The sequence below is a fragment of the Erwinia aeris genome, from assembly GCF_041224955.1.
Taxonomy (GTDB): Bacteria; Pseudomonadota; Gammaproteobacteria; order Enterobacterales; family Enterobacteriaceae; genus Erwinia; species Erwinia aeris.
This window is the reverse complement of sequence record NZ_JBGFFX010000001.1, coordinates 1-57,671: the sequence shown is the minus strand read 5'-3', so window position 1 is coordinate 57,671 and position 57,671 is coordinate 1. Positions and strand designations below refer to the sequence as shown.

At 55.8% G+C, this 57,671-nt stretch carries 44 protein-coding genes, 2 tRNA genes and 1 pseudogene (1 of these 47 running past the window's edge); 12 read left to right on the top strand and 35 right to left on the bottom strand.

Features of this window, described 5'->3' with window-relative positions:
- Positions 1 to 56 carry the 3' end of a translesion error-prone DNA polymerase V subunit UmuC gene (gene umuC, locus AB6T85_RS00235; RefSeq protein WP_369894555.1) on the top strand. It extends 1,207 nt beyond the left edge of the window, so the window shows 56 of its 1,263 coding nt (coding positions 1,208–1,263); its start codon lies off the left edge, out of view; it ends in the stop codon at positions 54 to 56.
- Here umuC and AB6T85_RS00230 read toward each other — a convergent pair.
- Complete coding sequence (locus AB6T85_RS00230; protein WP_301252245.1) at positions 29 to 1,225, bottom strand: MFS transporter; 1,197 nt, start codon at positions 1,223 to 1,225, stop codon at positions 29 to 31. The two genes, umuC and AB6T85_RS00230, sit on opposite strands and share 28 nt — an antisense overlap.
- A gap of 276 nt (positions 1,226 to 1,501) precedes the next feature.
- Here AB6T85_RS00230 and AB6T85_RS00225 point away from each other — a divergent pair, with 276 nt between their 5' ends.
- Positions 1,502 to 2,386: a LysR family transcriptional regulator gene (locus tag AB6T85_RS00225; protein WP_253461292.1), complete on the top strand. Its 885-nt coding sequence runs from the start codon at positions 1,502 to 1,504 to the stop codon at positions 2,384 to 2,386.
- Between the two features lie 79 nt (positions 2,387 to 2,465).
- Here the strand turns inward: AB6T85_RS00225 and hemB are convergent, their stop codons facing one another.
- The gene (gene hemB, locus AB6T85_RS00220) at positions 2,466 to 3,443 is read right to left on the bottom strand and encodes a porphobilinogen synthase (protein WP_369894554.1); all 978 of its coding nucleotides are present in this window, start codon (positions 3,441 to 3,443) and stop codon (positions 2,466 to 2,468) included.
- Positions 3,444 to 4,122: 679 nt separating this feature from the next.
- Between hemB and AB6T85_RS00215 the strand changes: the two genes are divergently transcribed.
- Entirely contained in the window at positions 4,123 to 5,472 is a 1,350-nt protein-coding gene (locus tag AB6T85_RS00215; protein WP_253460603.1) for a cation:proton antiporter, read from the top strand.
- 3 nt (positions 5,473 to 5,475) lie between these two features.
- Here AB6T85_RS00215 and AB6T85_RS00210 read toward each other — a convergent pair whose 3' ends face one another.
- Positions 5,476 to 6,474, bottom strand: coding sequence for a glycosyltransferase (locus AB6T85_RS00210; protein ID WP_369894553.1), 999 nt, complete (start codon positions 6,472 to 6,474; stop codon positions 5,476 to 5,478).
- Positions 6,471 to 8,000, bottom strand: a complete 1,530-nt coding sequence (locus tag AB6T85_RS00205) for a lipopolysaccharide biosynthesis protein (RefSeq protein ID WP_253460597.1) — start codon at positions 7,998 to 8,000, stop codon at positions 6,471 to 6,473. Before AB6T85_RS00205 ends, AB6T85_RS00210 begins: the two co-directional genes overlap by 4 nt.
- A 1,209-nt stretch (positions 8,001 to 9,209) precedes the next feature.
- Between AB6T85_RS00205 and AB6T85_RS00200 the strand changes: the two genes are divergently transcribed.
- Complete coding sequence (locus AB6T85_RS00200; RefSeq protein WP_369894552.1) at positions 9,210 to 11,384, top strand: putative bifunctional diguanylate cyclase/phosphodiesterase; 2,175 nt, start codon at positions 9,210 to 9,212, stop codon at positions 11,382 to 11,384.
- A gap of 68 nt (positions 11,385 to 11,452) precedes the next feature.
- Here AB6T85_RS00200 and exaC read toward each other — a convergent pair whose 3' ends face one another.
- Entirely contained in the window at positions 11,453 to 12,973 is a 1,521-nt protein-coding gene (gene exaC, locus AB6T85_RS00195; RefSeq protein WP_369894551.1) for an acetaldehyde dehydrogenase ExaC, read from the bottom strand.
- A gap of 153 nt (positions 12,974 to 13,126) precedes the next feature.
- The gene (locus tag AB6T85_RS00190; protein WP_253460587.1) at positions 13,127 to 13,837 is read right to left on the bottom strand and encodes a glutamine amidotransferase; all 711 of its coding nucleotides are present in this window, start codon (positions 13,835 to 13,837) and stop codon (positions 13,127 to 13,129) included.
- 123 nt (positions 13,838 to 13,960) lie between these two features.
- On the opposite strand from AB6T85_RS00190, the gene AB6T85_RS00185 reads away from it, so the two are divergent.
- Together AB6T85_RS00185 and AB6T85_RS00180 are read left to right on the top strand one after the other, a co-directional pair.
- Complete coding sequence (locus tag AB6T85_RS00185) at positions 13,961 to 14,848, top strand: DMT family transporter (protein ID WP_253460585.1); 888 nt, start codon at positions 13,961 to 13,963, stop codon at positions 14,846 to 14,848.
- Positions 14,849 to 14,893: 45 nt separating this feature from the next.
- Positions 14,894 to 16,261, top strand: coding sequence for a CoA transferase (locus tag AB6T85_RS00180; RefSeq protein WP_301252250.1), 1,368 nt, complete (start codon positions 14,894 to 14,896; stop codon positions 16,259 to 16,261).
- Positions 16,262 to 16,516: 255 nt separating this feature from the next.
- On the opposite strand, the gene AB6T85_RS00175 is transcribed toward AB6T85_RS00180, so the two are convergent.
- From AB6T85_RS00175 to AB6T85_RS00160, 4 genes are all read right to left on the bottom strand, one after another.
- On the bottom strand, positions 16,517 to 17,071 hold the full coding sequence (locus AB6T85_RS00175) for a TorD/DmsD family molecular chaperone (RefSeq protein WP_253460579.1): 555 nt from the start codon (positions 17,069 to 17,071) through the stop codon (positions 16,517 to 16,519).
- Positions 17,072 to 17,104: 33 nt separating this feature from the next.
- Positions 17,105 to 17,842 (bottom strand): phosphatase, encoded by a 738-nt coding sequence (locus AB6T85_RS00170; RefSeq protein ID WP_253460576.1) that lies wholly within the window; start codon positions 17,840 to 17,842, stop codon positions 17,105 to 17,107.
- A 37-nt stretch (positions 17,843 to 17,879) separates the two neighbouring features.
- A complete protein-coding gene (ghrA, locus tag AB6T85_RS00165; protein WP_253460573.1) occupies positions 17,880 to 18,821 on the bottom strand; it encodes a glyoxylate/hydroxypyruvate reductase GhrA in 942 nt (313 codons plus the stop codon).
- A gap of 86 nt (positions 18,822 to 18,907) precedes the next feature.
- Entirely contained in the window at positions 18,908 to 20,368 is a 1,461-nt protein-coding gene (locus AB6T85_RS00160) for a peptide MFS transporter (protein ID WP_301252253.1), read from the bottom strand.
- A gap of 227 nt (positions 20,369 to 20,595) precedes the next feature.
- Between AB6T85_RS00160 and AB6T85_RS00155 the strand changes: the two genes are divergently transcribed.
- A tRNA-Ser gene (locus AB6T85_RS00155) sits at positions 20,596 to 20,683 on the top strand.
- Between the two features lie 50 nt (positions 20,684 to 20,733).
- On the opposite strand, the gene AB6T85_RS00150 is transcribed toward AB6T85_RS00155, so the two are convergent.
- Both AB6T85_RS00150 and phoA read right to left on the bottom strand, forming a co-directional pair.
- A complete protein-coding gene (locus tag AB6T85_RS00150) occupies positions 20,734 to 21,630 on the bottom strand; it encodes an ATP-grasp fold amidoligase family protein (RefSeq protein ID WP_301729420.1) in 897 nt (298 codons plus the stop codon).
- Between the two features lie 166 nt (positions 21,631 to 21,796).
- Positions 21,797 to 23,200 (bottom strand): alkaline phosphatase, encoded by a 1,404-nt coding sequence (phoA, locus tag AB6T85_RS00145; protein ID WP_301253566.1) that lies wholly within the window; start codon positions 23,198 to 23,200, stop codon positions 21,797 to 21,799.
- Positions 23,201 to 23,447: 247 nt separating this feature from the next.
- On the opposite strand from phoA, the gene AB6T85_RS00140 reads away from it, so the two are divergent.
- Positions 23,448 to 23,535: transfer RNA gene (locus tag AB6T85_RS00140), tRNA-Ser, on the top strand.
- A 259-nt stretch (positions 23,536 to 23,794) separates the two neighbouring features.
- Here AB6T85_RS00140 and AB6T85_RS00135 read toward each other — a convergent pair.
- The gene (locus AB6T85_RS00135) at positions 23,795 to 25,345 is read right to left on the bottom strand and encodes a methyl-accepting chemotaxis protein (protein WP_301253391.1); all 1,551 of its coding nucleotides are present in this window, start codon (positions 25,343 to 25,345) and stop codon (positions 23,795 to 23,797) included.
- 1,087 nt (positions 25,346 to 26,432) lie between these two features.
- Here AB6T85_RS00135 and AB6T85_RS00130 point away from each other — a divergent pair.
- Positions 26,433 to 30,056 (top strand): M12 family metallo-peptidase, encoded by a 3,624-nt coding sequence (locus AB6T85_RS00130; RefSeq protein ID WP_369894550.1) that lies wholly within the window; start codon positions 26,433 to 26,435, stop codon positions 30,054 to 30,056.
- Between the two features lie 141 nt (positions 30,057 to 30,197).
- Here AB6T85_RS00130 and phoH read toward each other — a convergent pair whose 3' ends face one another.
- The 9 genes from phoH to putP form a co-directional block, all read right to left on the bottom strand.
- Complete coding sequence (gene phoH / locus AB6T85_RS00125; protein WP_125290939.1) at positions 30,198 to 30,986, bottom strand: phosphate starvation-inducible protein PhoH; 789 nt, start codon at positions 30,984 to 30,986, stop codon at positions 30,198 to 30,200.
- A 549-nt stretch (positions 30,987 to 31,535) separates the two neighbouring features.
- Positions 31,536 to 32,813 carry an iron uptake transporter deferrochelatase/peroxidase subunit gene (efeB, locus tag AB6T85_RS00120; RefSeq protein WP_301729416.1) on the bottom strand — a complete coding sequence of 426 codons (1,278 nt, stop codon included), beginning with the start codon at positions 32,811 to 32,813 and terminating at the stop codon, positions 31,536 to 31,538.
- Positions 32,814 to 32,816: 3 nt separating this feature from the next.
- Positions 32,817 to 33,932: an iron uptake system protein EfeO gene (gene efeO / locus AB6T85_RS00115; protein ID WP_369894549.1), complete on the bottom strand. Its 1,116-nt coding sequence runs from the start codon at positions 33,930 to 33,932 to the stop codon at positions 32,817 to 32,819.
- Between the two features lie 33 nt (positions 33,933 to 33,965).
- Positions 33,966 to 34,793 carry an iron uptake transporter permease EfeU gene (gene efeU, locus AB6T85_RS00110; RefSeq protein WP_253460556.1) on the bottom strand — a complete coding sequence of 276 codons (828 nt, stop codon included), beginning with the start codon at positions 34,791 to 34,793 and terminating at the stop codon, positions 33,966 to 33,968.
- 255 nt (positions 34,794 to 35,048) lie between these two features.
- Positions 35,049 to 35,405: a type II toxin-antitoxin system HicB family antitoxin gene (locus AB6T85_RS00105; protein WP_253460553.1), complete on the bottom strand. Its 357-nt coding sequence runs from the start codon at positions 35,403 to 35,405 to the stop codon at positions 35,049 to 35,051.
- Positions 35,402 to 35,665 carry a type II toxin-antitoxin system HicA family toxin gene (locus AB6T85_RS00100; RefSeq protein WP_125290934.1) on the bottom strand — a complete coding sequence of 88 codons (264 nt, stop codon included), beginning with the start codon at positions 35,663 to 35,665 and terminating at the stop codon, positions 35,402 to 35,404. Before AB6T85_RS00100 ends, AB6T85_RS00105 begins: the two co-directional genes overlap by 4 nt.
- A 445-nt stretch (positions 35,666 to 36,110) precedes the next feature.
- Complete coding sequence (locus AB6T85_RS00095) at positions 36,111 to 36,491, bottom strand: HVO_A0114 family putative DNA-binding protein (RefSeq protein WP_125290933.1); 381 nt, start codon at positions 36,489 to 36,491, stop codon at positions 36,111 to 36,113.
- 12 nt (positions 36,492 to 36,503) lie between these two features.
- Entirely contained in the window at positions 36,504 to 36,635 is a 132-nt protein-coding gene (locus AB6T85_RS00090) for a hypothetical protein (RefSeq protein WP_255416553.1), read from the bottom strand.
- A gap of 148 nt (positions 36,636 to 36,783) precedes the next feature.
- The gene (gene putP, locus AB6T85_RS00085; protein WP_253460546.1) at positions 36,784 to 38,268 is read right to left on the bottom strand and encodes a sodium/proline symporter PutP; all 1,485 of its coding nucleotides are present in this window, start codon (positions 38,266 to 38,268) and stop codon (positions 36,784 to 36,786) included.
- Positions 38,269 to 38,688: 420 nt separating this feature from the next.
- On the opposite strand from putP, the gene putA reads away from it, so the two are divergent.
- A complete protein-coding gene (gene putA, locus AB6T85_RS00080; RefSeq protein WP_301253395.1) occupies positions 38,689 to 42,639 on the top strand; it encodes a trifunctional transcriptional regulator/proline dehydrogenase/L-glutamate gamma-semialdehyde dehydrogenase in 3,951 nt (1,316 codons plus the stop codon).
- 178 nt (positions 42,640 to 42,817) lie between these two features.
- Here putA and AB6T85_RS00075 read toward each other — a convergent pair whose 3' ends face one another.
- From AB6T85_RS00075 to AB6T85_RS00050, 6 genes are all read right to left on the bottom strand, one after another.
- Positions 42,818 to 43,891 (bottom strand): acyltransferase family protein, encoded by a 1,074-nt coding sequence (locus AB6T85_RS00075; RefSeq protein ID WP_301729415.1) that lies wholly within the window; start codon positions 43,889 to 43,891, stop codon positions 42,818 to 42,820.
- A gap of 425 nt (positions 43,892 to 44,316) precedes the next feature.
- A complete protein-coding gene (gene tcyN / locus AB6T85_RS00070; protein ID WP_253460538.1) occupies positions 44,317 to 45,069 on the bottom strand; it encodes an L-cystine ABC transporter ATP-binding protein TcyN in 753 nt (250 codons plus the stop codon).
- Positions 45,066 to 45,734: a cystine ABC transporter permease gene (gene tcyL / locus AB6T85_RS00065; protein ID WP_253460535.1), complete on the bottom strand. Its 669-nt coding sequence runs from the start codon at positions 45,732 to 45,734 to the stop codon at positions 45,066 to 45,068. Before tcyL ends, tcyN begins: the two co-directional genes overlap by 4 nt.
- Complete coding sequence (gene tcyJ, locus AB6T85_RS00060) at positions 45,734 to 46,537, bottom strand: cystine ABC transporter substrate-binding protein (protein ID WP_125290927.1); 804 nt, start codon at positions 46,535 to 46,537, stop codon at positions 45,734 to 45,736. The genes tcyL and tcyJ overlap by 1 nt, the downstream gene beginning before the upstream one ends.
- A 65-nt stretch (positions 46,538 to 46,602) precedes the next feature.
- A complete protein-coding gene (locus AB6T85_RS00055; RefSeq protein WP_369894548.1) occupies positions 46,603 to 47,589 on the bottom strand; it encodes a D-cysteine desulfhydrase in 987 nt (328 codons plus the stop codon).
- A gap of 205 nt (positions 47,590 to 47,794) precedes the next feature.
- Positions 47,795 to 48,016, bottom strand: a complete 222-nt coding sequence (locus tag AB6T85_RS00050) for a hypothetical protein (protein WP_253460529.1) — start codon at positions 48,014 to 48,016, stop codon at positions 47,795 to 47,797.
- 533 nt (positions 48,017 to 48,549) lie between these two features.
- On the opposite strand from AB6T85_RS00050, the pseudogene AB6T85_RS00045 reads away from it, so the two are divergent.
- Positions 48,550 to 48,809: pseudogene (locus AB6T85_RS00045) on the top strand (Ogr/Delta-like zinc finger protein).
- Between the two features lie 34 nt (positions 48,810 to 48,843).
- On the opposite strand, the gene AB6T85_RS00040 reads toward AB6T85_RS00045, so the two are convergent.
- Both AB6T85_RS00040 and AB6T85_RS00035 read right to left on the bottom strand, forming a co-directional pair.
- Positions 48,844 to 49,131, bottom strand: coding sequence for a HigA family addiction module antitoxin (locus AB6T85_RS00040; protein ID WP_253460526.1), 288 nt, complete (start codon positions 49,129 to 49,131; stop codon positions 48,844 to 48,846).
- Positions 49,131 to 49,409, bottom strand: coding sequence for a type II toxin-antitoxin system RelE/ParE family toxin (locus AB6T85_RS00035; RefSeq protein WP_253460523.1), 279 nt, complete (start codon positions 49,407 to 49,409; stop codon positions 49,131 to 49,133). The genes AB6T85_RS00040 and AB6T85_RS00035 overlap by 1 nt, the downstream gene beginning before the upstream one ends.
- A 272-nt stretch (positions 49,410 to 49,681) precedes the next feature.
- Here AB6T85_RS00035 and AB6T85_RS00030 point away from each other — a divergent pair, with 272 nt between their 5' ends.
- A complete protein-coding gene (locus AB6T85_RS00030) occupies positions 49,682 to 50,086 on the top strand; it encodes a site-specific integrase (RefSeq protein ID WP_301253398.1) in 405 nt (134 codons plus the stop codon).
- 325 nt (positions 50,087 to 50,411) lie between these two features.
- Here the strand turns inward: AB6T85_RS00030 and fliZ are convergent, their stop codons facing one another.
- The 5 genes from fliZ to AB6T85_RS00005 form a co-directional block, all read right to left on the bottom strand.
- The gene (gene fliZ / locus AB6T85_RS00025) at positions 50,412 to 50,915 is read right to left on the bottom strand and encodes a flagella biosynthesis regulatory protein FliZ (RefSeq protein ID WP_253460520.1); all 504 of its coding nucleotides are present in this window, start codon (positions 50,913 to 50,915) and stop codon (positions 50,412 to 50,414) included.
- 42 nt (positions 50,916 to 50,957) lie between these two features.
- Positions 50,958 to 51,680, bottom strand: coding sequence for an RNA polymerase sigma factor FliA (locus AB6T85_RS00020; protein WP_253460517.1), 723 nt, complete (start codon positions 51,678 to 51,680; stop codon positions 50,958 to 50,960).
- A gap of 143 nt (positions 51,681 to 51,823) precedes the next feature.
- Positions 51,824 to 52,792, bottom strand: coding sequence for an HNH endonuclease signature motif containing protein (locus AB6T85_RS00015; protein ID WP_301253399.1), 969 nt, complete (start codon positions 52,790 to 52,792; stop codon positions 51,824 to 51,826).
- Between the two features lie 235 nt (positions 52,793 to 53,027).
- On the bottom strand, positions 53,028 to 53,843 hold the full coding sequence (locus tag AB6T85_RS00010) for a glycosyltransferase family 2 protein (RefSeq protein ID WP_369894547.1): 816 nt from the start codon (positions 53,841 to 53,843) through the stop codon (positions 53,028 to 53,030).
- An 80-nt stretch (positions 53,844 to 53,923) separates the two neighbouring features.
- Positions 53,924 to 57,562 carry a glycosyltransferase gene (locus tag AB6T85_RS00005; protein ID WP_369894546.1) on the bottom strand — a complete coding sequence of 1,213 codons (3,639 nt, stop codon included), beginning with the start codon at positions 57,560 to 57,562 and terminating at the stop codon, positions 53,924 to 53,926.
- Positions 57,563 to 57,671 lie beyond the last annotated feature (109 nt).

Genomic DNA, 57,671 nt, shown 5'->3' with positions numbered 1-57,671 from the left:
AGATGCTCTCTCCCGCCTGGACCACGCGCTACAGCGATTTGCCGACGGCGAAGTAAAACCAGCGACGGGCCAGCCCGGCAAACAGCGCCGACAGCACCAGCAGCGCCAGGCCGAAGGCGAACGGACTCCACCAGCCGGCCGCGTCAAACAGCAGGCCGCCCAGCCCCGCGCCAAGCGTGATCGCCATCTGGATCACCGCCACCATCAGGCCGCCGCCCGCTTCGGCATCGTCGGGCAGCGCGCGGCTTAGCCACAGCCCCCACGCCACCGGCGCAGGCGTCGCTACCAGCCCCCAAAGCGCCAGCAGCACGCCGGTCAGCAGCAGAGAATGCCCCAGCGCGATCAGCAAGGCGGCCAGCAGCGCCATGCCGAGCGGAATGGCGATCAGATAAGCGTAGAGGCGGCGCTCAAGCAGCGTACCGATAAGCCAGGTGCCGATGAGTCCCGCCCCGCCCAGCAACAGCAGCAGCAAAGAGAGCTGGTTGACGTTGGCGCCGGTAACGGTTTCCATAAACGGGCGCAGATAGGTAAAAATGCCAAACTGCCCCATAAACAGAAACATAATGCCCGCCATGCCCAGCGCCACGGGCGGCCGAACAAGCAGGCGCAGCGGGTTGGCGGCTTTGTTGCGGCCGTTGCCGGGCAATGATGGAATGCTGCGCCATTGCCAGATAAAGGCGATAACGGCCAGCGGCACCACCATAAAGAACGCCCCGCGCCAGCCAATATACTGCCCAAGAAAACTGCCCAACGGCGCGGCGACGGTAGCGGCCAGCGCGTTACCGCCGTTGATCAGCGCCAGGCCCTTCGCTACCGCGTGAGCAGGCACAAGGCGCATCACCGTCGCCGTCGACATCGACCAGAAGCCGCCAATGGCGATCCCCAACAGCGCCCTGCCGACCATAAACATCAGGCCATTGGTCGAAAAGGTTACCGTCAGCCCGGAAAGCGTCAGCAGCAGCGTAAAGGCGATCAGCACTTTTTTACGATCGAAACGCCCGGTCAGCGGCGTGTTAAGCAGGCTGGTGAGCACGGCAAAAAAACCGCTGACGGAAATTGCCTGTCCGGCGTGGCCCTGACTGATCCCTAACCCCTGCGCGATGGGCGTCAGCAGGCTGACCGGCATAAATTCTGAGGCGATCAGCACCACTACGCCAAGCGCCATCGAAAAGACGGCGCCCCAGGCAGGGTGATGACGAGATTGTTCCGCTACAGCACTATTCATGAACGATTCCGATATTATTAACACTTGCGCTATTTTGCACGCTGGCCGGGTTAATGATTAGACGGGCGTAATCGCATGTAATTGTGAATTTTTTGCATCAATCAACGAACGCAAAGCCTCAAAGACCCGTGAGCACGCATAAAGAGCGGCACTGCAGGGCTTTGGAGTTTTGTGCGCCGCAGGCAGGCGAAGCGGTAAAAGAGATAGAGTAATGCGATCGGATGGGGTAATTTTTACGCGCTTGTGAAATTTAATCAGCAATTCTGCGTGGATACTATGAACGATATCGTGGCCTTTCTGGCCGTTGCCCGGGCGCAAAGCTTTACCAAAGCCGCCGCCGGTCTTGGCGTCAGCCCTTCGGCGCTGAGCCATACCATTCGCAATCTGGAAGAACGGCTGGGCGTGCGCCTGCTGGCGCGCACCACGCGCAACGTTGCGCCTACCGAAGCCGGCGAGCGTCTGTTGCAGTCGGTTGGGCCGCTTTTCGATCAGATTAACAGCGAAATTGACAGCATTGGCGAGCTGCGCCATACGCCTGCCGGTAATATTCGCATCACCTGCTCAGACGACGCGGCGGAAAATTTGCTGCGGCCGATACTGCCCGCGTTTTTCAACACCTATCCTGATATCAGCGTAGAGATCTGCATTGATTACGGCTTTACCAATATTGTCAGCGAGCGTTTTGATGCCGGTATTCGTTTAGGCGAATCGATCAGCCGGGATATGATCGCCGTGCGCCTCGGGCCGGACTGGCGTCTGTCCGTGGTCGGCGCGCCGGACTATTTCCGCCGCAATCCACACCCTGTCGTTCCGCAGGATCTGACCGCCCATCGCTGTATTAATATCCGGCATTCGGTCGGCGGCAGTATTTACGCCTGGGAATTTGAAAAAGACGGGAAAAAACTGAATATCAAGGCCAACGGCCCGCTGTTGTGCAACAGCAATATTCATATCCTGAACGGCGCGCTGGACGGTATCGGCCTGGCCTGCATCCCGGATTTTATGGCGAAACCCCATATTGAGGCGGGTCGGCTGGTAGAGGTACTGGCGGACTGGTGCCCGACGTTTGAAGGATTTCATCTTTATTATCCCAACCGTCGCAACACTTCTTCGGCGTTTTCCGCCTTTGTGGAAGCGGTCAGGTATCGCGGGCCGCGCTGAGATGCGTTTATCCGGGCAGAACAGGTAAAACCCGCCCTGCCCGGTGATTAGCCATACTGGCTAAAATGAAGCGCTACGGTTACAGCAGGTTTTTCTCGGCCAGATCCAGCGCAAAGTAGCTGAAGATCAGATCGGCGCCCGCACGCTTGATGGCGCCCAGGCTTTCCAGCACCACTTCGCGCTCGTTGATCGCCCCCGCCTGCGCGGCGAACTTCAGCATTGCGTACTCGCCGCTGACCTGGTAGGCCGCCAGCGGCAGCTCGGTACGTTCGCGCACGTCACGGATGATATCCAGATAGGCACCCGCTGGTTTTACCATCAGCGCGTCCGCGCCTTCAGCCTGGTCGATTAACGACTCGCGGATCGCTTCGCGGCGGTTCATCGGGTTCATCTGATAGGTTTTGCGATCGCCCTTCAGCGAGGTGCCTGCCGCTTCACGGAACGGGCCATAGAAGGAAGAGGCGAACTTGGTGGAGTAGGACATGATAGCCGTATCGGTAAAGCCCGCTTCATCCAGCGCGTGGCGGATAGCCGCGACCTGACCATCCATCGCGGCGGAAGGCGCGATAAAGTCGGCACCCGCGCGCGCGGCGGCAACCGCCTGCTTGCCCAGGTTAATCAGCGTGGCGTCGTTGTCCACGCCATGATCGTGCAGCACGCCGCAGTGCCCGTGCGAGGTGTATTCGCAAAAACAGGTATCGGACATAACGATCATTTCCGGGACGGTCTCTTTACAGATACGGGACATGCGCGAAACCAGCCCGTTTTCCTGCCAGGTATCGCTGCCGTCGGCGTCGGTATGATGAGAGATGCCGAAGGTCATTACCGAACGGATGCCCGCTTTCGCGATGCGCTCGATCTCATAGGCCAGACGTTTTTCCGGAATACGCATCACGCCAGGCATGGCCTGAATCGCTTTATAGTCGTCCAGACCCTCTTCAACAAAGATCGGCAGCGCCAGATCGTTAATGCTGAGCGATGTTTCCTGAAACAGCGAGCGGAAGGAAGACGTTTGACGCAGGCGTCGTGGACGAAGAATTGGGGATAGAGTCGACAAAACAACCTCGGTTTAGCAGATAGTCAGCGGCAGAGAGGCGCCGCAGGGATAAAAAGAAAGTCCGTTAACAGTATACCCACAGGCGCTTTCTGACAATGTCTGTCGCTTTTCTTCACTGGCGAACGGCACAGAATGCCTGGGTTGTTATCCGCGACGCCGCCTCTGTTGGCCGCGCTGAAATAAGTAACAGACAGGCGGTAATCCTGGTGAGAATTTTCATGATCGGACGCCATGACATCCTGAAATTTTGCCCGGCCTTGTAAAGCCTCTGGCCGCTAACGCTAATCGTTTTTCGGGTGTGGTTCAGCACTCAGTCATTTTGTGGGCTTATCAGTTCAGGCACGGCAAATGAAGGCGGACAAAAAGCAGCCCCAGCCCTGAGCCATAACGCTCATCCCGGAAATTGCAGTTCCAGACGGACGTTGCGCAGAACTGGCGCTAAAGACGTTTCGCCACGGACGGGTTTCCGCCTGACGGCCCATTTGCGCAAGCGCCCCTTTTTTTAGGTCTATACTCAGTGAGCCAGGTATATGATTTAAGTAGACAATTTGCTGTCACCGGGAAAAGGGAAACCTTAAATTTATAATATATATGCTTGTTTTTGTTGTATTTTTTTCTGTGGCGCTTTGCATGTTAAGTCAGCGTCCATATCACCCCTGACGACTATGGAGGCGTATCGATGGATTTTCTTGGCTGGACAGCCGCAACGGGCGGGCTTTTATTACTGATGTCGCTGGCATCAGGCTGGATCAATCGCGGCCCGATCACCACGTTTTCTCTCTACCTGATTGCCGGCGTAATTTGTGGCCCCTGGGTGCTGGATCTGCTGCATATCGATATTGCCGCTCATGCCGAACTGACCGCTCACCTTACCGAGATCGCAATGGCGGCCTCGCTGTTTATCACCGGGCTGAAACTCAGGCTGCCGTTCCGGCATCAGGGCTGGCGGCTGGGGATGCGGCTGGCTTTCCCCGGCATGCTGCTGACCGTGCTGGGTATGTCGCTGGCGGCACACTATCTGGTCGGCCTTTCCTGGCCGTTTGCCATCGCCTTTAGCGCCATCGTCGCGCCGACCGATCCCGTACTGGCCAGCCTGATTTCCGTCAACGATGCCCGCGATGACGACAACCTGCGCGTGTCGCTCTCCAGCGAGGCCGGGATGAACGACGGCACCGCCCTGCCGCTGCTGATGCTGGCGGTGACGCTGCTGACCACGCAGCAGGAAATGACGCTGGATCTTTTCCGCCACTGGGCGTTAAAGGACGTGCTCTGGGGGATCACCGGCGGGCTGGGCATCGGCTTTGTGTTTGGCCGCTTTGTCGGCCAGTACGTCACGCACCTGCGCTACGCGCATAAAGATGTCGCCCCGAATGATTTCCTGGCGCTGGCGCTGATTGCGCTGAGCTATGCGGCGGCTCAGGCGCTGGACGCCTCCGGCTTCCTGGCCGCTTTTGCCGCTGGCGTGGGTCTGCGTCGGGCGGAAGTCAACGTTATCCGCCGCCAGCCTGCCGATGCGTTTGACGACAGCGACCATCGCCCACCGGCGGAGGTGCTGGTCAATCCGCATATCCGTCATGAATCTCTTGATCCGGATCCGGCGCGCTCGGTAGGCCTGGTCGTCGGCGATGCGCTGTCGTTCGGTGATACCGTGGAACGCCTGTTTGCGGCCGGCATTATTATCGTGCTGGGCGTGACGCTGGCGCATCACTGGGATCCGGACGGGCTGCTGATGGCGCTGGTGCTGTTTGTATTTATCCGCCCTGCGGCAGTATGGCTCGGCACGACAGGCATTAAAGTGCCGTGGCAGCAGAAGATGATTATCGGCTGGCTGGGGATCAGGGGGATTGGCAGTATCAACTATATTGCCTGGGCCTATACGCACGGCGTGGCGGGCGAAGAGATGACGCGCATGGCGAATATCGCCTTTACGTTAATCGTTGCCAGCGTCATCGTGCATGGGATTTCGGTCACGCCGCTGCTCAACTGGCGGCAGGCCAAAATAGCCGCCGCCAAAGAGCAGGACGAATAAGCGTTATAACGCGCTGGAGAGTTTTTTCTTACAGTAGACCAGGCTGCTGTAAAGCGGGTTCAGATACCAGATAACCATCAGTTTGATATTGTTTCGCGTCAGTTGGCGTACCAGCGCGTTTACCCTGGGCTGGTACTCCTTCGGCACGGTCATATCATGCTCGCGCAACATTTTCAGGCAGCCGCTCATCACCGGAAAATAGTAATCATCCACCAGCGAACGTTCCACCGGCACGTTGGCGGCGCGGATAGCCTCTTCGGTACCTTCACGAGCGATAAAGTAGTTCTTCACCCAGGAAAAATCGCGCGTACGGACGGAAAGCGACGTCGTGGTATAGCGCTTAAAGTAGTAGGCTTCTGGCGTCACGAAAACCTGTTTTGCCTGCAAATAGAGGGTAAACATAAAAGGCGCGTCTTCGTGATTCTGGATCGGCAGAAAGCGGCTTTTGGTCCGGACAATCAGCTCGCGAGAGATAATGCTGGACCAGAGCACGCGATGCGCGGAGCCGCTGCTGTTCAACTGCTGAATAAAGGCCGTGCCGCCGCTGTACACCCCTTTCAGGTTACGGGCGTGCGTGATCTCAGGCTTGCGCTCTGCCACCGGCACGTCCATAAACATTTTGGCGGCGAAGCAGAACATCTCCAGCTCCGGACAGGCGCGCTTTTCACGCAGGAAGTCGGCAAACAGCGTCGGGCCGGTGAGATCGTCGGCATCCATAAAGTAGATGAAGTCGCCGGTGGCCAGCTCCAGCCCTTTATTCCTGGCGGCGCTGACGCCGCCGTGCGCGTTACGCACCAGCTGAATACGCGGATCGCGCTGGCAATACGCTTCAATCAGCCGATCGGTACCGTCGGTCGAGCCATCGTCGATAATAATAATCTGCTGCGGTACTACCGTTTGTTGCAGCAGCGAATCAACAGCCTCGCTCAGATCGGCCCGGCCATTATAGACGGGCATAATCACGGACAGCGTAGGCTGCGCCAGATCGTCCTGGTTACTCATCTTTCACCTCGCAGGTTCAGCCGACGGAAAGTTACATTTTTAAGGTAGTCGCCTACTTTACTGTGCAGCAGGCAGCAGATAACCAGGTTCACAAAACCAATCAGCCCCAGGTAGAGCAGGTTCAGCCAGCGGTTATCGTTCCACTCGAAAGGGATCGACAGCGTAAGGAAGGTCACGCAGGCGGAAACGGCCCAGATCAGCAGCACGTCGCGGGTCAGCCACTGCATATGGATCGTCGGCGCAAACTTCCTGTGCACAATCCATGACCAGACCAGCAGGTAGAAAATGTTTTGCGCAACCCACACGATACCGGTACCCAGCGCGCCATAGTGGATGGCCGCAAAAATATTCAGCGGGATCAGGATAATGGCAAACAGCGTAAAGCCTTTCATATGCAGCGACAGGTTGCCGTTCACATACTGCAAATTATAAAGCAGGCCGACAATCGCCTGCACGCCGCTGCCCAGCGCATACAGCGTCATTACCAGCGACATCTGCTCGCCAATCTGCGCGTTCTGCGTCCAGGCCCAAATCAGCTGGGTTGGATAGAAAGCGATGGTCAGGCTGAGCGGCGCCATAAAGATGCTTACCGCCTGGGTTGTCCAGCGATACAGCTTCAGCGTTTCCTGCTCGCCGTTCTCGCTCTTGGTACGCATCCCCGTCATGCGCGGCACAATCGCCTGCATAATCGGGCTGCTGAGCATCACGATGCCGGTTGCCGCCGTCGCCACCACGGTAAAGGAACCGTAGGTCGCCAGCGGCAGCGTTTTGGACAGCACCAGACGGTCAATCTGCGAAATAAACGTCCAGATGGCGCTGGAAAAAGCCGCGCCGACGGCAAAGCGCAGGAAAGGCTTCAGCACGCCTTTCAGGTTATCCACCCTGGTGTTGCGATCGCTTTTAGGCACCAGCTGGTAGGATTTGCGAATGCAGAAGAAGGCCTCGCCCAGTGAAATCAACAGCTGCCAGCAGAAGAAGAAGATGACCGGGTTCGACGCGAAACGAATAACGAACACCGCGCCAAAGGTGCGCAGCGTAATCACCACCAGGTTCAGCGCGTTCAGCCAGACCTGATGTTCATAGCCGACAATTACGCTGCGATAAGGCCCGATACGCCAGCGGATAGCGGCGGTCAGCACCATGATGCCGACGGCAATCACCAAATCCTGATGCGGGATAGTTTTCGCATGCAGCCAGTGCGAGGCGACATAAGGCGAGGCGAACCAGCCCATCACCACCAGCACGGCGGAAGAGATCAGAAAGAACTTACCCAGCGTAGCGAACAGCGAGGGAAACCACGGGTTTTGCTCCCGATCGGCGCGATAGCGGGCCGCCTCACGCAGCAGCGTGGTGGAAATCCCCACGTCCAGCAGCTGTAGCCAGGTCAACAGGATCGAGAAAAAGCCGATAAGGCCGTAAATCTCCATGCCCAGTTGATGAATATATAAGGGTACGACCAGTATCCCGGCAAGCGTGATATAAATCTGACCGACATAATTCGCAACCGCATTACGCTTAATCGACATAATCTCTTCTATCGTGCTCGGTTTATCATTTATCAATAACGCAGACTAACAAATCGCTGCCCGAACTACATCCGGGAAATAGTCTTAAAAGCGCGATGCGCGGTGCCCGAAGCCACGCCTGAATAGTACCGCCCGGCAACAGGTTGTTATAAAAGAATGCGGCAAGCTTGTATCTTTAACGTCCAATACAGGCTATTAAAAAAATAGTAAATCTGAGATAAAAAAGGCTGAACAATCATTATCCGCTTTTTACATTCTGCCGGGCCATTTTTATCTGGAGCGATGTCGTGAGCATGGCGAAAGTCATGGCCGACAAGGTTTAGCGGGTGGCCCTGATGCTGAGACAGGCTTTTAGTTTCTTCTGGCCCTTGCCGGCTGCCCGACGCGGCAGCCTCGTCCGCCAACAGAAAAAGGCGGCTTATGGATAGCGAAAAGCTGCGCGGAGTGAAGCCTGAAGCCAACCGGCAGCGCGCGCAAATTCAGCCTCTGGCGAAAAATCCCCCCAATCGGCCCTAATGGGGATCCTGCCCTGTCATAAGCGCGGACAGTTAACCCGTTTTCAGCTCACGCTTCCACCGGCTTATTTTCTATTCGGACCAATGAATGCTGAGCGCTTTAAGGCACAGAAAAACCGATGCTAACTCAATCGTTATTTTTTATGCCTCGTTTTATTAATTAGTTTAAAAAAACCTGGACGACCGTGATAAAAAAACACACCAATACGATTAAAGATAAAAATAAATATCATCTTCTTTACTATTTTACCCGCATAAAATAAAAATGACCTGAATAAGAAAATAAAAATGTGAATCAGCTTGTTGTAGGATAGCGATAATAAAAATCACTACTCTTTTAGTTTAAGCGCCGTATCCGTGCTTTTCCCTGCCGTTTTCGAGGGTGTTTGCCCGCCATGCGAAAATTTTCAACCTGCTGTTTTTACTGTGATTTTATCAAAATAACGGTTTTATCCCTGCCAGGAGCTGGCCTGGCGCAACCGTGATGGGGCGCATAAAAAGCGCGGTCGGCCGTCTCTTTTTCCGCTGTTTCTGCCACAGAGAGGCAGGCTGCCACGACTAACGTGACAGAGATCACATTCAATTTTCTGACGCATAATTCCGCCTCTGCCACCTCAGCCAACCGCGGCCGGGATTTATGCTAGCCTCAAAGTAGAGGGAGTGTTGCCGTCCTGAGAGTGGGTTGATAAAAAACATGAAAATATCAGAGAGTTTTCGCAGCCATTTTATCCGCGAAGTGCTTATACCTTTGGTGCTGGTGTTATTAATTATTTTTACTGCGGCAACGTTTACGGTCTGGTGGGCCACCGCGAAAACCAATCGCGACGCCGCTCACCAGCAGCAGCAGATTATCGAGACTTCGCTGACGCAAAGCCTGACGGAAATGATCAAACAGAATCGCAGCCTGGCGCTGTGGCAGCCGCTTGGCCGTCGTCTGGATCGCGCGCTACAGGATACGCCCTGGCTGAACCAGAACGTCGGCACCTGGCTGTCGACCATGTTCGGCCACCAGCTTATCTATATTCTTGATGAGGAAGATCGGCCGGTGTATCGCTGGGAGTGGGATAAAAACGTCCCTGTGGCGCAGTTCGAACATCTGCGTCAGCCGATCAATGAGCTATCGGCACGGCTTAAAACCCCTTTTGCCAGCGGCGGACACGCCGAAGCGATCGACTTTACCCTGATCGATAAACGGCCCGCTGCGCTCGCCATCAGCATTATTGACGACGGCTACGGCGGCAGCGGGCGTTTTCGGCTGGTGAGCGTAAAATATCTGGACGCCAGCTATCTCAATTCCCTCTCTCAACGCAGCCTGCTGCACGATCTGTACTACGCCGACGGCAAGCCGATGAAAACGGGCGCTAACTATTTATTAAAAAATCACCTCGGCGACGCGCTGGGCTATATCAGCTGGCGCCCGGCCGCGCCCGGCACGCAAATGTTTCAGGTTATCGGCCCGGTCGGGCTGGCAATGGTGCTGATTATCACGCTGATCTGCGGAGTGATGATCCGCCGCCTGTGGCTGTCCTCGCTCAAGCTCTCACAGTCGCTGCTTCAGCTGAGCGCCAGCGAGGCGCAGGCGCAGCATCTGGCTTTCCACGACGTGCTGACCGGCCTGCCTAATCGCGCGCTGGTTGAGGAACGGCTGACGCAGGCGCTGGGCAAGCTGAACCGCAGTCCTGAACATGTCGCGCTGCTGCTGCTGGATCTCGACCGTTTTAAACAGGTTAATGACACCTATGGGCACCATGCGGGAGACGAGCTGATTATCGACGTGGGGCATCGCCTTAGTCAGGAGGTCAGAGAAGCCGATACCGTAGGCCGGCTTGGCGGCGACGAATTTGTGGTTATCGTGGAAGGGATCACCGCGTTCAGCGATATTCAGAAGCTGTGCGAGCGGATCATTGCCTCGCTGGCGCGGCCTTTTACGCTGCTGGGCAGTGAAACCTGGATAGGCGTCAGTATTGGCGTGGCGATGGCGCCTCAGGATGCGAGCGATCGGCTGGAAATGATGCGTAAAGCGGATATCGCGCTGTACGAGGCCAAAAGCCAGGGGCGCGGTCAGTATCGCGTGTTTGATAACTCGATGGATGAACAGGTCAAAACGCGCCAGCTGATTGCGGCTGATTTACGCGCCGCGCTGCAAAACAAGCGCGATCTGGCCGTTTACTATCAGCCGCTGATGGATATTTCCGGGCAGCAAGTCGTGGGTCTGGAAGCGCTGATGCGCTGGCATCATCCGCAGCGCGGCGTGATTTCGCCCGGCGAATTTATTCCGCTGGCGGAGGAAATGGGCCTGATTATCCAGATTGGCGAATGGGTGCTGCGTGAAGCCTGCCGCGTGTCGCTGGCGTGGCCCGATATCTCCATGGCTATTAATGTCTCCCCTTTACAGTTTCGTTCAGCGGGCTTTGTGGAGCGGTTTAAAGCCATCGTCCAGCAGGAAAAAACGCTGCCTTCCCGTATTGAGCTGGAAATTACCGAAGGCGTGCTGATTGAAGATGAGAAAGGCGCGCAGGAGATTATGCGCGCGCTGCGTGAAGCGGGTTTCCGTATCGCGCTGGATGATTTCGGCACGGGCTACTCCAGCCTGAATTACCTGAGTCATTTCTCGGTGGATAAAATCAAAATCGACCGCTCCTTTACCCAGTCGCTGGGCGTGACGGAGAACTCAACCGCCATCATCGAATCGGTGGTAAGACTGGGCCAGGCAATGGGGCTGACCGTAACCGCAGAAGGCGTGGAAACCAACAGCCAGATGGCGGCGCTGGCGGAGGCGGGTTGTAATGAGCTACAGGGCTACCTTTTTTCGCAGGCCGTATCGGAACAGGAAATTGCTGCGCTGCTGGCTCCCGATAAAGCCAGCTAACGCAGCGTGACAACGTCACCTTCTTATTGACGCCGCGCCCGTTCATTAACGACGCGCGGCGCAGGATGTTAAAAGAAACCCAGCGGTTCGGTGCTGTAGCTGACCAGCAGGTTTTTGGTTTGCTGATAGTGATCGAGCATCATTTTATGCGTTTCCCGCCCGATGCCGGACTTTTTGTAGCCGCCAAACGCCGCGTGTGCCGGATACAGATGATAGCAGTTGGTCCAGACGCGCCCTGCCTTAATCGCCCTGCCGACCCGATAAGCGCGGTTGATATCGCGCGTCCAGACGCCCGCGCCCAGCCCATAGATCGAGTCGTTGGCAATGGCGATGGCTTCCGCCTCATCTTTAAAGGTCGTGACGCCTACAACAGGCCCGAAAATCTCCTCCTGGAACACGCGCATACTGTTGTTGCCCTTGAGCAGCGTGGGCTGAATGTAATAGCCGCCGGCCAGATCGTCGTCCAGCTTCTCCACGCCGCCGCCGGTCAGCACCTCTGCGCCTTCCTGCCGCGCAATGTCCAGATAAGAGAGAATTTTATCAAACTGCTGCTGCGAAGCCTGCGCGCCGATCATGGTGTCGGTATCCATAGGATCGCCGCGCCTGATGGTTTTAATTCTTTTTAATACCGCTTCCATAAAGGGCGCATAAATGGATTCCTGCACCAGCGCGCGCGAAGGACAGGTGCATACCTCGCCCTGATTCAGAAAGCCCAGCACCACGCCTTCCGCCGCTTTCTCTATAAAAGAAGGCTCGGCCTGCATGATGTCCTCAAAGAAGATGTTCGGTGACTTGCCGCCCAGCTCAACCGTTGAAGGAATAAGGTTTTTCGCCGCCAGCTCCAGGATATGGCCGCCGGTAGCGGTAGAGCCGGTAAAGGCGATTTTGGCGATGCGCGGATTGCCCGCCAGCGCCTCGCCCGCTTCACGACCAAAGCCATGCACTACGTTCAGCACGCCTTTCGGCAGCAGGTCGGCGATCAGCTCGACAAACAGCGTGATTGACAGCGGCGTCTGCTCCGCCGGTTTCAGCACCACACAGTTGCCCGCGCCGAGCGCCGGTGCCAGCTTCCAGGCCGCCATCAGCAGTGGAAAGTTCCACGGGATAATCTGGCCGACCACGCCCAGCGGTTCGTGAAAATGGTAGGCGGCGGTAAACTCGTCGATTTCCGCCGCCGTGCCTTCCTGCGCGCGCAGGCAGCCCGCGAAATAGCGAAAATGATCGACCGCCAACGGCAGATCCGCCGCCAGCGTCTCGCGTACCGGTTTGCCATTGTCCCAGCTTTCGTTGACGGCCAGATATTCCAGCTTCTCTTCCAGCCGATCGGCGATTTTCAGCAGCGTCAGCGAACGCGACTGGACGGAAGTTTTGCCCCAGGCTTCTGCCGCCGCGTGCGCCGCATCGATGGCGTTTTCAACATCCACCTTATCTGAACGAGGGAACTCGCCGATCGTCGAGCCGTTAACCGGTGACGTATTGGTAAAGTAATTACCGTTTACCGGTGCAACAAACTCGCCGTTGATAAAATTGCCGTAGTGCGATTTCAGCACGATTAAGGAATCCTGACTGCCCGGATATGCGTAGCGCATGATCGTCTCTCCGCGATAATTAACAATTAAACAACTTGAAATTAACATTAACAGAACAGGAGAAATTGACAGCCGGGCCGGGCGGAAAGTGTGACCGCGCCGAAAGGAAAGCGCTAAAGCGAGGAAAGAGGACGGCAAAGCCGCCCCGTTGCGTCAGGCGAGGCGCGCTATCGCGCGCGGCTGCTGACAAAAATTCTGCAAAAGCCGCAGCGGCCAGCTGGGTTCGGGGAGCGCTTCGCCAGCGGCTTCGGGCCTTGAGCTGTTTTGCTGACAGGCCGCCATAATCGCCGACGTAAACTCGGGATGGAACTGCACCGAGAGCGCCTGTGGGCTGTAGCGAACGATCTGACACGGATCCATCACGGAAGAGGCCAGCACCCGCGCACCGGTCGGCGGTCGCAGCACCGACTGACGATGGGAAAGCCACGCGGAAAACTGCCCCGGCAGCGCGCCCAGCAATACATCTTCAGCGCCCTCTTCGTGACGGGTGATCTGCTGCACTCCCCCTTCCCAGCCACGCGGATTATCGCCCACCTTGCCGCCCAGCGCATAAGCCATGAGCTGATGACCATAGCAGACGCCCAGCAGCGGCAGCTGATGATCCATAGCGCTGCGTATCCAGGCGGCCGTACGCTCGCTCCACTCCGCATGATCGGTGACCATCGCCCAGGAGCCGGAGAGAATGGCCCCCGACAGCAAAGCGGGATCGGGCAGCGCTTCGCCCAGATCGGGACGCACGATCAGCCAGGCATCCGGCTGTAAACCCGCAGCGGCGATAAACCAGTGCTGCTGCTCGCCCACCTGCGCCATGACGCCCGCAGGTGGCGTTTCAAACTGGATAATAGCGAAAGGAAGCGCGTTCATTGTCTGGCAATCTCCTTATGCGGCTGATTCGGAATCTTACAAGAAAAAAGGGCCTTCACGCTTAACATCATGGCGATTCGTGCCATCATAGGCTAATGATTAAACACACTAAAGGATTGCGTTGTGGCTGTACGTCATTTTTTCCTGATTTTGCTGGTGGTCACCACCTGGGCTTTCAATAACGTTGCGGTAAAATGGGGGCTTGGCGAGGTGCCGCCGCTGTTTCTGACGCTGATGCGCTTTGTGGTGGTGGCGCTGATCCTGGTTCCTTTTACCCGCGTTACGCGTGAACAGCTGCGCTATCTGGTGCCGCTGGCCTTTACCTTTGGCTTTATGCACTTCTCGCTGCTGTTTCTCGGCCTGAAATATACCGACGCGGGCACAGGCGCCATCGTGGTGCAGCTGGGTACGCCTTTCGCGATGATCCTGGCGATGATTTTTTTGCAGGAAAAACTGTCGCTGGTACAGATGTTGGGCATCGCCATTTCGCTGAGCGGCGTGGTGGTACTGGCGGGCAGCCCGACCATTCCAACATGGTGGGTGCTGTGCCTGCTGCTTTGCAGCGCGGTGGGCTGGGCCGTCAGCAACCTTATCGTGAAGAAATCCCCGTCGATCAAGCCGCTTACCATGACCGGCTGGCTCTCTTTTCTGGCGATCCCCATCGTGGGCCTCTCGTCCTTCTTTATGGAAAGCGGCCAGCTGACCAGCCTGGTTAACGCTTCATGGCGAGGCTGGTTCGCGATTTTGTACAGCGCAATCTGCTCTTCCATCGTCGCCTATTCGCTGTGGTATGGCCTGCTGCGCACCTATAACGTCAATCTGATTATGCCCTATTCGCTGCTGACGCCGGTGCTGTCGGTGATTATGGGCGTGCTGGTGCTGGGCGACAGCATGAATATCTTTAAGGTTTTCGGCTCGCTGCTGGTGGTGGCCGGCACGGCGATTGCGGTGATCAACCTGCGCAACCTGAGGATGCACGCCCGCCTGCCAAAGCTGAAGCGGCTGCGCTAGCGACCGCCGATCTTCATTGCTATGGTTAAATTAAAGGAGGAAGCAATGACGACCCGGTTAACCGCACAATGCTGGCAACAGCTCTGGCAGGCATTACGCAATGACGACGCGCCCGATGTCCATTTTATCGGCGAGCAGCGTCTCCCTTCCGCCTTTCCGGTCACCGAGCTGGCGGCCACCAGCATGGCGCTGGCGATGCAGGCGGCCGCAGCCCTGACCGGCAATCCCGCCCGTCAGCGCGTCGATATGCGCCTGGCGTCCCGCTGGTTTCAACACAGCTTTCAGCCCGTAAACCGCTCTGCGCCCTCGCTGTGGGATGCCTTTGCCGGAGACTACGCCGCCGCAAACGGCTGGATCCGCCTGCACACCAACGCGCCGCATCACCGGGCGGCGATGGAAAACGTGCTGGGCACGCACGCCAGCCGCGCCGATTTGGCGCAGGCCGTCAGCCGCTGGGACAAAACCGCGCTTGAACAGGCGGTGATTGACGCGGGCGGCTGTGCGGCAGAGATGCGCAGCGTGGAAGCCTGGCGGCAGCACTCACAGGGGCAAAGCGTACGGCACGAGCCGCTGATAGCGCAAAGCGTACAGCCGCAGGCCGCCGCGCCGGGCTGGGCGCTGCCAGGGCTGCGGCCGCTGCAAGGCGTCAGGGTGCTGGATCTGACCCGAATTATCGCCGGGCCGGTCGCCACGCGCTTTCTGGCCGGGCTGGGCGCGGACGTGCTGCGGCTCGATCCGCCGGGCTGGCAGGAGCCGACGCTGGAGGAGGAAGTCACGCTGGGCAAACGCTGCGCGCGCCTCGATTTAAAGTCGGCGGCAGGCAGGCAGATTTTTGCACAGCTGCTGGGCCAGGCGGATATTCTGATCCACGGCTATCGTGCCGATGCGCTGAGCGCGCTGGGGTATGATACGGAGGCACGACAAAAGCTTTCTCCTGGCCTGATCGACGTCAGCCTGAACGCCTGGGGCTGGACGGGGCCGTGGCGCAACCGGCGCGGTTTTGACAGCCTGGTGCAGATGGGCTGCGGCATAGCGGAAACCGGCAGTCAGTGGCAGCACAGCGAGAAACCGGTGCCGCTGCCGGTACAGGCGCTCGACCATGCTACCGGCTATCTGATGGCCGCCGCCGCGCTGGAAGGCATGCGGCTCAGGCTGCAAAACGGCACGGGCTTCAGCGCCAGGCTGTCGCTGGCCCGCACTGCCTGCCTGCTGACCGATAATCCTTATCCCGAGGCGATGCGCCCCAAAGGGTTGGTTAGCGCACAACCGCATGATAACAATGTCGAAACGGAGATAAACGCCTGGGGGATCGGCCTGCGCCTTAAACCGCCGGTGGAGCTGCCCGGCACGCCGCTGGTTTGGTCTGCTTCCGCCTCGCCGTTGGGTTCTGCGCGCGCAGCGTGGCGGGATTAACCCGCTGGCTACGCGCCTGTTAACTGATAAAGTAAAGCCAGATGACCGGGCCGTTTCGCGCACCTGTTAACTGATAAAGTAAAGCCAGATGACCGGGCCGTTTCGCGCACCTGTTAACTGACAAAGTACAGCAAGACGATCGGCCCGCTTTGCGCACCTGTTAACTGATAAAGTAAAGCCAGTATCGCCGGGCGCGGTACTGGCTTTACTCAGTGACTACCGGCAGAAACCAGGCCAGCCGGATTGTCCGCAGCTTTACGCTTCGTCTTCTTCCGCCAGCTCGTCGCGCATCGCCTGAATCGCTTCGCGACTTAGCGCGGCCAGCGTACGGTAAAACGGCGTATCGGCCCAGGCTTCCACCTTGCCCAGGAACTGACCGCACCACGGCAGCAGATAGTCGTCGAACAGCGTAATTTGCGCCTGTACCTCATCCTCCTGCGACTGATCCTCCAGCCAGGAAGCGGCCAGCAGCAGCGAGCCAAACCGATCGGCCGGGCCTTCGCCAAGCGGCATGCCACGGCTCTGCAAAAACGCCCGCACTTCGCTCTCCTGCGGGCCGTTTTCCCACTTTGAACCCTCCGGCGACACCTTGCAGTCGCTGCCAACAAACAGCGCGTTATAGTCAGCGGCCAGCGCCTGCGGATCGCTGTTCTGCTGCAAACGCGTCAGCAACTCGTCCTGCTCCAGCGGCCACTGCTGCTGCAGCTTACCCTCGCGCAACAGCGTAAACAGCGGCACCAGCAGCGGATCCTGCGGCTGGCGGTTATAGAGCGAGCCAAGGATGCGGCAGATAATCGAAAATTCATTCATCGGGATGGGTCCATAGCGTTAAGCGTGACAACGTCACAGGTCAGCAAATTCTGTAATGGTCGTGCCGGTTCTGCGCTGTAAAAAATCCAGCAGGCGGCGCGGCGTGACATTTAATACGCGTTCTTCGGGAAAATCCACTTCCTTCATGATCCGCAGACAATGCTCAAAATTGCCCAGCGTAAAGGCAGTATGGGAATCCGAGCCGCAGGCGATCCAGCCGCCGGCATCGCGTACTGCGGCTGCAATAGCACGACAGTTAGGCTCGCTACCCTTGCGCGAGTGGGTAAAAGAGGAGTTGTTCAGCTCCAGCGCCACCTCATATTTTGCGGCGGCCTCGGCAATAGCAGGAATATCAACAGGGTACTTCGGGTTGCCCGGATGGCTGATGATATGCACGTTGCCGCTGGCCATGGCGGCGATCATCGCTTCGGTATTGGTCGCCTTGTCGCGCGGTGCGAAAACCGGCTCGTGAAAGCCTGCCACCACGATATCCATGGCCTCCATCATCGGCCCGGTGCAGTCGATATCGCCCGCCAGGTTTTTAATATTGGCTTCAATACCGCGCAGGATGCCAATGCCGTCCACCACGCGCGGCCAGACTCGCATATTGATAAAATGCCAGTGGTGCGGCGCATCGGCCATATCGGGGCCGTGATCGGTGATCGCCAGCAGTTTGACGCCGCAGGTTTGCGCCTGCTGGACGTAGTCACGCAGCGTGCTATAGGCATGGGTGCTGGCAACGGTGTGCATATGAAGATCGACAGGGTACATAATTTCTCCTTGTTGACGGGCACTCGGCCCGGACGAGTTAGTAGCCTCGCGCCAGATCGACCTGACCGGCGGGCATATCACCCGCTTCACGCTGGCGGATGGCGTCAGCAATGTAGTCCATAGCTTCCTCCGGCAAGGTGACAGCTGCATTATGCGGCGTGATGGCGATAGCCGGATGCGTCCAGAAAGGATGATCCTGCGCCAGCGGCTCCTGCGCAAAAACGTCCAGCGCCGCCGCCTTGATTTCGCCCGCCGCCAGCGCCGCCAGCAGATCTTCTTCCACCAGATGCGCGCCGCGCGCCAGATTAATCAGATAAGCCTCCGGCTGAAGCTGACTCAGTAAACCACGGTTCAGAATGCCGACGGTTTGCGGCGTGTTCGGCAACAGGTTAATCAGCACGCGGGTGCCGGAAAGAAACTCGCTCAGCTGCGCTTCGCCGTGGAAACTGGTGACGCCCGGCAGCGTTTTCGGCGTACGGCTCCAGCAGCGCACCGGAAAACCCCAGTAGCGCAGGCTTTCCGCCACGCTGCGCCCCAACACGCCCGCGCCCAGAATGCCGATGGTAAAGGCGTCCCGGCCAGGGTTGCGCAGCGGCTGCCACAGCGCCTGGCTTTTCTGCTGCTGATAGTCGTTAAAGCGGCGGAACCAGCCCAGCACGTGCCAGACCGCATATTCCTGCATCTGGCGACCCATGCCGGTATCCTCCAGACGAAACAGCGGCACGCCAGCCGCCAGCATCTGCGGATGTTCGCGCAGCTGGTTGAGAATATCATCCACGCCCGCGCCCAGCGCAAAAACGCCTTTTAAATCCGTACGGCCCTGCAGCATCGCTACCGGCGGCTGGCGCACCAGCGCGTAATCTGCAGGAGCCCGATCGCCCGGTGTCCATTCACGCACGCGGGCCTGCGGCAAACGCTGCTCTAATCCGGCCTGCCATTTTTTTGCATTAAAGGAAGGATGATAAAAAATGATATCCACGCGGCTTCTCCTGTTTTTCCTTCAGGCTCGGGGAAAATGCAGCCCGTGGCAAGCAAAAAATAAGGGGGCCGTTATGGCCCCCCTGGCTAGCGTGTCGTCTGGATAAGCCTGCGCAGCAGCGGCATCAACAGCAGCAGGATCAGACCTGTGGCGACGCTGCCGCAGCCCAGCAGCATAAAGATATGGCTGTAGCCAGGGTTGGTCAGCGCAGGCGAACTGCCGCTGTTCTCCGGCATCATGCCGGAAACGTGACCGGCCAGCACCGACGCGACGCCTGTTACCATCATCCAGCAGCCCATCATCACGCCCTGATAACGTAGCGGCGCCAACCTGCCGATCATCGCGTAGCCAACCGGCGAAATCAGCAGCTCGGCCAGGCTTTGCAGAATGTAGCTGATCGCGATCCATTTGAACGCCACCATGCCGTCGCCGCCGGCCAGCATAATACCCACGGGTAAGACCAGCATCCCCAGCCCGATACAGAACAGCGAAGAAGCGAACTGCAAAGGAATATCGATGCGCCAGCCACGCTCGCGCATGTTACGAAAGCCCATTGCCAACAGCGGCCCGCCGAAAACAATCACCAGCGTATTGATGTTTTGCACCCACTGCGGCGCAACCCGGATGCCCCAAACGTTCAGCATAATATTGTGTTCGGTAAACAGCATCAGCCCCATCGGCGCCAGCTGGTAAAGCGTCCAGAACACCAGCGCGCCCAATGCCAGGATCAAGTAGGCGGCCATTCGGCGCTGTTCTTCCCGTGGGCGATGTCGCAGCGTAGTGGCGGCAAGCAACAGGAAAACAACCGCGCCAAGGATCAGGACAAAAGTGCCGGTAAAATCAGCATGGGTCAGCATCAGGCGGATAATCGGCACCAGCACCACCAGGATCAGCAGGCCCGCCAGCATCCGCAGCCGCAGCTGCGATTTGTTGACGTGCAGCAGCGGCGTATCGATATCCGCCAGCGTTTTCCAGCGCAGCAGAGAAATAACGATGGCGACGGCGTTGCCCAGCGTGGCGAACAGGAACAGCGCCTGGTAATGCTCCTGTAACTGGAAATAGCCCGCGCCGGTGAAGCCGATAAAGAAGCCCAGGTTCATCCCGGCGTAGTTCCACAGGAAGGCGCTTTCGCGACGGCTGTCTTCCGGCGTAAAACGCTGGGTCAGCATCATATTGATACAGGTTACGTTCAGGCCGCTGCCGGTGAGGAACATCGCCAGCCCCCAGTACAGCCCGTCCGCGCTTTGCCCGGAGAGGATCCAACAACCAATGACCTGCAACACCATACCCAGCACAAACAGGTTACGGTTGCTGAGGTAGCGTCCGCCGAGGTAGCCGCCAAACAGATGCAGCCCGTAGTTGAAAGCGCCGAACACGCCCATCATGGCGTTGGCCTGCGCCTCGCTGAAGCCGAGTCGTTTGGTGGCATAAAGCACCAGGGTGGAATAGAGCACGGCAAAGCCAAGGGTGGCGAAAATCTGGATAAAGAAAAGCGCGCGCGTACCTTCCTGCCCTGTCGCTCCACCGTTTTTAGTCTGGATAGTCACTGTGGCCTCGTGATTTTTTAGCCTGATAAAGCGAATCATTATGCACATTGTTCGGCCAATTGCGCTGATACCGTTGCGTTTTACTTTAGTAAACGGTCCTTTTGCCGAATTTAGCAGCAGCCTGCTGCAAAAATGAGTAAACGAGCGGAAAAGTGCAGAAAGGGTGTTGACCCGCGCACGACTTTTCCCTACATTACCGGCCACGCAGCAAGCTTGCGTAACAATATGGTGAGGTGTCCGAGTGGCTGAAGGAGCACGCCTGGAAAGTGTGTATACGGCAACGTATCAAGGGTTCGAATCCCTTCCTCACCGCCATATTTAAAGAAAGAGCCTGAACTCACGTTCAGGCTTTTTTTATGCCCAACTTATTTATTGATGTCTGACGGCAGTTGCCACAGCTCGCCAAGCCGGTAATCCCATATTCTTGGCGAAAACTTTATCTTGCCTCTCTCTGGCGTAAAGGTCATTTCACTAAACCAGATATTTTCTTTATGCATAAAGAAATCCACCCGGCAGTAATCAATACCCTCTGCGAGCGTTTCCGCCAGTTCAAGCAGCCTGGCATAGCCAGCGGGCCGGGGAATGTCGCGCGGATTATTGCTCTGCCCCATAGTAAACGGCTGCAGGCGCCAGCCTTCATCATAAATATTGGTCAGCTTATTTCCGGCGGCATCCGTAAAATCCGCCTCTGTAAATTTCGCTTTTTGATGAAAGCAGTGAACGCGGTAAAGTTCCGGTGTAATATCCGGATTGGCGTTCGCAAAAATATCTATATACTGCTCGGCCAGGATAAAGGGTGGAATGTTTTTGTATTGCCATTCCAGCGAGACATAGTAAAAGTTACGATTAAGAAAAAAATCGAGCTTTTTATTATAGCGCGCTATTGCTGCCGCATCTTTGGCAAACACCATCTGGCAGCTGCCGCTATCATGGTTGCATTTGAGTACAAATTTATCGGGTAATGCAGCATAGTCAATATCCGCCGTGCGCCGCCACACGCCCAGCAATGGGATCAAATAGTTTTCGCCGATTTTCTTTGCAACGTAGTCACGGGCCAGGTATTTATCAGCCAGTTGGGTATAAAGATCGTTGCTTGTGTAGAGCATACGGTGGATAATTTTTTCATTCAACGACTCAGGATTGCGGAAAACATCTGCTCCACAGTGTCTTTTGCGGTAGGTCGTTAGCAAATATTTTTCTTCTTTCTGTAAAAGGTGACGAAAAATTTTACCCTGATGCTCAATCTTCTTAAATAAATACACTTCCCCGGCCCCTTATTAACAACCTGTCCTGATACAGGAATAATGGAGCCAGCCTGGTCATTATTACGCCAGGAAGAAATAAACCCTAAGTAAACAAGGCAAATAAAAAAGCACCGTTACCTTTCAGCAACAGTGCTTTTATATAATCAATCAGTTTTTATAAAGACTACTTAATTTCCATCGCGGCCTTCATGGTATAAAACAGATCGGTCTGATCGGTCAGCCCGACCACGTTAGCGGCGTGTGGCCCATAAGCGGCGATGCGCAGCTGCGTGCCGGTATGCTCCTGCGAGTCCTCTTCCGAGTTACCGTAGCTGATAGTCATCAGGCCGCCCTCTTTAGTTGCCAGCTTTTGCGTCAGGCCGGGAGCCTTACTGTCGTTAGGGATAATCTGGCTGGAATGCGCATGGTCCGCCGTGACAATAACCAGCGTGTTGCCGTCTTTACGGGCAAACTCCAGCGCTTTCTGTACTGCCTCATCCAAATCTACCGTTTCGCCAATCTGGCCGCAGGGGTTTGCTGCATGATCCTGCTTATCGATCGACGCGCCTTCCACCTGTAAGAAGAAACCGTTCTGATTTTTGCTCAGCAGCTGGATAGCCTTATCGGTCATCTGCGCCAGCGTTGGCGTGGAAGCAGGACGATCGCTGTTTACCTCGCAGCTGATGGGGTTGCCTTCCAGATTACCGTGCAGGGTCGCTTTCGGCCCTTTCCAGCGCACCGGCATATTGCCATCCGCGAACAGGCCCAGCACGGGTTTATCCTGCGTGGCTTCGGTAATAGCGTTCATGCCGTCAAGGTTATCAATCAGCTGGTAGCCGCGCAGCTTCGCCTGCTCGCTCAGCGTCTTGCCCTGCCACTCGCCTGCCTTAGCGCTTTCGGCAAAGGTTTTGCCGCCGCCGCCGAAAGTGACGTCAACACGGGCGTTCAACAATTGTTCGGCAATAGATCCTTTGCCGCCCTTTTCCAGCGCGTTGCCTGCGCACAGCTCGCTGGTTTTCTCCGGGCCATAGCATTTACGGGAGGTCACATGCGCCATCTGCGCGGCGGGCGTAGCGTCTTCCAGCTCTGCGGTAGAGACGTTGCCGGTCGCTTTACCTGCTGCCTTTGCCCTTTCCATAATCGTCTGATGATCTTTACCGTTCACATCCACGCCGATCGCCCCGTTATAAGATTTTACGCCGGTGCTCCACGCCGTTGCCGAAGCGGCGGAATCCGTAACGTAATCGGGCTTATGCGTTTTTTTGTCCAGCGAGTAATGCGTATACTGACCGGTCAGCGGCAGCGCATCGATGCCTTTGAAAAAGCCACCTGCGCCTTCAGCATAGTTACGCGCGGCGGTAATTTCGGAGTCGCCCATACCGTCACCGATCAGCAGGATAACGTTTTTAGCTGTTTTACTGCTCAGTGAAGCTTTCAGCGCTTCGGTCTGATCCTCGCTTAAACGGCGAGCGCCGCCGGGCTGTGTAATATCTCCCTGTGCGGCACGCTGATAATCGGCGGCCTGGGCGCAAAGCGTGATGGATAACAGCGTGGCGGTAAAGGAAAGCGTAAACAGGCTTTTTTTCATCAGACGGCTCCATGAGAAAACGTTTCTAAAAATTTCAGGCGTTTAGTTTGCGACACAATCGTGACGCTTTTGTGTCGGCCGCATGGCAACTTGATGACTACACCTGTGCGTTTCTCAATCGACAGCGAGCGCGGCCTGCTTACCGCTTAACCTGCCAGAATAAAAAGAGAAAATTCCCTTGACCGTTCGGCCCGGACTCCCTATAGTAGCGCCCCGTCGCCCGAGAGGGGGATGAAGTTTACAATATGGTGAGGTGTCCGAGTGGCTGAAGGAGCACGCCTGGAAAGTGTGTATACGGCAACGTATCAAGGGTTCGAATCCCTTCCTCACCGCCATATTTAAAGAAAGAGCCTGAACTCACGTTCAGGCTTTTTTTTATGCATATTCCCCACGAGGAAGGGTGAGAACCCTTGACCGGGTTCGACAACCGGCTTCAGCCGGTTGGACAGTTCGGACGTCCCGCGGCCGAACTGCCCGCAGGGCGAGCAAAGCGAGTCAATCCCTTCCTCATCGCCATATTCAAAGAAAAAGCCTGAACTCACGTTCAGGCTTTTTTTATGGCCAATCTCTTTTTTACCGCCTGGCCATATGGCATCAGGCAACTTTAAATACGGCAATAGCACGAGTCAGCTGCGCAGCCTGATCTTCCAGCGAAGCGGCCGCAGCGGCGGCTTCCTGCACCAGCGCGGCGTTCTGCTGGGTCACTTCGTCCATCTGGCTGACCGCAATGCTTACATGCTCAATACCGTTGACCTGCTCGCCCGACGCTGAAAAAATCTCCGACATAATGCCGGAAACATTGCCGATGGAAGCAACGATGTCATCCATAGTTTTTCCGGCATTGGCCACCAGCTGGCTACCTTCTGTAATACGCAGGCTTGATGTTTCGATCAGCGTTTTAATTTCTTTAGCGGCTACCGCGCTTCGCTGGGCCAGCGCCCTGACTTCCGAAGCCACGACGGCAAAGCCCCGGCCCTGTTCACCAGCGCGAGCAGCTTCCACCGCGGCATTAAGCGCCAGAATGTTCGTCTGGAACGCGATGCTTTCTATCGTGCTGATGATTTCAGCCACGCTGTTCGAGCTGTCATGAATAGCGGACATGGTGGACACGACTTTTCCTACCACTGCGCCACCATGCTCCGCCACGCGTGACGCGTCAGAAGCGAGGCTGCTGGCATGTTGTGCGTTAGAAGAGTTCTGGCGCACTGTGGCGGTCAGCTGTTCCATACTGGCTGACGTTTCTTCAAGCGACGCGGCCTGCTGTTCAGTTCGGCTGGACAGATCGGTATTGCCCATAGAAACCTCTTTTGCGGCGCTATCGATAGAAGCGGCGGCGTTCTGGATCTCCGAAACGACTTTTCTTAGCTGCTCCTGCATCTCTGCAAAAGTAGCAATCAGCACGCCGGTTTCATCTTTTGACTGCGGGATCAGTACCGATGTTAAATCGCCATCCGCGATAGAGCGCGCCGCTTTAACAGCCTGGCGCAGAGGGACGGTAATCGCACGCGACAGCAGATAGCCCAGCAGAGAGGCGATAGCCAGCCCGGCAAGCGCGCCAACGATCAGGGTCAGCTTGGTTTGCGCTTCGGTAGCATCAACGGTGAGTTGCCTTTCCGCCAGTAAGCCCTTCTCTTCGGCAGCAAGTTCATCGATGATCTTCCGCATTCCGTCCATCTGCGCTTTGCCCGTGTTGGCATTAAAAGCCGCCAGAAACGTTTCATAAGAGAGCGCGCCGGTGTTCAGCGCCTGGCGATTTTTCATCAGCGGCGTAACAAAAGAGGCTTCCCACGCCTGTTCCTGCGCGGTCAGTTTGCTCAGCCTATCCTGCTGTCTTTCATTATCCGACGTCAAAGAGCGCGCCTTCTGCACGTGCTGAGAAAAGGCTTTCTGACCTTCCTGCCACGGCGCCAGCATCTCTTCTTTACCGTTTACTGCATAGCCGCGCAGCCCGGTTTCCATATTCACCAGGCTTTGGGTCAGCGATCGGCTTTCATCGATGACACGCCAGGTATGCACGTTCCAGTTATTGGAGTTTACAATGCGCGAAAAGTTAACGTAAAAAGTGCCGCACAGCAGCAGTAATAAGGCTGCCACGACGCCAAAAGCCGCTATAAATTTCGTACTGACCGAAAAGTTTTTAAACATCTTTTCCACGCTCTCAGAAGATTAAAGGTGCAAACATCGTTTCTGTTATACCCGTGCTTTATCGGCCTGCCTTTCGTAAGCTTTAGTAAATCTGCTTATTTTTTGCTGTTGAACACGCAGACATTCATATAAGTGATTAATAAAACAGTTAAAAAACAAGAAGGCCGTTAAAAACAGAAAAAAAGAAAGTAAAAAATCCTTTTTAATTATGATGATAGCGATTTAATTCATAAAAAAACCGTTTCCGGTGCAAGGTGAAAAGCTTGAGCCACGCTAAGGTATTTGCAGGAATTTTGAAAAAAACATCAAGCATAAGGATATAAAACAAAAAGGAGCCGGCTGATAAGGCTGTATCCCGACCTTAGCTTTTACCCTTCAGTAAGCCTGTCGCTTAGCCATGGTCATGCAGTCGATCGCAGGCAGCACCACTCCACCAGCGTGGTGCTGCCTGCGATCAGCTGCCTCCAGGGATAAAACCCGATGCCGTCATCAGCAAAGCAGCAGCCTGCCTGTACGTTAATAAAATTTTACAGTTGGCGATAAGCCAAATCCAACAGGCTATATAATAAAAGTCGCGGCGGAGTTTTCCGCCCGGTATCTTTATTTTAAAAACAGCAGACCTGACACAAAATATTAACTCGATTTTTACCCGGCAAATTCTGCCATCCGCATGTCAATTTTTAACCTTGAAGAAATACGTCACCTGTAACACTATAAAACAGTCATCTTAATAGTTTAAATTTAAATTCCGCTGACCATAAGATAACCCGGAAATATTCTGGCGTAGTACCATGGGAATTTTCAGCTGACAATAAATAACGACCACCTTATAAAGGTTCTAAACGACTAATAAATAAGACCATCCGTATATAAAGCCAATAATAACTCCTTTGACTAATAGCAGGAAAACATGAAGCGAATTTTATCGCACCTTGTCAGGTGCATCACTCTTATATTATTTATGTGCGGCAGCGCCTCGCATGCAGCAGTGCTTAAGCTTGCTGTCTTACATAACACCAACGAAAAATCGATTGTATCGCACAACCGTTATTTACGTAATTTATCCGCCTCCCCCATTACGGAAAAAATGGCGCTGCTTAAGAGTACGGACAATATTCCCCCGCAGGATATTGACAGCGTCAGCCTGACGCTGCCGGATGGCGGGCACGTCACTTTTCAACGCTGGTCTGAAAAGAAAGACGAAGACGGCAGCCTCACCTGGACAGGTGAAATTGCCGCCCCTATTACCAATCGGTTATCCAACGGCAATCCCGATCCGGAAAATACGGCGATCCTGATTATCAAACAGGGCAAAATCTATGGTTCGCTAACGTTCAAAGGTGACACCTTTCAGATCCTGCCGCTGGCTCAGGAAAAAAATTCACTGGTTATTATTAAAGTGGATGCAAATAAAGTCGCTGAAAAAGAAAAGCATGACGAGGTCTTCAGCGCCCCGGAAACCAGGGTTAACTGCCCGGCACCGGGAAATTATGAGGATCCGGCCCCTTCGCAACAGGTGGTTATCCGGGTGGGTCTGGTGACCACCAATCAGTCCCGTGCGGCTTTCTCTTCATTAGATTTTGATGCGCTGGCCAAACTTGCTTTTGAAAAAGTAAATCAGGGTGCCTTAAACAGTAACGTTCGCATCACTTTTGTTAACGCTGGCGTACTGAATCCTGATTACAACGAGAAAAGTACCCAGAGCCAAATGCTGCGAGATATGAATGGCGAATTGCGCAACGCTATCCTTGCCTTCAGACAACAGCACGAGGCCGATCTGGTAGTTCTGTTGGCAGTTCGTAGAGATCTCAACGGCATAGCCTGGGTCAATGCGACCAGAGAAAGCGCTCATGCCGTAGTCAACTATCTTGCCTTCACCGAAACCAATACGTTTGCCCATGAAATGGGTCACAATATCGGGCTGCAACACGACAGAGCCCAGAATGGCGGTAACCCTTATGGTTCCCCTTGCTATCAACATGGCTACCGGCGTCTGGGCACAGGGATGGACAGATGGCGCACCATCATGGCCTACAACTGCTCCCCTAACTGTAGCCAGGTCAATATGTTTTCCAACCCGCGCGTTCTCTTCCGCAATACGCCTACCGGAACTGCACAGTATGAGGACAACGCTCGTCGGCTCAATGAACGGCGTGGAATGATCTCAAGGTTTTACAGCAACGTAACGCCGAAAGCCGTGGTGCCGGGTAATTTCAGCATCCTTTCGCGTAGCAATACTACGTTAATCCGCGAGCTGGACGGCAGATCCAGTGACGGTTACGGCCACGTCTGGAAAGTATTAAGCGACGGCCCCATGGGCTTGCAGGAAGTCCCTTCTGGTCCTGTCGTCAGAGAAATCCACAACGTCGCGAACGTCAGAGCCGCCTTCCCTGCCAACTCTTCCGGCCAGGCTGTTTATGAACTGACGGTGCATGGCTCCAACGGCCGGGTGGATAAAAAAATTGTTACCGTTACCGTTACCGCTCCACGTGCGCAAATTCAGGGTGCGGCCAGCGTTAAACAGGGCGATACCGTTACCCTGAACGGTCAGGTAAACTTTACCGCTACCCGCTGGCAGTGGCGCCTGATAAACGGCAGCCAGACGATTGCTCAAAGTACATCGCGCCAGTTTACTCTGAATACACGGGGCTATGCGCCTGGGAAATATGCGGTCGAGCTGGAAGCGACCAGCGCAGACGGTATGCATACCGGCAGAAGCACCCATGTGTTAGAGATCACCTCTACCACACCAGTCGTGAAGCCGGTTGCCGTAGTACCTGACGATTTCAGCCTTATCTCCCGTTCCACCACCGCCGCCATCCACCAGCTGGACGGCAGCAGGAGCACAGGTAAAAGTTTTGTCTGGCGGGTGACCAGCGACGGCCCTTCCGGCCTGCAGGAAGTGGCGTCAGGCCCGATCGTAAGAGAAGTACAGGGTGCCGTGGCCCGCGCCGCTTTTCCTCGCAATACCTCAGGCATAGTCACCTATGAGCTGACGGCAACCGGTTCAGACGGCTCGGTGGATAAAAAAACCGTGACCGTCACCGTAACTGCGCCGCACGCGCAGATCCAGGGCCCGGCCAGCGTTAAGCATGGCGACAGCGTAACGCTGACAGGCCAGGACAACTTTACCGCCACACACTGGCAGTGGAGCCTGAAGCAGGGTGAAAAAACCGTGGCGGAAAGCAATGCGCGCGAGTTTGTCCTTGCGACAAATAACCATGCCGCCGGTCACTATCAGGTGGTGCTTGAAGCCACCAGCGCAGACGGCCTGCGTACGGCAACCAGCACCCATGCTTTAGAGATTATCGCTCCCGAGCCTGCCGTTGTGCCGGTAGCCGTGGTGCCTGAAGACTTCAGCTTCGTATCTCGTTCTACTACCGCCACCATCCATATACTGGACGGCAGCGGAAGTACCGGGAAAAGTTTTGTCTGGCGGGTGACCAGCGACGGCGCTGCCGGTTTGCAGGAAGTGGCGTCAGGGCCGATCGTAAAAGAAGTACAGGGTGCCGTGGCCCGCGCCGCTTTTCCCCGCAACACCTCAGGCATCGTCACCTATGAGCTGACGGCAACCGGTTCAGACGGCTCGGTGGATAAAAAAACCGTGACCGTCACCGTGACTGCGCCGCACGCGCAGATCCAGGGCCCGGCCAGCGTTAAGCATGGCGACAGCGTTACGCTGACAGGCCAGGACAACTTTACCGCCACGCACTGGCAGTGGAGCCTGAAGCAGGGTGAAGAAACCGTGGCGCAGAGCAATGCGCGCGAGTTTGTGCTGGCAACAAATAACCATGCCGCCGGTCACTATCAGGTGGTGCTTGAAGCCACCAGCGCAGACGGCCTGCGTACGGCAACCAGCACCCATGCTTTAGAAATCGTTGCTCCCGAGCCTGTCGTTGTGCCGGTAGCCGTGGTGCCTGAAGACTTCAGCCTTGTGTCCCGCTCTACGACCGCCACTATTCACCAGCTGGACGGCAGCAGCAGCACCGGTAAAGGCTTTATCTGGCGGGTAACCAGCGACGGCCCTTCCGGCCTGCAGGAAGTGGCGTCAGGCCCGATCGTGAGAGAAGTGCACCAGCAGAAGATAGTCAGGGCCGCTTTCCCTCGTAATGCCTCAGGAAAAGTGACCTATGAGCTTCTGGCTACCGGTACAGGCGGCGTTGTGGACAGAAAAACCGTCACCGTAACCGTGAGCGCCCCGCACGCGCAGATCCAGGGCGCGGCCAGCGTTAAACAAGGTGAAAGCATCACGTTGACGAGCCAGAGCAACTTTACCGCCAGCCACTGGCAGTGGAGCCTGAAGCAGAACGGCAAAACGCTGGCGCAGAGCACGGCGCGCGAGTTTACAATCGCGGCGCAAAATTATGCAGGCGGTCATTACCAGGTCGACCTGGAAGCAGCCAGCGCGGACGGAATGCGTTCAGCCATCAGCACTCATGCTCTGGAAATTATTTCCGTTACGCCGCCGCCGGCACCGCCAGCACCGCCAGCACCGCCAGCACCGCCAGCACCGCCAGCACCGCCAGCACCGCCAGTCTATCCGGCCTATGTGGAAGGCACAGCCTATAAAGCAGGCGAACGGGTAAGCGCAGCGGGCGGCATCTATGCCTGTAAATCGGCACCTTACACCGGCTGGTGTGCGGGCGCGGCCTGGGCCTATGCGCCGGGCACGGGCCTGCACTGGCAGCAAGCCTGGGATAAGGTGGAGTAAGGCATGATACTCAGGCGTTTTTCGCCCGGGAAATTCCTCTGAAAAGGGAAAAACCGGCCTCGCAGGAGGCCGGTTTTTTATTATCAAAATGAGCGGTTAATTAACTGCGTTGTCTTCAGACGATATTTACATGCACCCGTTTTAGCCGTAGGCCATCAGCGTATGCTGGCACAGCTCCGAGCGCACGCAGTCTTGTTTACCAAAACGCACTACCCCAATCATCTCGTCCTCTTTAAAGCGGGCCAGCGCGTCGCTAAGGCCGGACTGAACATGCGATGGCAAATCACATTGCGTGATATCGCCATTGACGATGACGGTGACGTTTTCCCCGAGGCGGGTCAGAAACATTTTCATCTGGGCGGCGGTGACGTTTTGCGCCTCATCAAGGATCACCACGGCGTTTTCAAAGGTACGTCCGCGCATATAGGCGAAAGGCGCAATCTCCACCTTGCCGATTTCGGGACGCAGGCAGTACTGCATAAAGGAAGAACCAAGACGTTTAACCAGAACGTCATAGACGGGTCGAAAATAAGGAGCGAACTTTTCTGCGATATTACCGGGTAAAAAGCCCAGATCTTCATCTGCCTGTAGTACCGGCCTGGTGACGATGATCCTGTCGACATCCTTATTGATCAGGGCTTCGGCCGCTTTGGCGGCGCTAATCCAGGTTTTTCCGCAGCCCGCTTCGCCGGTAGCGAAAATCAGCTGTTTACTCTCTATGGCTTTAAGATAGTGCGCCTGAGCTTCATTACGGGCCTCAATGGGCGAATGGTCGCGGGTATCGCGCGCCATGCCGATTGCGTCCAGCCCACCCATCTGCACCAGCGAGGTGACCGATTCTTCTTCACGCTGACGATGACTGCGTGAATCGCTACGAAGCACGCGCTTGGCTTCACGACGAGCTTTGATCACTGCTTTCTGTCTTCCCATAGTGGCACCTTACAGTTGGTTTCATTTCCCGCACCTGGAACGGCAGTGCGATTACGTGAACGCTTTAGAGGTTTTGCTGGCTTCCTTGTAAGCCTTGTCTGGCCGTAGAAATGGTACGCGGAGTGACGATGCCGGGCACCGGAGGGTGTTAATAAACTGGCTGAAATGGCAAAGGGAAGAGGAAGTCATTGGGGCGATAAAGCCCTCGCGCCGGGAAGCTGTCACGCTATTTGTCTGACGCTTATGTCCGTAAAAGGACTTGTCCATTCGCGATCTCCGTGTTGCACACTGGAAACAACTGACGCCTGATAATTAAATTTCAACAGATTCCTGGAATAATGCAACATTAATTTTACCTGACGGCAAGCGAAAAGTACCAAATAAGCGAACGCGTACGCGGCAGGTTAATTAGGATCCTAACAGGATCAAAGAGATAACAATTTATTTTATGCTGAGTGCGGTAATCTGAAATGTTTAACAGCCGGCTGAACGCCTCTGGTTAAAAAACAACCTCCCGCACGAGGCGCGGGCGGGAGGCTGAAGAAAGGCTCAGGCCTGAAGTAAAGCCTGCCCGAGATAATGTTTTTCGTCAATGACGCCAGGCAGCACAAAGAAATATCCGCCGCCGACGGGTTTGATATATTCCTCCAGCGCCTCGCCGTTGAGTCTTTTTTGTACGGTAAGAAAACCCTTTTCCAGGTCGTGCTGATAGCAGACAAATAACAGGCCCATCTCCAGCTGACCGGCATTGGATACGCCCAGCGAGTAGCTGTAGCCACGGCGGAGCATCAGGCTGTCCTGCGTTTGCGACGTGCGCGGGTTAGCCAGGCGAATATGCGCGTCTAACGGCGTAACGAGGCCATCGGGATCGCTGGCATAGTCCGGTACATCATGTTCGTGCGTCATTCCCAGCGGCGCGCCGCTCTGCTTCACCCGGCCAAAGATCGTTTCCTGCTCGCGCAGTGGCGTTCTGTCCCAAAACTCTACGTGGAACTGAATGATGCGCGCGGCCTGATAGCTGCCGCCGATCGCCCAGGCAGGTTCATCCTGATCCGCCGTGACCCACAGGATTTTATCCATCATCGCCGCGTCGGCCGTATCGGGATTGGCCGTGCCGTCCTTAAAGCCCAACAGATTGACTGGCGTCTCCCTGCCCTGACTGCGCGCTGCATGATCGGAGATAAAGCCTTCCCGCCGCCAGCGCACGCTCAGCAAATCCGGCGAATGCTTGATGATATCGCGCAGCGCGTGGATCACCGTATCGTTGGTATTGGCGCAGATTTGCAGCAGCAGATCGCCGTGGCACAGCCCGGCATCCAGCGCATCATTGGGAAAGCGCGTCATGGTTTGCAGCCTGCGCGGCTTTTGCGCCTGCAATCCGTAGCGATCGTCAAACAAGGCGCGGCCGACCGATACCGTAATGGTCAGATTATCCGGGTAGATATGACCGCCCAGAATGCCGGAATCCATCGGCGGCAGACGCGGATTAACCGTTTGCGGCGCTTCTCCTCCCCTGGTCAGAAAAGCGATACGGTCGGTCAGCAAACGAAATAACCGCTCCAGATCGGCCTTGTCCGTTGCCAGTACGTCAAAAGCCACCAGCATCATCGACGCCTGCTGTGGCGTGACGATCCCCGCCTGGTGCGGCCCGTAAAAAGGCTGTCTCTGCTGGCGGGCATTGGGCGACAGCGCGCCGGGCGAAAAGGCCGCCGGCGCGCCATGCGCCGGACAGCCTCCTGCTAACGCCAGCGCGCCGCCAAGGAGGCCCATCCCCTTCAGCAGACGGCGGCGTGAAGGCTGAGCCGCCTCGTCATCAGCTTGCTTCATAACTCAATCCAGCCCCAGCGTTCCGCGCAGCAGAGCGAGATCTTCCGCCAGCGCCGTGATCGGGCCTTTCATCGCAGTGCGATCGGCATCGGTAAGCTTGTCATAGGAGGCAAAGCCGTCGCCGCTGCGGTATTTCTTCAGGATAGCGTCTACCTTTCTGAAATTACGGTCGATTTTTGCCAGCAGCGCCGGATCGGCCTGTTGCAGCATCGGACGCAGCAAATTCACGATCTTCTGCGCGCCATCAACGTTGGCCTGAAAATCCCACAAATCGGTGCGGCTGTAGCGGTCTTCTTCGCCGGAGATTTTGCTGGAAGCCACTTCTTCAATCAGACCGGCCGCGCCGCCGACCACTTTACCCGGTGGAAATGCCAGTTCGCTGACCCGCTTTTGCAGCGCCTGCACGTCTGCATAAAGCCTGTCGGCATAGGTTTCCACACCTTTGGTCGAGCCGTCGCCCCACAGCGCTTTTTCCAGACGATGGAAGCCGGTGAACTTAGGATCGGCGGCTTTCTGCTCATAATCATCTTCGCGAGCGTCAATGCTGCCGTCCAGATCGGAGAACAGTTCCGCTATCGGTTCGATACGCTCATAGTGAGCGCGCGTCGGCGCATAGAGGGCTTTCGCCTTATCGATATCGCCCGCTTTTACCGCCCCGGTAAAGGCTTGCGTGCTGGTAACCAGCGCGGCGACTTCCTGCATCACGTAAGCTTTGTAGTCGGTAACAGGGCCGGTCAGCTGCATCAGCGTTGGCTGCGCGCTTGCTGCATCCTCTGCGCCCTGCACAATCAGCTTACCTTTGGGATTGCTCAACAGGCCGCAGGTCATCTCATACTCGCCCGGTTGCAGACTGGCCGTCAGCTTTTGCGTGAAGCCCGGCGCGATATTTTCGCGCTCCTCCACTACCATCACCCCTTTCAGGATCTCCCACTCCAGCCCTTTCTGGCTGTGGTTCTGGATCACAAACTGCGTTTTACCGGCTTTAACGGTAACGCTCATCGGCTCGCACTGTTTGTCGTTAACGACAATTTTTACCTGCGGCACGTCGGCAGCCTGCACGGCAGAAAAGCTGGCCAGTAACGCCGCCGCCAGCGGTAACATTGAAAAACCACGAATCATGATAAATCCCTTAAATAAGAAAGCGGAAAAGCGTTAAAGACGGACTGCCGTCGTTGGCGGGCGTCCGGGCAGGAAAAACAGGATCAGCGCAGGAATGAGATAGCAGAACCAGACCACCACTTCACTGACGCTGGGCGCTTCCTGATAGCCGAAAAGGCCTTCCAGCAGCGTGCCCATCAGCGTGCTGGTGGAGAGCACCTCGCTGAAATCGAACGCCTGGCTCTGGAAGGCGTTCCACAGTCCGGCCTCATGGAAAGCACGGATGGCGCCAGCCGCCAGGCCCGCTGCGACCAGCAGAATAAACAGGCTGGTCCAACGGAAGAAGAGCGCCATATTCAGCCGCACGCCGCCCCAGTAGATCAGCATACCCAGCACGATAGCGGTAGCGAGGCCCAGGATGGCGCCGACCGGCGGCGCAATGCCCACGTCCTGCTGGAAGGCCGCCAGCAGGAAGAACACGGACTCCAGCCCTTCCCGCGCGACGGCCAGGAAGACCATAAAAATCAGCGCCCAGCCGCCGCCTTTGCCGCGCTGCAGCGCGTTATCCACCGCGCCTTCCAGCTGCGCTTTAATATTGCGCGAGACTTTGCGCATCCAGAACACCATCCAGGTCAGAATACAAACGGCCACCACCGCCACCATGCCTTCGAACAGCTCCTGCTCTCTTTGCGGGAATTCGCCGGTGGTTTCATTAATCACATAGCCCAGCACCAGGCAGAGCGCGGCGGCGATGAAGACGCCAAGCCACATTGCGCCGAACCACTCGCTGCGCTGCGTGCGCTGTAAATAGCTGGCAATCAGGCTGACGATCAGCGCGGCTTCCAGTCCTTCGCGTAACATAATCAGGAACGGCACAAACATAGGCACCTTCAGACATATAAGGCGTTTTCACGCGGGTAAAGAAGTGTAAATCTAAACGATACCGATTATCATTATCGCCAGAAGAAATACAAGAGGCTGGACGGTTATTTTCATCGGGCGTGGCAAGGGATTAAAGGAAAATGCGCTATCAAAGGGCGTCGGAAACTTCCCTACCTGTTTATTTCTGTACCCGAAGACTATCCGAAAGGAAAGGAGCTGGTTTTGGCAGAAAGCCCCGCCTGGACGGGGCTTTTATTATGCGTGTCTGATTCGCTCTTCCAGCGTTTCAATGATGAAAGTATTTACTGACATATCGTTTTCAGCTGCCACATGACTTAATTTTTCAGCAAGCGTCTCGTTATAGCGTAAAGTAAATGTCTTCGTTTTTTCCTGTCGGGCATAAGGATCTATCCCCTCTTCCCGACAATCTTTCAGATATTCCTTTAAGGAAATTTCGCCTTCTCTCCGCAGCCCTTCTACGCTGTCAGCAACAAAATCACAATAACCACTGAGCCCCAGGAATTTGCCGCGAAACGCGTTCAGTTCAGGTACGAAGCTGACAACAACCGGCTGCCCGGCTATCTCATATTTGTTGGGTTTTGCTTTGCTCATGGTTCAATCCCTATACTTTCTAACCATTCTTTAACGCTGTTAACTGCGCCTTTGTCGGTATCAGGGGCAGGATGTGGGCGGTGGAATCTTGCGATACTGCCATTGAGTTTGAATCGGCACCGGGATCCGCTACCTTCGGTAACTTCACCACCTAAAGCCCGGATAAGCGACTCGATTTCTGCCCACTTAATGTTGGCAGGAACAGGCAGCGCAAAAATTTTAGTCAGTATGAGTTTATGCTTCTTCCTTAATGCAACCATAGCTTTATCCCTGCCATAGCTTCACTCTATGAAGTCATTTTATTAACCCTGGTTTTCGAAGTCAATTTATGAAGTCATCGAGAAGATTATTTGTAATCACGTTATTGGCCGATGACGACAGACAGTTTGGGGCTCAATCACCAACTAAAACCAATTGTCCGATCGCCTGTCTGGACGTTCGTCCGGCCCCGAAACTGATGCGTGCCGCATGTCAGGACGTTCGCCTCCCATTGATGCGTAACACGTTTATTGCAACGGCTCAGCCAGCGTATCGTCCCAGGGCCCAGGCGGTGCGCTCAGATCCGCCTTATCGCCACTGGTAGCAACTCACGTCCCGTTTTTATTCCTGTTGCGGTTTGTTTGCCGTGGGGACAGTAATTGCCACGAATCGAACAGCAGAAAATTTAAGATAACCAAATATGCGCGCCGTTGTACCGGGGCCAACTCAGGCAGCGTCGCTGGCTTTTTTGGCCGGGAAATGTGCGGTGTGGATAACGAACTCGGTGTAAAGCGCCACCGGTTTCATACAGTTTTTCCCTTTTACTTTTTTCACGAAGCCGTGTTTTTCCAGCGTCGACAGCGTGGCGGAAAGATTGCTCACCGCCCGCCCGGCCAGCCGGGCCAGCTGAGAGATGCTTTCCGGTTTCTCCCGATCCATCATATCCAGCAGCGCCAGATTTTCAGGACTTAAAATCTGCGCGACCGCGTTTAGCGAGGAGAACCAGATTTTGGGTTCGTTTTCTTCAGGAAGGTACTCATTGCTGACAATCGCCATGACCCGCTGGCGAAACTCATTTTCTGGCATTACGCCGATCAGTGCTTTCATCATCATCCCTTTTTATCTGGTTGCTTCAGCCACGATTTTATCTACCGCGGTGAAAAAATGATCCATAATTTCATACCAGTAGCCGCAGGCATAAATATAGCGGGTGCCGTGCAGGCTCAGCAGGGTCGCTAATCCATAATCCATTTAACTCATCCTTGATTTATGAGCAGATCATAACCTTATCGCAAGAGGATGACAAGCCATGATGGCTTTATGCCGTCCTCCCTGACCAGGTTTTCCGTTCTTAAAAAAAAGGCCCGCCGAAGCGAGCCTGTCGTAGTTATCAGCGTGATTAACGCGAATGGAACTCGGCTTCGGCTGCCTCAAATCGTTTTACGGCCGCAGTGGAAGGCTTGCTGCCCACCAGGCTGAACAGCACGATGGCGATGCTGGCAAACAGGAAGCCCGGAATAATTTCATACAGATCCAGCCAGGCGTACTGTTTCCAGATCAGCACGGTAGCCGCGCCTACGATAATCCCGGCCAGCGCGCCGTTACGGGTCATACGCTTCCACACCAGCGAGAAGATCACTACAGGCCCGAACGCCGCACCAAAGCCGGCCCAGGCGTAGCTTACCAGCCCCAGTACGCGGTTGTTCGGATCGGAAGCCAGCGCGATAGCTACGACCGCCACCAGCAACACCATCAGACGCCCTACCCATACCAGCTCACGTTGGCTGGCACCTTTACGCAGGAAGTTTTTATAGAGATCTTCCGTCAGCGCGCTGGAGCAAACCAGCAGCTGGCAGCTCAGCGTCGACATCACCGCCGCCAGGATAGCAGAAAGCAGGATACCGGCGATCCACGGATTAAACAGAATACGAGCCAGCTCGATAAAAATACGTTCGCTGTTGTCGGTGACGCCTGTTGCCTGCTCGGGATGGTTCTGGAAGTAGGCGATACCAAAGAAGCCGACCGCTACCGCACCGCCCAGGCACAGGATCATCCACGTCATGCCGATACGGCGCGCGCTGCGGATAGAATGGTGCGAATCCGCCGCCATAAAACGCGCCAGGATATGCGGCTGACCAAAGTAGCCCAGTCCCCAGCCGAGCAGCGAGATCACCGCGACAAAGTTCAGGTTTTTCAGCATATCCATATTTTCAATGCTCTTCGCCTGGATAACCGCCAGGGAATCGCTCAGGCCGCCTACTGCAATAATAACCATCACCGGCGTCAGGATCAGAGCGAAGATCATCAGGCTCGCCTGCACGGTATCGGTCCAGCTTACGGCCAGAAAACCGCCGACAAAGGTATAGATAATAGTGGCGGCTGCGCCAGCCCACAGCGCCGTTTCGTAGCTCATGCCGAAGGTGCTTTCAAACAGGCGGGCGCCGGCTACGATGCCGGAAGCGCAATAGATAGTGAAGAAAACCAGGATGACGACCGCAGAGATAACGCGCAGGATTTTGCTTCTGTCTTCAAAACGGCTGGCGAAAAAATCGGGCAGCGTCAGCGCATTATCATGGTGTTCAGTCTGCACGCGCAGGCGTCCGGCGACGATTTTCCAGTTAAGGTAAGCGCCCAGCGTCAGGCCGATAGCAATCCAGCTTTCGGAGATGCCGGAGATGAAAATGGCGCCCGGCAGGCCCATCAGCAGCCAGCCGCTCATATCAGATGCACCGGCGGAAAGCGCGGTGACCACGCTGCCCAGACTGCGTCCTCCCAGGATATAGTCATCAAAATTTTTGGTTGAGCGCCAGGCCAAAAAGCCGATAAACACCATGCCAAGAATGTAAACGCAAAAGGTCACCATCATAGGTGTGCTTACTGTCATTCAGGTTCTCCACTTATTATTGTTAATGCGCAACCCTGCCCCGCCGCCGGAACGTTGCGGCGCCACTTTTAACCACCCAGGGCGGGGTATCCTGCCGCAAAGCACTGACGGGCACAATACTCGCCAATGGTTTAACACAATCGTTACATTAATTTCACCTTGCATCTGGAAAGAAGATTCGACAGGTTGCACTGGATCACAGTGTCACCGGTTACACCTCTCAAAAAACCTTTTCAGAACCCAGTTTTACTGCAATCTGTAAAGCTGGCCGGATTTTTGCAGCAATATCCATGCCGCTTTTTAAAAAAGCGTTTTTACACTCTGCAATCAGCCTCACATTTAACAAGGTTGCACAAAGTTGCAACTTAAGTGATATTGCTTGCCAGATCTGTTTTGACTATTTGCAAGGAGTTTTAAGGCATGGGCACAACCACTATGGGCGTTAAGCTGGACGAGGCCACGCGTGACCGCATTCGTCAGGCTGCGGGCCAGATCGATCGCACACCTCACTGGCTGATCAAACAGGCTATTTTTAACTATCTGGAACAGCTGGAGAGAGGCGACGCCCTGCCGGAATTCCCCTTGCAGGCTACGGCTCAGGAGAGCGAAGACGCGCCGGTCGAGGAGCTGCATCAGCCTTTTCTGGAGTTTGCCGAACATATTCTGCCGCAATCGGTAACCCGCTCCGCCATTACCGCCGCGTGGCGTCGCCCGGAGACGGAAGCAGTGCCGATGCTCCTTGAACAGGCACGTCTGCCGCAGCCGCTGGCGCAGCAAACCCAACGTCTTGCCCACAAGCTGGCTTCGGCGCTCAGGCACCAAAAAGGGGCAGGCGGCCGCGCCGGTATGGTGCAATCGCTGCTTCAGGAGTTTTCACTTTCTTCACAGGAAGGCGTTGCGCTGATGTGCCTGGCGGAAGCGCTGCTGCGTATTCCAGATAAGCCAACCCGTGACGCGCTGATCCGCGATAAAATCAGCAACGGCAACTGGCAGTCGCATCTGGGCCGCAGCCCTTCGATGTTTGTTAACGCCGCCACCTGGGGCCTGCTGTTTACCGGCCGCCTGGTCGCCACGCACAACGAGGCGAATTTGTCGCGCTCGCTGAACCGCATCATCGGTAAAAGCGGCGAGCCGCTGATCCGCAAAGGCGTGGATATGGCGATGCGCCTGATGGGCGAGCAGTTTGTCACTGGCGAAACCATCGCGGAAGCGCTGGCGAACGCCCGCAAGCTGGAAGAGAAAGGCTTCCGCTACTCTTACGATATGCTGGGCGAGGCCGCGCTGACGGCAAAAGACGCTGAAGCCTATCTGGTTTCCTATCAGCAGGCGATCCACGCTATCGGTAAAGCCTCCAACGGTCGCGGCATCTATGAAGGGCCGGGCATTTCCATCAAGCTTTCCGCGCTGCATCCGCGCTACAGCCGCGCGCAGTACGAGCGCGTGATGAACGAACTTTACCCCATTTTGAAATCGCTGACGCTGCTGGCACGCTCTTACGACATTGGCATCAACATCGATGCGGAAGAAGCGGATCGCCTGGAGCTGTCGCTGGATCTGCTGGAAAAACTCTGCTTTGAGCCGGAGCTGGAAGGCTGGAACGGCATCGGCTTTGTTATCCAGGCCTATCAGAAGCGCTGCCCGTTTGTGATCGACGCGCTGATCGACATGGCCCAGCGCAGCCGTCGCCGCCTGATGATCCGCCTGGTGAAAGGTGCCTACTGGGACAGCGAGATCAAGCGCGCCCAGATGGACGGCCTGGAAGGCTATCCGGTGTTCACCCGTAAGGTTTACACCGACATCTCTTATCTGGCCTGCGCCCGTAAACTGCTGGCCGTACCGAACCTGATCTATCCGCAGTTCGCGACGCACAACGCGCATACGCTGGCGGTTATCTATCAGATGGCGGGCAATAACTACTACCCTGGTCAGTACGAGTTCCAGTGCCTGCACGGCATGGGCGAACCGCTGTACGAGCAGGTGGTCGGCAAAGTGGCGGATGGCAAGCTTAACCGCCCGTGCCGGATCTATGCACCGGTCGGCACGCACGAAACGCTGCTGGCCTACCTGGTGCGCCGCCTGCTGGAAAACGGTGCCAACACGTCGTTTGTGAACCGCATTGCCGATAACACGCTCCAGATTGAAGATCTGGTCGCCGATCCGGTCGATGAAGTGGAAAAACTGGCCCGCACCGAAGGGGCGATTGGTCTGCCGCATCCGAAGATCCCGCTGCCGCGCGATCTCTATGGCGCAACGCGTCAGAACTCCGCCGGTCTGGATCTGGCTAACGAACACCGCCTGGCTTCGCTCTCCAGCGCCCTGCTGAACAGCGCTATCCAGCCGTGGTACGCCGCGCCGGTTATCGATGGCGAAACGGAAGCCAGCGAACAGCTGCCGGTGCTCAATCCGGCGGAGCCTGCCGATATCGTGGGCTATGTGCGCCACGCTACCGGGAAAGATGTTTCGACCGCGCTGGACGCCGCCGTCAATGCCGGCCCGATTTGGTTCGCCACGCCGCCTGCCGCCCGTGCGGAGATCCTGACCCGTGCCGCCGAGCTGATGGAAGCTCAGCTACAGCGCCTGTTGGGGATCCTGGTGCGTGAGGCCGGAAAGACCTTTAACAACGCTATCGCCGAGGTACGCGAAGCGGTCGACTTCCTGCACTACTATGCAGGCCAGGTTCGCGACGATTTCGATAACGAAACGCACCGTCCGCTTGGCCCGGTGGTTTGCATCAGCCCGTGGAACTTCCCGCTGGCAATCTTCACCGGTCAAATTGCCGCAGCGCTGGCAGCAGGCAACAGCGTGCTGGCCAAGCCTGCCGAGCAGACGCCGCTGGTGGCCGCTGCCGCCGTCGCTATTCTGCATGAAGCGGGCGTGCCGGTGGGTGCCCTACAGCTGCTGCCGGGCCTGGGTGAAACCGTCGGCGCTCAGCTGACCGGCGACGACCGCGTACGCGGCGTGATGTTTACCGGGTCGACTGCCGTAGCAACGCTACTGCAACGTAATCTGGCCGGTCGTCTGGATCCGCAAGGCAGACCGACGCCGCTGATTGCGGAAACCGGCGGCATGAACACCATGATCGTGGACTCCTCCGCGCTGACGGAACAGGTCGTGGTCGATATCGTGGCTTCTGCCTTTGACAGCGCCGGTCAACGCTGCTCTGCCCTGCGTCTGCTCTGTATTCAGGATGATGTTGCCGACCACACGCTGCAAATGCTGCGCGGCGCGATGGCCGAATGCCGTATGGGCAACCCGGAGCGCCTGTCTACCGATATCGGGCCGGTGATCGACAGCGAAGCGAAAGAAAATATCGAACGCCATATTCAGGCGATGCGCAGCAAAGGCATGAAAGTGTATCAGGCGGCGTTTAACGATAAGCACGACAGCAAAGAGTGGCAGACCGGCACCTTTATTCCGCCAACGCTGATTGAGCTGGAAAACGTCGCCGATCTGGATAAGGAAATTTTCGGGCCGGTGCTGCACGTGGTGCGCTACAACCGCAGCACGCTGCCGAAAATCATTGAGCAGATCAACGCTTCCGGCTACGGCCTGACGCTGGGCGTGCATACCCGTATTGATGAAACCATCAATCAGGTCACCAGCCGCGCCAAAGTCGGCAACCTGTACGTCAACCGCAATATGGTAGGGGCCGTCGTAGGCGTCCAGCCGTTCGGTGGCGAAGGCCTGTCCGGCACCGGCCCGAAAGCGGGCGGCCCGCTCTATCTCTATCGTCTGCTCTCGCATCGCCCGGATGGCGCGCTGAAGGTTACGCTGGATCGCCAGGACGTCGAGCGTCCGGTTGATGCGGCGCTGCGTCCGGTGCTGCTGACCACTCATCAGGCGCTGACGGAGTGGGCGAAAGACAAGCCGGAGCTGGCTGCGGTCTGCAAACAGTTTGCCGAGCTGGGCCAGAGCGGCACCGTTCGCCTGCTGCCCGGCCCGACGGGCGAACGCAACACCTTTACCCTGCTGCCGCGCGAGCGCGTGGTCTGCCTGGCGGATAACGAGCAGGATGCGCTGGTGCAGCTGGCGGCGGTCACCGCCGTGGGCAGCCGCGCGCTGTGGCAGGATGATGAACTGCATCGCGCGCTGGCGAAGAAACTGCCCACAGCCGTGCAGAGCCGTATCGACTTTGCGGTCGAACCGCTGGCGCAGCATAACGAGTTTGAGGCGGTGATTTACCACGGCGATGCCGATCAGCTCAGAACAGTTTGCGAAACGGTGGCCGCTCGTGAAGGCGCGATTGTTTCCGTCCAGGGCTTTGCCCGCGGCGAAACCAATCTGCTGCTGGAACGCCTGCTGATTGAGCGCTCGCTGAGCGTCAATACCGCAGCGGCAGGCGGCAACGCCAGCCTGATGACCATCGGCTAACGCGCCCGTCGGCCTGCCCGACAGGCTTAAAGCAGCGGATTCCGTACAAGGGGCGAAGCAGTTCGCCCCTTTTTTGGTTTAGCCGCGCGGCTGACCGGAAAAAGTAGCCACCTGATGCGTTTAAAGTCATAAGAAAAAGGCCGCTAATAAGCGGCCTTCTTACGCCTGGTGTTTTCTGTCAGGCATCAACTTTGACACGCAGCAGCCGTGGATAGATAAACAGATTTTTGCCGATGCCCCGATTAAGCAACGTCCACACGCCTACCGAACAGCCCGCGCACAGCGCCACCATTACCACCGGGAAAGCTGTCGCCCACAGCATGGAGAACGCTTTGTTAGCGAACAGCTGATGATGTTCCGCGAACAAAATGGCGGACATGCCAAAGAATTCGATAAAGATGCGGTGCAGCACGTAAATTTGCAGCGTGTTTCTGCCCAGCCAGTTTAGCCAGCCCAGCGTAAAGTAGCGATTCAGCGTCCGGCAGGCGGCGACGGAGATTAAAACAGCGAGCGCACACAGGAACAGGCTATGGGGAATACCGAGCTTAGCGTGGATCAGCGACAGCGCTATCAGCGCGGCCCAGGGCACCAGATTGCTGCGACGCCATTCGCTCCAGCGCAGCAAAGTGCTGCTGTAAAAGGTACCCAGCAGGAAGAAGATCAGATACTGCGCGACGCTTTCCGGTCCCCAGCCTGGGATGATTTTCATGACGGCGGCGTAATTCAGCAAAACCGCAATGGTCATCATCGCAAGCCGCTGCTCGCGGAACAGTTTGGCGAACACAAAAAACAGGCCAAGCGCATAAAGATACCAGGAGGAGCTCATCGCCAGCAGCATTAATTTAACCGACTCCACCGGCGTGGCCGCCCAGGCCGCGTTGGTGTTTTTGGAGAGCTGTTCGCCCATCACCTCATTGGAGACGCCCCGGATCATCAGCCATTGGATCACGCCCCAAAGGAAATAGAGATAGAAAAGATTGGTAACGCGACTGGTAAAAACCTGCTTCCATGGACGGTTAATAATGCCGTTGGTCGCCAGCAGGCCAGAGACAAAGAAAAAGGCGGGCATCCTCAGCGGCGAAAGATAATTATTAAAGGCCAGCCATAATTTAGCAGGCATAAAGCCAGCAACCAGATGGCCAATCATTTCGGCATAGCCTGGCAGGACAACATGATATAAAACCACGAGTAAAATGCAGAGGCCTTTTAAACTGTTTATCCAGGCAATATCCTGCTTTTGAGTCGTATTCATTATATTACTCCGACCGTCATAAACTGGGATAACATGAGGTAGCGATACCTCCCCGTAGCCGAGATATTTAATATTATCTGGCCCTGACCGTACGCTGACAAATATATACAATGTGGCTGCTGCTGGCCCTGAATACTTAGTCATGCCCGGCATCATGCATATTCAGAACATTCCTCTTCTCGCGAAGCGAATTTACCTTACCCTGGAAATTTGCAATAAGTTAATAAATTATTCCTCTTTTAAGAGACTGACATCTTAAGGAACTTCTCCAAAACGAAGGCGGGTAAGGGAAAGCACAGGCGGGAGAGCTGTTTACGCAGGAAGAACGGCTATTTTATAACGAAGCGGCATGAAAGATATTTAAGAAAAAGCTTATTCAGCTGGCGCGCTGAAAATTGCCGGAATTAACCGGCAATTTTACAGGGTTATTGCGAAAGAAACTTTTCCAGGAACTGACGGGTGCGCGGGTGTTCGGGATGGCTGAACAGTGCTTTTGCGCTGCCCTGCTCCACGATGCGACCCTGATCCATAAAGATGGCGCGATCGGCAACGTCACGCGCAAAGCTCATCTCATGCGTGACGATAACCATAGTGCGCTTCTCCTGCGCCAGCGCCCTGATGGTATTGAGCACTTCGCCTACCAGCTCGGGATCCAGCGCGGAGGTCGGCTCATCGAACAGGATCACCTCCGGGCGCATCGCCAGCGCACGGGCGATAGCCACGCGCTGCTGCTGGCCGCCGGAAAGCCGACGCGGATAGCTCTCTTCCCTGCCCGCCAGCCCAACCTTCTCCAGCAGCTGACGCGCACGCGCCACCGCTTCGGCTTTTGGTTCGCCTTTCACGATGGTTGGCCCTTCAATGATGTTTTCCAGCACCGAACGATGGGGAAACAGATTAAAGTTCTGGAAAACAAAGCCTACCTGCTGGCGCAGACGGCGTACCTGCTCTTTCTGACGGTTCATGCCGGCGGCGGCATCAATACGGATATTGCCCACTTTAATGGTGCCGCTGTCCGGGGTTTCCAGCAGATTGATGCTGCGCAGCAGCGTGGTTTTGCCCGAGCCGCTTGGGCCGATTATCGCCACCACTTCGCCCGAAGCGACCTCCAGATCGATATCGTGCAGCACCGTGTGGCCGTTAAATTTCTTCACCAGCCCGCTGACTTCAATGGCGCTCATTTTGCCTCCCGATCCTGGCGGTTAACGTGGTTTTCCAGCCTGCTTTGCAGCATGGAGAGTAAAGTCGCCATCACCCAGTAAATCAGCGAAGCCGCCAGATACATGGTAAAAACTTCCAGCGTGCGCGAGGTGATCAGCTGCGCCTGGCGGAACAGCTCCGGCACCTGAATGGTGGCGGCCAGCGAGGTATCTTTCACGAGGCTGATAAAGCTGTTGCCTAACGGCGGCAGCGCGGTACGGGCGGCCTGCGGCAGAATAACCCGGCGCAGCGTCTGCCAGCGCGTCATGCCGATACTGGCCGCCGCTTCCCACTGGCCGCGCTCGATGGCGGCGATAGCACCGCGCAGCGATTCGGAAGCGTAGGCCGCCGTATTCAGCGACAGGCCAATCATGGCGGAAGGGATTGGATCCAGCTCAATGCCGAACTGCGGCAGGCCGTAGTAGATCATAAACAGCTGGGCGATCAGCGGCGTGCCGCGAAATATCGACACGTAGAAACGCGACAGCCAGGCTATGGGCCAGAAGTGGGAAAGACGCATCATCGCCAGCACGAAGCCCAGCAGCAGCCCGAAGAACATGCCGCCGATGCTGAGCTGGAGGGTGAAAAGCGCGCCTTTCAGTAAAAATGGTGCTGAATCCAGCACCAGTTGTAAACTTTCCTGCATTATTTAGTTACGTCCACGCCAAACCATTTGTCGGAAATCTTAGCCAGCGAACCGTCTTTCTGCATGTCCGCAATGGCTTTATCGACCGCCGCCAGCATTTCCGGGTTGTCTTTGCGCAGCGCCACGCCCGCTTCCTGACGAGAGAAGGCCGGGCCGGCTACCGCCAGCGTTTTACCGGTTTTCTTCACCAGATCCAGCGCGGCCAGACGGTCAACCAGGATCGCATCAATTCGGCCAACGCGCAGATCCTGATATTTAGTTGGATCGTCGTCATAAGTACGGATATCGACGTTCTTCACGTTTTCACGCAGCCACTGCTCGTAGTTGGTGCCCAGTCCCAGCCCCACTTTTTTGCCGCTGAGATCGGCAGGCTTAGTGATGCTGTCGGCCTTATCGGCTTTGGTCAGCGCCTGGATACCGGAAACGGTATAAGGCGTAGAGAAGTCATACTTCTTTTTGCGCTCGTCGGAGATGGTGACCTGGTTGATCACCACATCGATGCGCTTTGAGTCCAGCGAGGCCAACATGCCGTCCCACTTGGTCGGTTTCAGGCTGGCCTTGACGCCCAGATGCTGTGCCAGGGCGTTGGCGAAATCGACCTCAAAACCGGCCAGTTTGCCGTTTTCGTCCTGGAAGCTGAATGGCGGATAGGTTCCTTCCAGGCCCACCAGCAGCGTGCCGCGTTCTTTTACTTTATTCAGCAGGTTTTCCGGGGCAGCAGTAGCCTTGGTGGCAACGCCAGCCACCAGCGCCAGCGACATCATTCCCGTTACCAGTTGGCGACGAACCAGAGAAAAATTCATAAGCGCTCCATGTTGAGATGCAGATTAATAGTGTGTAGTCAGCTTTCTTTCCGAAGGCCCGCGGATCACCGCAGAGGATGATAAGCAAACAGCGCCGGCGAACCACCCGTGTGAACGAACAGTAGCGGGCCTTCGCGGCGAAAACGCTTTTGTGCGATGCCGTCAATCAATCCGGCCATTACCTTGCCAGTATAGACCGGGTCCAGAAATATCCCTTCAAGCCTGGCCAACAGTTTGATCGCTTCCGTGCCCTCTTCGCTCGGCATCCCGTAGCCCGGCGCGAAATAGTCGTCCCAGAGCGTCACGGGCGCCTGCGCTGTTAGCTCAAGCTGCGCGGCGAGCGCCTTTTGAATAGCGACCACTTTAGGCTGCTGTTCAGCAACGCTGCGCGAAACGGTTACGCCAACCAGCTCGGTGTCCGGCAGCAGCTGCTCCAGTCCTACGGCGAGACCGGCATGGGTTCCGGCACTGCCGGAGGCAACAACGACAGCGGCAAAATCTACCACGCCTTCGCTCTGATGAGCAATTTCCTGAGCACATTCTACGTATCCCAGCGCGCCCAGCGCGTTGGAGCCGCCAACCGGCACTACATAAGGCCGAAAGCCCTGCGCTTCCAGCCGCGTACACTGTTCAGCCAGCTGCGCGGCGGGATCGTGCAGCGCATCAACCATGACTACTTCCACATCCATCAGGTCCAGCAGCAGGCGATTGCCGTTAGTGGCGTAATTTTCAAGATGGGTAATGCCCGGATTTTCCAGCAGCGCCACGCACTTCAGGCCCAGCTTTGCGGCCACGGCGGCGGTTTGACGGACATGGTTAGACTGGATAGCGCCGGCGGTCAGCAGCACGTCCGCGCCCTGGCGCAGCGCATCCGCCGCCAGGAACTCAAGCTTGCGCAGTTTGTTGCCGCCCAGGGCTACGGGCGTGAAGTCGTCGCGTTTGATAAAAATATCGCGCCCCAGATAATCGGAAAGACGAGGCAGATGCTCAAGCGGCGTCGGTGCGCCAAGCAGTTCCAGACGGGGAAATGAGTGTAAAAGATGTAAGGACAACGTAGCCTCCACAGCAGCAAAAAGTCATCCTTACTGTTGCGAAGGCAAGGATAACATATTGAAAAAAATGGTTTTAAGCCAATACCACACATTGACTATATAAAAAAACCCGCTTCCAGGCGGGCTTGCATATTATAAGCTATCAGGGATCGCAAAGCGCTAACGCTCTCCTCTCAATAGTCCAGGTCCAGGTGAAAGCAAAGCGCTAACGCTCTCCTCTCAGCAGTCCGAGTCCAAGTGAAAGCAGGTATCCCAAAACAAAGAAGCCGACAAAGCCAACTGTTTTCATTACACCGCCCTCCAGCAGAAACAACGACAAAAAAGCAGCTATTGAGCAAAGTCCGGTAATCATGGCCTCGAGAAAATGAGAAGTGCCCCAGCTGGCAATTTTGCCCAATTTACTTAGCGAGGATTTTGCAGAGTTCATGCTGAACCGCCTTACAAATCATTGGGCTACTGTTGATATATTTCAGATAAGGTTCAAGCGCAGGCTCGACCAAAAAATAAACCATATCAAGATTTTCATCAGATGCCAGGTTCTGATTACGCCGTCATACATCCCAGAAGGTACTGACGAGATACCCTCAACTACCCCACGGGCAATAGATTTTGCATCCATACATTTTCCCTTTCGTCCAATAAACCGTGTCAAGAATAACTAACAGGGATAGCTATTTCTATCCGTAAGGTATTTCAGCTCCTTAAAGAATAATAATTTTTTTAACGTATAGTTTTAATTTAAAAAATTAATCGCCCCTGCATATTCTCCCTCTTGAAATTTCATTCAAATTGCGAAAAACAGCAAGAACTGTATTCTTTTCCGTATGTTGCATTTTATACGATACTTCCCCAATATTTTCTGGAAAAAAGTGAAACTGGCTTCAACTTTTCACTTTGCGATCGGTACAGTAGCCCTTGGGCGCGAGTTGTCAGTGCGTTGGTTGATGAATGAGTATGGCTATGCGCGTACTAAAAATTATTTTCCCGCAATGCAATGCCAAAGCAATCATACGGAAGACTAACCGCAAGCATCCCGAACCGTCAGATATTTATTGCCAGTGCTCTGACGTGGAATGCGACCACACTTTCGTGACGAATCAGTCGTTTTCGCATACGCTCAGCCCAGCGCGCGCCGGTAACGACCTGCTGAAAAAAAACTGATTGGGCTGATTACGCCGGAAGAACGGCAGATGGCGTTAGATTTGTTACAAGCCAGATAGCGGACACCCCGCAAACGCGGGGTTTTTTATGCGCTTATGCAGGCTGCAATCTGTGCAGCACTGACAGATCGATACGCTGCCGTGCACGCCATAAATCGTGATCGCGCTGCATTGCCAACCACACGTCAGCAGAACCACCCAGGACGGCTGCAAGTCTTAGCGCCATCTCAGGAGATATGTCAGACTTACTCACAATTAACCGCTGAACCGTTGAGGGTGCAACGTGCAGCGCCGATGCAAGCTGACGTGCGCTCAGCCCGAGCGATTCCATAGACTCGCGGATTAGCCCCCCAGGATGAGGGGGATTAAACATTCTGCCCATCAGTGGTAGTCCTCCATATTAATGATAAATACATCACCGTCTGTAAATTCAAAGGTTATTCGCCAGTTGCCTGTTACCGTCACAGACCAGATCCCCGCCCGATCCCCTCGCAGGGGATGCAGGTTAAAACCGGCAATATCAACGTCATCAATGATTTTAGCGTTATCCAGTGCAGACAAGCGAAACGCGATTTTGTCAGCGTTGCGTGAATCAATCCCAGCCGTTGAGCCAGTTTCAAAAAATTTCTTCAGCCCCTTATGCTTAAAACTCCTGATCACGTTAATCACTCCCTGTGTTGCGTTATGCGCATAATAACACCGCCGATGCGCGGTGCGCAACACGCATTGCTTTTAGGGAGCAATTTTCAGATGTTCAACTGATGTTCAACTGATGTTGCATCAGGCATTGGTTCACAGTTGTTTAGCCCGGCGCGAATAATCGTGAGATCTACCCACTGCCAGGCATGTTCACACGGCTGGCGGAGATTAGCGAATGCTCGGGTGAGGATCCGATTAGAGGATCTGGCTCACTGCCTGTACTGATCCAGGAGATGTCATTTAGCAAAGATGAAATCGCCGCCCTGTTCAATACGCTGGCCGGTGATGCGCGCCTGGTGGCTCTGGTAGCACTCAGTGCAGTCGGGCGCCGGACAGAAGTTGTCACTTTAAAACGGTCGCAGATTGTTAACTGTCGCGTCATGTATTTGAAAACCAAAAACGGTAAACGGCGTGCGGTTCCGATTTCGGCAGAGCCAGAACACAACATGATGTCGACAGCCAGCACCAGCTTGTTTAATGTCGATTGCAGAAAATTCTGTGGGGTGCGCAAACAAATTAAACCCGATATCCCGCCAGGCCAATCACTCCACATATTGCGGCATATATTTACTGGTCACGTCATGATGAACGAGGGAAATATCATGTTTTACAGCAAATGTGTGGGCTCGCAAGCATAGCGCTGACGATGAGTTATGCGCATATAGCTTTGAGATCGGGAAAATACCATCGCGCTGGGGCCGTTGGCTGGCAGATTAACAGTTCAGGACTGCTGATACTGTAAATTCAGGGCAGCGATATTGCGCTGCCCTGATGTCCACGTCATGCCCACATTCAGACATGTCAGAAACCGTTACAAACCGCTGTAACTTTTTCAGAGGTATTTTTTTTATAAGTTTATTTTGTAAGCCTTTACTTAACCAATCCCTTAACAACGCAGGAAAAGTTATTACGGTTTTACAAAACATAGCTAAAAGGTAACGTAAAAGAGGCTGTCGTCCCAATCTAATTGCGCTGCCAGCCTAAAAACTGATCGTATTTGCGCAGGGCGATGCGGTAATTATTGTTGCCCGCATCGGGAAGATCGTTTTCCAGACATTCGTGCCAGCTGTTGCCGGCCAATCTTTCCGCCGGAAAATTACGGGCCGACAGCATCCCGTCAAGGCGACGCAGGCGAACAACATATTCGCGAATCGTGCTGTGGCTCATCTCGGTCTGCTCAAACAGATACTGTTTAAACGCCATGATGTCAAAATAGGTAGGATTCGTATTGCAGTAAATATCACTGCAAAAACGACACAGCGCGGTCAGCTCAAGCTGGAGCTTTGACCAGACCTGGTCGTCAATCGGCTGGTCCATGCGGGCGATCGCCTCTTTATTGATGATCTGCCCGCGGAAAACCAACGCCATACGGTCGAGAACTTTACTACAGTGTGAACAGTTAGTCTGGCTGTGCTTAAAATCTTTCAAATAGCGGCTCAGCGGCCTCATTTTAATTTTGGATCCCATTTGGAGTCCCCGGTTGGTGTTGAGAGTGCAAAACTGACTCCGTCAGCGCGCTCCCGTTAACCGGGCGCGCAGGCGTTTTATCGCCTGACTGTGCAGCTGGCTGACACGGGATTCCCCGACCTCCAGCACTGCGCCAATCTCTTTCAGATTCAGCTCTTCCTGGTAATAAAGCGTCAGCACCATTTTTTCGCGTTCGGGCAGCGCCTCGATCGCTTCAATGACGCGTTCGCGCAGATTCCCTTCCATTAACTGGTGTAGCGGGTTAGCCTCTTCGTGGCCTTCCGTCACCAGCTCCGCGCTGTCGCCATGTTCCTCACGATATTCGTCGTAAGAGAACAGCTGGCTATTATTGGTATCCAGCAGGATCTGCCGGTACTCTTCTAATGACACGTCCAGCTGTGCCGCGACTTCCTGCTCGCTGGCCGGCCTTCCAAGACTTTGTTCGACGCGATGCATGGCGGTGGCGACTTCGCGCGCGTTACGACGCACGCTGCGAGGCGCCCAGTCACGGCTACGTAATTCATCCAGCATCGCGCCACGTATGCGCTGTACGGCATAGGTAGTAAATGCCGTGCCCTGCAGCGCATCGTAACGTTCGACGGCATTCAGCAGCCCAATGCCACCCGCCTGCAGGAGGTCGTCCAGTTCAACACTGGCTGGCAACCTGACCTGTAAGCGCAGCGCCTCATGACGCACCAGCGGCACATAGCGCTGCCACAGCGAGTTTTTATCCATCACGCCACCGACGGTATATAGATCGTTCACTATGACTATCCTGCGTTAGTTAAGTTATCGGCATGATTATCTGTTTCTGTAGTGCGGATTGATTGGAGGAATAGCGGTAAAAAAGGCGGGTTATTTCATTTTTGTGGAAAAAAGCGGCGTCGGGCACCGCTTTTTACGGAAAGCTAACGCAACCTTAGCAGTCTCTGCCGTGTCGCTGTGGGTACCTGCTCCCATAATGCACAGGTTTTACCGGCAAGATCCTGATAAGCAGTGCTTAACTCTTCATCGGCGGGCAGACTGTGCCGGAAAGAGACTTTGCCTGTCTCGCCGTCGATCAGCAGCAGATGGCTGGCGAACAGCCGTTGCAGGTCGCTGCGCAGAAAAAGCCCGTTATCCACGTTATTATCTTTCAGAAAACCGCTTTCGTTCTCTTCCGTCACAATATGGCAGGCCTCTACCCACGGGTAGCTGGCATTTTCATGCACTTTGGTGCCGGTGATCACACAGGCGCCGTAGCGTTCACGCACCGCCGTGCTGAAAGACTGCTGGCTGATGCGCTGCCAGAGACGCGCTTTGACGCGGCGCCCTACCTGCGTGCCGGGCATTACGCCTGCCGTAGGCGGCAGCAGCGGCGAGCTGAGCACCACCAGGAACTGGAGCTGTCTCGCATATTCAAAACAGGGCCGCGTCTGGCTGTCGTACAGCTGCCAGTACTCGTCTTCCTCATCGGTGCGCAGCAGGCTGAGCGTAAAACCACGCTGTGCCATCAGGCTTTGCGCCATAATCGAGGCCGGATCCAGCATCGCCACCACCTTGCTCTCGCCCATCACCTTCCAGACGTTCCACGGTGCGGGTGCGGGCGGGCGACGAAAATAGAGAAAGCTCTCCTGTTTTTGCAGGTAGTGCTCAAAGCGCTGCAAATAGTTTTTACGTTCGTTGTCGTTAGAGATAAAAAGCACATCCTCCAGCGCGCCGTGGATATCCCTGCTGGCGAAAATCGCCCGGATAATCCAGTTCTTGCTGGAGGTAGAAGGACTGAGTAATCCATGAGGGGTTAGCGATTTATCCTCAGGGTATTTCTGGCCATAGCGTTCGGCAATTTCATCGAACGGCAACAGTTCGCCAGGCAGCAGGTCGTAATTGAAGCGCATGTCACACTCCGCAAGAGGATCAAAATGAATTGTTATAAAAAAGAGTTATCGGCCTGGCGCATTTTTTCTCCAGTGCCGCAAGGGCAAAACCTGAGTGTGATAACAAAATAAGCGGCTTTTGGATACGGGCCAGACGGCAAGTTTCAGGCAAAAAAAACAGGCGAGATAAAAAGACCCGCTTCGCCAGAAAAGCGAAGCGTGCCAGAGAAGCAGAAGTGAATAACGCAGAAAACGGTTAGCTAACCAGGCTGGCGCTAATGGCATAACGCTTTTTCAGCGTAGCCAGCTCTTTTTTCAATGCCTCGGTCGATACCACAGGAATTTTCGGCGGCAGGCAGCCATGCTTTTCCTGGAAGTACGTCGCAGCGACCAGGCTTATGGCCCGGGAAGAGAGCTTGCCGGAAATCGTTGACTGCTGCGGGCTCCAGCCTTCATCGCCCAGATACTGGCCTGAATTATCCAAATCCGGGAAATAGTGATAGGACGGATGCAGTCCCGCTTTAATAACGGCATAGGTGTGGTCGAGATGCTCCACGGCGTTATAGTAAATTTCATCCATCAGCCCGACTTTTTCCAGGCAGGCTCTGGAGTAATAGCAGAATGCGCCCACGCAGGCCGGATACAGCGGCATAACAAAATCGCCGTAATCCATAATATAGCAAGGACGCGGCGTACAGTCCGGCTGCACATTTTTATCGCCATGCTGGCTAAAATTAAAATGTTGAATGCCGGTGCGGGCAGATAATTCGATATAACGGGCAAAAACGGACGAATCCTTAACGAAAATATCATCTTCGATCAGAAAGAAATGGTCGACTTCCTGAGCCTGAAGATAGCGCAACGCAATATTTTTGCTGCGGCCAACGCCCTGATTCACTTCGTTATGGTGAAGATGGCAATCCAGCTCGCCGAGTTCGGGATAATAAGCGCCGTCGTTAACCACGACTAACGCGTCGATAATATCGCGAGGCAGCGACTGATAAAGTTTTATCAGTCCGGCTTTGCGATTATAGGTCACGATGCCTACGCCAATTTTTTTTCCGCCAATCATCCTGCCCCCTTGCGAGCCGTACTTTTTAATTAGAGCGGGCTGACCAGGCGCTCCCGGTCAGCCATAAAAATCACCTGAAACTAGCCTCGCGGCAGCCAGGCGTTCTGCCAGTCCGTCAGGCCTTCGTCACGCAGCATCCAGTCGCGGAATACGCCGGCGCGCAGCGCGTCGCCCCTGGCCGCCAGCGCGTCCATATCGGCCAGATGTTCGCGAATGGCGTTCATCCAGTCTTTGTAGCGGTTGGTTACGCGGGTGACCGGCAGATCGCAGCGGTAAGGCTCAATATCGGTACAGATCACCGGCACACCGCAGGCGCCAAGCTCCAGCAGACGCAGGTTACTTTTACACTCGTTAAAGAAGTTCATCTCCAGCGGCACCAGCGCCAGATCCAGGTTCAGCGTCGCCAGCTTTTCGGGATAAAACTCGAACGGCACGCCGTAGTGGAATTCGCACTTCACGTTCTGCGGCTTCATGCCCATAAAGACCCACTCGACCTCGTTTTCCAGCTCTTTCATAAAGGGCAGAAGGATTTCCAGGTCGCCGGTATGGCTGCTGCCGCCCGCCCAGCCGACGCGCGGCTTTTTCCCCTGACGACGCAGGCTGTTAAGCGCGGCCCACTGATCGTCCAGGCGGTTCTGCGCCACGCGAATGTCGTGATGGAACGGCGCATAGGCTTCGGCCAGCGGCACGGTGGAGACCACCAGCCAGTCCGCCTGCTCTACCGAACGGCGCAGCTGGCGCACGATATCCTTCGGCAGCTGCTTGCGGAAGACGCTTTTCAGCGGCAGGTTTGGAATGTAGTCATCGTATTCCATAATGATTTTGGTATTGCTGACCTGACGATACTGCTTCACGCGCTCGGGGATGGAGACGTCGGTCACCAGCTCCAGCAGCAGCGTATCGGGCTGTATTTCCGCCACCTCCATCACCGCAGGCAGGCCGTGCGTCAGGCCGCCTTCCAGTATCAGATTGCCTTCCAGCGCCTTGAACGGCTTGATCACGCGATAGTTGCCGCAGCCGGTCAGGTTTTTATGACAGGCCATCATTACCGGCAGCGGTCGGCCCGGCAGCGGCTGCTGATAGCGCGACTGACGCGTGCCCAGCTGGAAGTTGCCGCCAACCTTGGTGAGCTGACGGTTATAGCTGACATCCACGCTGAGCTGCCCGCGCCATTTTTCACGCAGCGTATCAAACATCTCCGGCCCGACATGGGACGCAATGCCGACTTCTTCGCCCAGCACGCGGGTTGCGCCGCCCATATGCAGCAGACGCGCATAAGGCGTCCATACGGTGAGATAGCCGCTGGCACGCGCCTTCAGCGCAAAATCCACGTCGCCCAGGTAGACCGGGAACTCATCGACGCTGAAGCCGCCCAGCTCGACAAAGACCTCTTTCGGCACCATCATGCAGGCCGCGCTGACGGCGGTCACGTTCAGGATCGATTGCAGGCGCTGCATATAGCCGGTGTTATCCACGCTGACGCCGTCGTAAACCGGCGAGACGCCGAGGCCCACGCCCGCGACGATGCCGGCATGCTGGATGCGCCCGTCGTGGTATTCCAGCCGCGCGCCCACAATGCCCACTTCGGGACGCGTGGCGTGTTCGACCATCGCCGACAGCCACTCGCCCTCAACGATTTCGGTATCATTATTTAAAAACAGCAGCAGATCGCCGCGCGCCTGCTCGGCGGCAAAATTATTGATCGCGGAGAAGCTGAACGCCTGCGGCCAGCGCAGCACGCGCAGCTGAGCGATATTCAGCGCCTCAAGCTGCGCCAGATAGTCACAGGTCGCCTCGTCCTGAGAATTGTTGTCCACGATCAGCAGTTCATAATGTGGCCACTGCGTTTTTTCCATCAGGCTTTCGATGCAGCGGCGCAGCAGCGGCAGGCGATCGCGCGTCGGGATGACAATGGAAACCAGCGGCTGCTGCTGATGAGTAAAGCGTACGCGATGCAGCCCCGGTAGCAGGCCCGGCTCGACCACGGCGGGCAGATTGCAGCGCGCCAGATGCGCAGCGGTCACGGCCGCGCTTTCCGCCACGATTTCCGGCAGCTGTAGCCAGCTTTCCGCCGTTTCCGGCACCAGCATCAGCGCATCGGCGATATGGCCGATGGACTGCGCGCCGCGGGTTTCGATAAATTTCCACGCCAGATCGATGCCGCCCAGGCGCGTAAAACCAGCGTCGAAACCGCCCGCCTCACGCGCGTCCGCGACGTTAATCAGCATCTGTTCGCCAATATAGGGCTGGCTGCGCAGTAGATCGATATTCAGATCGGGTTTAAACAGGCTTTCGGCGGCCAGCAGGGTTTCGCCCGTGACGCTGTCGCAGTACCAGAGCGCGGCGTCAGGCTGGCGCAGACGGTGCTCGGCAAAGACCAGCAGCGCCCACGGCATCAGCTCGCTGCCGGCGGTGACCAGCAGCAAGGAATCGGCCTGCGTCTGGCTGAACAGCCCGGCCAGCTGCTGGCTGTCGCGCACTTTTTCCACCAGGGCCGGCTGTAGATACTGAGCCTCCAGCGAGGCAAGCGTCTTCTCAACGGCGGCGCTGTCGCCGTGCGGATCGAGGATCGCCAGGCCGATATTGCCGGTTTCCGGCATCTGGTTAATAAAGGAGAGCAGCACGCTGATGCGCGCTTCGGAAGGCTGGCGCGTTTTCAGCCAGCTTTCCAGCACGCGGGATTTTTCGGCGTCGTCGGCAATCACCTTGCGGTGCAGCGTCAGGCTGGCGGCTTCGGCTTCGGTAACCTGCAGCCTGTCCGCTTTCGGCAAGCGGGCCAGCACGGCTTCGATCTGCGCGCTGAGCGACCACTGCCGGAAAGCTTCTTCGCGGAAGTCCTGCGTCCACTGCCAGGCATCGGCATAAGGCTCAACGATATCCTGTACCCACTCTTCAGGGCTTTGATGCGGTGCACTGCCGTAATCGGCAAGGAAATGCGAATCCAGCCCCGCTTCCAGCGTTTCGCCGTTTACATAGCCCGCGCCGGAAACCGTATCGGTAAGATAAACAGGGACACCGGCAGCCAGCGCCTGGACCACCGGACGAGTCTGTGCCATCACCAGCTGATAGGTGGAAAGGAACTCAGGCGTCAGCTCAACCTCGCGACGTCGGGCGTTGATATGGTCAAGGCTGATGCCCTTCGCGGCCAGCAGCGTCCGCAGCTCGCCAATGGCGTCATTTTGTTCTTCAGAGATCAGCAAAATGCGCGACAGCGGCGGCATAGCCTGCGGCTGTACCTGAGCGAAGCTGTCGCTAACGGAAAGAGGAAATATATGGAGTTTGCGTTGATCGATGCCTTTCAGCGCGAGTTTCGCATAGGAGATGGCGGAAACGGCCAGGCTGTAGGCCGCCAGTTTGTTTTCCAGCGCCGCGCCATAGGGCAGGTCCTGGTCCGCATAGGCGTAGTAGTGCTGAAAAACGCAAACGCCAGATATTTCGCCTTTCTGCAGAGCCGAGATCATTTTCAGACTCATGTAGCCCTGGCAAATCCAGATCAAATCGTAGTGGGCCGCCAGCGGATGCTCATCTTCCATAAAGCACTGCACGTTGCCGCTTCGCTGCAACGCCTTCAGCCGCCGTAAATAGGTGCCTTCCACCAGTCGCGTGACCAGGTCAATCTGCCAGCCCTGCGCGTGAAAATGCTCGACCACATCCATCAGGGTCGTTTCTGTATCAGTTAACCGGTTAAGTTGATCAATAGTAATTAAAAGACGATTCATACTTTTTCTCCGCGCCATCTTATGTGGGCAAGACAGAAAAAACCCGGCCGTAGCCGGGTCGACGAAACGTGTCGTGCGAGATTACTGCAGCAGAGACAGAACGCCCTGT

Bases quoted from the DNA above. Each gene is read 5' to 3' on its own strand.
- efeB (WP_301729416.1), bottom strand. From the start codon at position 32,813: ATGAAGCAAGCTGATGACGAGGCGGCTCAGCCTTCACGCCGCCGTCTG.
- fliZ (WP_253460520.1), bottom strand. From the start codon at position 50,915: ATGGGATCCAAAATTAAAATGAGGCCGCTGAGCCGCTATTTGAAAGAT.
- phoA (WP_301253566.1), bottom strand. From the start codon at position 23,200: ATGAAAAAAAGCCTGTTTACGCTTTCCTTTACCGCCACGCTGTTATCC.
- AB6T85_RS00090 (WP_255416553.1), bottom strand. From the start codon at position 36,635: ATGGATTATGGATTAGCGACCCTGCTGAGCCTGCACGGCACCCGCTAT.
- phoH (WP_125290939.1), bottom strand. From the start codon at position 30,986: ATGGGAAGACAGAAAGCAGTGATCAAAGCTCGTCGTGAAGCCAAGCGC.
- tcyJ (WP_125290927.1), bottom strand. From the start codon at position 46,537: ATGAATTTTTCTCTGGTTCGTCGCCAACTGGTAACGGGAATGATGTCG.
- AB6T85_RS00180 (WP_301252250.1), top strand. From the start codon at position 14,894: ATGACGACCCGGTTAACCGCACAATGCTGGCAACAGCTCTGGCAGGCA.
- efeU (WP_253460556.1), bottom strand. From the start codon at position 34,793: ATGTTTGTGCCGTTCCTGATTATGTTACGCGAAGGACTGGAAGCCGCG.
- tcyL (WP_253460535.1), bottom strand. From the start codon at position 45,734: ATGCAGGAAAGTTTACAACTGGTGCTGGATTCAGCACCATTTTTACTG.
- AB6T85_RS00225 (WP_253461292.1), top strand. From the start codon at position 1,502: ATGAACGATATCGTGGCCTTTCTGGCCGTTGCCCGGGCGCAAAGCTTT.
- putA (WP_301253395.1), top strand. From the start codon at position 38,689: ATGGGCACAACCACTATGGGCGTTAAGCTGGACGAGGCCACGCGTGAC.
- putP (WP_253460546.1), bottom strand. From the start codon at position 38,268: ATGACAGTAAGCACACCTATGATGGTGACCTTTTGCGTTTACATTCTT.
- AB6T85_RS00190 (WP_253460587.1), bottom strand. From the start codon at position 13,837: ATGAACGCGCTTCCTTTCGCTATTATCCAGTTTGAAACGCCACCTGCG.
- AB6T85_RS00215 (WP_253460603.1), top strand. From the start codon at position 4,123: ATGGATTTTCTTGGCTGGACAGCCGCAACGGGCGGGCTTTTATTACTG.
- AB6T85_RS00210 (WP_369894553.1), bottom strand. From the start codon at position 6,474: ATGAGTAACCAGGACGATCTGGCGCAGCCTACGCTGTCCGTGATTATG.
- AB6T85_RS00030 (WP_301253398.1), top strand. From the start codon at position 49,682: ATGTCATTTAGCAAAGATGAAATCGCCGCCCTGTTCAATACGCTGGCC.
- efeO (WP_369894549.1), bottom strand. From the start codon at position 33,932: ATGATTCGTGGTTTTTCAATGTTACCGCTGGCGGCGGCGTTACTGGCC.
- AB6T85_RS00005 (WP_369894546.1), bottom strand. From the start codon at position 57,562: ATGAATCGTCTTTTAATTACTATTGATCAACTTAACCGGTTAACTGAT.
- AB6T85_RS00205 (WP_253460597.1), bottom strand. From the start codon at position 8,000: ATGTCGATTAAGCGTAATGCGGTTGCGAATTATGTCGGTCAGATTTAT.
- AB6T85_RS00095 (WP_125290933.1), bottom strand. From the start codon at position 36,491: ATGAAAGCACTGATCGGCGTAATGCCAGAAAATGAGTTTCGCCAGCGG.
- AB6T85_RS00075 (WP_301729415.1), bottom strand. From the start codon at position 43,891: ATGAATACGACTCAAAAGCAGGATATTGCCTGGATAAACAGTTTAAAA.
- AB6T85_RS00105 (WP_253460553.1), bottom strand. From the start codon at position 35,405: ATGAGCAAAGCAAAACCCAACAAATATGAGATAGCCGGGCAGCCGGTT.
- AB6T85_RS00040 (WP_253460526.1), bottom strand. From the start codon at position 49,131: ATGGGCAGAATGTTTAATCCCCCTCATCCTGGGGGGCTAATCCGCGAG.
- AB6T85_RS00200 (WP_369894552.1), top strand. From the start codon at position 9,210: ATGAAAATATCAGAGAGTTTTCGCAGCCATTTTATCCGCGAAGTGCTT.
- AB6T85_RS00015 (WP_301253399.1), bottom strand. From the start codon at position 52,792: ATGCGCTTCAATTACGACCTGCTGCCTGGCGAACTGTTGCCGTTCGAT.
- AB6T85_RS00130 (WP_369894550.1), top strand. From the start codon at position 26,433: ATGGCGCTGCTTAAGAGTACGGACAATATTCCCCCGCAGGATATTGAC.
- AB6T85_RS00230 (WP_301252245.1), bottom strand. From the start codon at position 1,225: ATGAATAGTGCTGTAGCGGAACAATCTCGTCATCACCCTGCCTGGGGC.
- AB6T85_RS00050 (WP_253460529.1), bottom strand. From the start codon at position 48,016: ATGAACTCTGCAAAATCCTCGCTAAGTAAATTGGGCAAAATTGCCAGC.
- AB6T85_RS00135 (WP_301253391.1), bottom strand. From the start codon at position 25,345: ATGTTTAAAAACTTTTCGGTCAGTACGAAATTTATAGCGGCTTTTGGC.
- exaC (WP_369894551.1), bottom strand. From the start codon at position 12,973: ATGCGCTACGCATATCCGGGCAGTCAGGATTCCTTAATCGTGCTGAAA.
- AB6T85_RS00175 (WP_253460579.1), bottom strand. From the start codon at position 17,071: ATGAATGAATTTTCGATTATCTGCCGCATCCTTGGCTCGCTCTATAAC.
- AB6T85_RS00100 (WP_125290934.1), bottom strand. From the start codon at position 35,665: ATGGTTGCATTAAGGAAGAAGCATAAACTCATACTGACTAAAATTTTT.
- AB6T85_RS00010 (WP_369894547.1), bottom strand. From the start codon at position 53,843: ATGATTGGCGGAAAAAAAATTGGCGTAGGCATCGTGACCTATAATCGC.
- AB6T85_RS00170 (WP_253460576.1), bottom strand. From the start codon at position 17,842: ATGTACCCTGTCGATCTTCATATGCACACCGTTGCCAGCACCCATGCC.
- tcyN (WP_253460538.1), bottom strand. From the start codon at position 45,069: ATGAGCGCCATTGAAGTCAGCGGGCTGGTGAAGAAATTTAACGGCCAC.